General features: G+C 68.5%; 42 protein-coding genes (1 of these 42 only partly in view). 20 read left to right on the top strand and 22 right to left on the bottom strand.

Annotated features, from left to right (window positions below):
• On the bottom strand, positions 1-1038 hold a 1038-nt coding region (locus tag EJK91_RS21650), incomplete at its 3' end, for a PGRS repeat-containing protein (protein ID WP_346773463.1).
• Positions 1039-1316: 278 nt separating this feature from the next.
• Here EJK91_RS21650 and EJK91_RS22895 point away from each other — a divergent pair.
• Positions 1317-3647, top strand: coding sequence for a PGRS repeat-containing protein (locus EJK91_RS22895; RefSeq protein WP_164517870.1), 2331 nt, complete (start codon positions 1317-1319; stop codon positions 3645-3647).
• Between the two features lie 74 nt (positions 3648-3721).
• Here EJK91_RS22895 and EJK91_RS03445 read toward each other — a convergent pair whose 3' ends face one another.
• Positions 3722-4873: an acyl-CoA dehydrogenase family protein gene (locus tag EJK91_RS03445; protein ID WP_024442681.1), complete on the bottom strand. Its 1152-nt coding sequence runs from the start codon at positions 4871-4873 to the stop codon at positions 3722-3724.
• Positions 4874-4900: 27 nt separating this feature from the next.
• Between EJK91_RS03445 and EJK91_RS03440 the strand changes: the two genes are divergently transcribed.
• Positions 4901-5869 carry a MaoC family dehydratase gene (locus tag EJK91_RS03440; RefSeq protein WP_024442682.1) on the top strand — a complete coding sequence of 323 codons (969 nt, stop codon included), beginning with the start codon at positions 4901-4903 and terminating at the stop codon, positions 5867-5869.
• A 9-nt stretch (positions 5870-5878) separates the two neighbouring features.
• Here the strand turns inward: EJK91_RS03440 and EJK91_RS03435 are convergent, their stop codons facing one another.
• The 3 genes from EJK91_RS03435 to EJK91_RS03425 are packed head-to-tail and all read right to left on the bottom strand — an operon-like array spanning position 5879 to position 8996.
• Positions 5879-7036: an acyl-CoA dehydrogenase family protein gene (locus tag EJK91_RS03435; RefSeq protein ID WP_125078257.1), complete on the bottom strand. Its 1158-nt coding sequence runs from the start codon at positions 7034-7036 to the stop codon at positions 5879-5881.
• A gap of 1 nt (position 7037) precedes the next feature.
• Positions 7038-8096 carry an acyl-CoA dehydrogenase family protein gene (locus EJK91_RS03430; RefSeq protein WP_024442684.1) on the bottom strand — a complete coding sequence of 353 codons (1059 nt, stop codon included), beginning with the start codon at positions 8094-8096 and terminating at the stop codon, positions 7038-7040.
• Between the two features lie 3 nt (positions 8097-8099).
• Positions 8100-8996 (bottom strand): alpha/beta hydrolase, encoded by an 897-nt coding sequence (locus EJK91_RS03425; RefSeq protein ID WP_024442685.1) that lies wholly within the window; start codon positions 8994-8996, stop codon positions 8100-8102.
• A gap of 89 nt (positions 8997-9085) precedes the next feature.
• Here EJK91_RS03425 and EJK91_RS03420 point away from each other — a divergent pair, with 89 nt between their 5' ends.
• Both EJK91_RS03420 and EJK91_RS03415 read left to right on the top strand, forming a co-directional pair.
• Complete coding sequence (locus EJK91_RS03420; RefSeq protein WP_125078256.1) at positions 9086-10315, top strand: alpha/beta hydrolase; 1230 nt, start codon at positions 9086-9088, stop codon at positions 10313-10315.
• 44 nt (positions 10316-10359) lie between these two features.
• Entirely contained in the window at positions 10360-11778 is a 1419-nt protein-coding gene (locus EJK91_RS03415) for a WS/DGAT/MGAT family O-acyltransferase (protein ID WP_125078255.1), read from the top strand.
• A gap of 3 nt (positions 11779-11781) precedes the next feature.
• Here EJK91_RS03415 and fadD12 read toward each other — a convergent pair whose 3' ends face one another.
• Positions 11782-13416: an acyl-CoA ligase FadD12 gene (fadD12, locus tag EJK91_RS03410; protein ID WP_125078254.1), complete on the bottom strand. Its 1635-nt coding sequence runs from the start codon at positions 13414-13416 to the stop codon at positions 11782-11784.
• A gap of 5 nt (positions 13417-13421) precedes the next feature.
• Positions 13422-14162, bottom strand: a complete 741-nt coding sequence (locus tag EJK91_RS03405; protein ID WP_231384258.1) for a 1-acyl-sn-glycerol-3-phosphate acyltransferase — start codon at positions 14160-14162, stop codon at positions 13422-13424.
• A gap of 189 nt (positions 14163-14351) precedes the next feature.
• Here EJK91_RS03405 and EJK91_RS03400 point away from each other — a divergent pair, with 189 nt between their 5' ends.
• From EJK91_RS03400 to EJK91_RS03385, 4 genes are read left to right on the top strand one after another with little or no spacing between them, the layout of a single operon-like run.
• Entirely contained in the window at positions 14352-15182 is an 831-nt protein-coding gene (locus EJK91_RS03400; RefSeq protein ID WP_036458018.1) for an arylamine N-acetyltransferase family protein, read from the top strand.
• Positions 15182-15808, top strand: a complete 627-nt coding sequence (locus EJK91_RS03395) for a S1 family peptidase (RefSeq protein WP_024442691.1) — start codon at positions 15182-15184, stop codon at positions 15806-15808. Before EJK91_RS03400 ends, EJK91_RS03395 begins: the two co-directional genes overlap by 1 nt.
• 50 nt (positions 15809-15858) lie before the next feature.
• Positions 15859-17694 carry an acyl-CoA dehydrogenase gene (locus EJK91_RS03390; protein WP_046301673.1) on the top strand — a complete coding sequence of 612 codons (1836 nt, stop codon included), beginning with the start codon at positions 15859-15861 and terminating at the stop codon, positions 17692-17694.
• Positions 17695-17709: 15 nt separating this feature from the next.
• Complete coding sequence (locus EJK91_RS03385; protein WP_046301671.1) at positions 17710-18201, top strand: hypothetical protein; 492 nt, start codon at positions 17710-17712, stop codon at positions 18199-18201.
• An 8-nt stretch (positions 18202-18209) separates the two neighbouring features.
• On the opposite strand, the gene EJK91_RS03380 is transcribed toward EJK91_RS03385, so the two are convergent.
• The 3 genes from EJK91_RS03380 to EJK91_RS03370 all read right to left on the bottom strand — a co-directional run bounded on the left by EJK91_RS03380 (position 18210) and on the right by EJK91_RS03370 (position 21324).
• Complete coding sequence (locus tag EJK91_RS03380) at positions 18210-18965, bottom strand: hypothetical protein (protein WP_125078253.1); 756 nt, start codon at positions 18963-18965, stop codon at positions 18210-18212.
• A gap of 64 nt (positions 18966-19029) precedes the next feature.
• Entirely contained in the window at positions 19030-20502 is a 1473-nt protein-coding gene (locus tag EJK91_RS03375; protein WP_036458026.1) for an aldehyde dehydrogenase, read from the bottom strand.
• 54 nt (positions 20503-20556) lie between these two features.
• A complete protein-coding gene (locus tag EJK91_RS03370; protein ID WP_046302416.1) occupies positions 20557-21324 on the bottom strand; it encodes a class I SAM-dependent methyltransferase in 768 nt (255 codons plus the stop codon).
• A 43-nt stretch (positions 21325-21367) separates the two neighbouring features.
• Here EJK91_RS03370 and EJK91_RS03365 point away from each other — a divergent pair, with 43 nt between their 5' ends.
• Complete coding sequence (locus tag EJK91_RS03365; RefSeq protein WP_024442697.1) at positions 21368-22522, top strand: glycosyltransferase family 4 protein; 1155 nt, start codon at positions 21368-21370, stop codon at positions 22520-22522.
• A 12-nt stretch (positions 22523-22534) separates the two neighbouring features.
• On the opposite strand, the gene EJK91_RS03360 is transcribed toward EJK91_RS03365, so the two are convergent.
• A complete protein-coding gene (locus tag EJK91_RS03360; protein WP_024442698.1) occupies positions 22535-23866 on the bottom strand; it encodes an amidase in 1332 nt (443 codons plus the stop codon).
• 80 nt (positions 23867-23946) lie between these two features.
• Between EJK91_RS03360 and EJK91_RS03355 the strand changes: the two genes are divergently transcribed.
• Positions 23947-24372, top strand: coding sequence for a thiol-disulfide oxidoreductase DCC family protein (locus EJK91_RS03355; protein ID WP_024442699.1), 426 nt, complete (start codon positions 23947-23949; stop codon positions 24370-24372).
• Positions 24373-24516: 144 nt separating this feature from the next.
• On the opposite strand, the gene EJK91_RS03350 is transcribed toward EJK91_RS03355, so the two are convergent.
• Positions 24517-26256 carry a hypothetical protein gene (locus EJK91_RS03350; protein WP_125078252.1) on the bottom strand — a complete coding sequence of 580 codons (1740 nt, stop codon included), beginning with the start codon at positions 26254-26256 and terminating at the stop codon, positions 24517-24519.
• Positions 26257-26263: 7 nt separating this feature from the next.
• Positions 26264-27532, bottom strand: coding sequence for a DUF3068 domain-containing protein (locus tag EJK91_RS03345; protein ID WP_081654481.1), 1269 nt, complete (start codon positions 27530-27532; stop codon positions 26264-26266).
• Between the two features lie 104 nt (positions 27533-27636).
• Between EJK91_RS03345 and EJK91_RS03340 the strand changes: the two genes are divergently transcribed.
• Positions 27637-28827 carry an acyltransferase family protein gene (locus EJK91_RS03340; protein WP_024441372.1) on the top strand — a complete coding sequence of 397 codons (1191 nt, stop codon included), beginning with the start codon at positions 27637-27639 and terminating at the stop codon, positions 28825-28827.
• Here EJK91_RS03340 and EJK91_RS03335 read toward each other — a convergent pair.
• Positions 28764-30092 (bottom strand): oxygenase MpaB family protein, encoded by a 1329-nt coding sequence (locus tag EJK91_RS03335; protein WP_024441373.1) that lies wholly within the window; start codon positions 30090-30092, stop codon positions 28764-28766. The two genes, EJK91_RS03340 and EJK91_RS03335, sit on opposite strands and share 64 nt — an antisense overlap.
• 149 nt (positions 30093-30241) lie before the next feature.
• On the opposite strand from EJK91_RS03335, the gene EJK91_RS03330 reads away from it, so the two are divergent.
• Positions 30242-30835, top strand: a complete 594-nt coding sequence (locus tag EJK91_RS03330) for a TetR/AcrR family transcriptional regulator (RefSeq protein ID WP_046301655.1) — start codon at positions 30242-30244, stop codon at positions 30833-30835.
• Between the two features lie 20 nt (positions 30836-30855).
• Here EJK91_RS03330 and EJK91_RS03325 read toward each other — a convergent pair whose 3' ends face one another.
• Complete coding sequence (locus EJK91_RS03325) at positions 30856-32184, bottom strand: oxygenase MpaB family protein (protein ID WP_024441375.1); 1329 nt, start codon at positions 32182-32184, stop codon at positions 30856-30858.
• Between the two features lie 91 nt (positions 32185-32275).
• On the opposite strand from EJK91_RS03325, the gene EJK91_RS03320 reads away from it, so the two are divergent.
• Positions 32276-32851 carry a TetR/AcrR family transcriptional regulator gene (locus tag EJK91_RS03320; protein ID WP_024441376.1) on the top strand — a complete coding sequence of 192 codons (576 nt, stop codon included), beginning with the start codon at positions 32276-32278 and terminating at the stop codon, positions 32849-32851.
• Positions 32852-32867: 16 nt separating this feature from the next.
• Here the strand turns inward: EJK91_RS03320 and EJK91_RS03315 are convergent, their stop codons facing one another.
• Positions 32868-33845, bottom strand: coding sequence for a phosphotriesterase (locus EJK91_RS03315; RefSeq protein ID WP_024441377.1), 978 nt, complete (start codon positions 33843-33845; stop codon positions 32868-32870).
• Positions 33846-33898: 53 nt separating this feature from the next.
• Entirely contained in the window at positions 33899-34357 is a 459-nt protein-coding gene (locus EJK91_RS03310; RefSeq protein WP_125078251.1) for a MarR family winged helix-turn-helix transcriptional regulator, read from the bottom strand.
• 158 nt (positions 34358-34515) lie between these two features.
• Here EJK91_RS03310 and EJK91_RS03305 point away from each other — a divergent pair, with 158 nt between their 5' ends.
• From EJK91_RS03305 to wrbA, 3 genes are read left to right on the top strand one after another with little or no spacing between them, the layout of a single operon-like run.
• Complete coding sequence (locus EJK91_RS03305; RefSeq protein ID WP_125078259.1) at positions 34516-35613, top strand: LLM class flavin-dependent oxidoreductase; 1098 nt, start codon at positions 34516-34518, stop codon at positions 35611-35613.
• Positions 35610-36221 carry an FMN reductase gene (locus EJK91_RS03300; RefSeq protein WP_024441380.1) on the top strand — a complete coding sequence of 204 codons (612 nt, stop codon included), beginning with the start codon at positions 35610-35612 and terminating at the stop codon, positions 36219-36221. The genes EJK91_RS03305 and EJK91_RS03300 overlap by 4 nt, the downstream gene beginning before the upstream one ends.
• Before the next feature lie 34 nt (positions 36222-36255).
• The gene (gene wrbA / locus EJK91_RS03295; protein WP_125078250.1) at positions 36256-36858 is read left to right on the top strand and encodes an NAD(P)H:quinone oxidoreductase; all 603 of its coding nucleotides are present in this window, start codon (positions 36256-36258) and stop codon (positions 36856-36858) included.
• Positions 36859-36867: 9 nt separating this feature from the next.
• Here wrbA and EJK91_RS03290 read toward each other — a convergent pair whose 3' ends face one another.
• The gene (locus EJK91_RS03290) at positions 36868-38289 is read right to left on the bottom strand and encodes an NADP-dependent succinic semialdehyde dehydrogenase (RefSeq protein WP_125078249.1); all 1422 of its coding nucleotides are present in this window, start codon (positions 38287-38289) and stop codon (positions 36868-36870) included.
• Positions 38290-38363: 74 nt separating this feature from the next.
• Between EJK91_RS03290 and EJK91_RS03285 the strand changes: the two genes are divergently transcribed.
• Positions 38364-39290, top strand: a complete 927-nt coding sequence (locus EJK91_RS03285; RefSeq protein WP_046301653.1) for a hypothetical protein — start codon at positions 38364-38366, stop codon at positions 39288-39290.
• A gap of 77 nt (positions 39291-39367) precedes the next feature.
• On the opposite strand, the gene EJK91_RS03280 is transcribed toward EJK91_RS03285, so the two are convergent.
• Positions 39368-43663, bottom strand: coding sequence for an alpha-(1->3)-arabinofuranosyltransferase (locus EJK91_RS03280; RefSeq protein WP_125078248.1), 4296 nt, complete (start codon positions 43661-43663; stop codon positions 39368-39370).
• Between the two features lie 16 nt (positions 43664-43679).
• The gene (locus tag EJK91_RS03275; protein ID WP_081654483.1) at positions 43680-43853 is read right to left on the bottom strand and encodes a DUF2613 domain-containing protein; all 174 of its coding nucleotides are present in this window, start codon (positions 43851-43853) and stop codon (positions 43680-43682) included.
• A gap of 248 nt (positions 43854-44101) precedes the next feature.
• On the opposite strand from EJK91_RS03275, the gene EJK91_RS03270 reads away from it, so the two are divergent.
• Complete coding sequence (locus tag EJK91_RS03270) at positions 44102-45292, top strand: glycoside hydrolase family 3 N-terminal domain-containing protein (protein WP_125078247.1); 1191 nt, start codon at positions 44102-44104, stop codon at positions 45290-45292.
• A gap of 78 nt (positions 45293-45370) precedes the next feature.
• Complete coding sequence (locus EJK91_RS03265; RefSeq protein WP_024441386.1) at positions 45371-45997, top strand: TetR/AcrR family transcriptional regulator; 627 nt, start codon at positions 45371-45373, stop codon at positions 45995-45997.
• A 12-nt stretch (positions 45998-46009) separates the two neighbouring features.
• Here EJK91_RS03265 and EJK91_RS03260 read toward each other — a convergent pair whose 3' ends face one another.
• Entirely contained in the window at positions 46010-46372 is a 363-nt protein-coding gene (locus EJK91_RS03260; protein ID WP_206430382.1) for a hypothetical protein, read from the bottom strand.
• A gap of 79 nt (positions 46373-46451) precedes the next feature.
• Between EJK91_RS03260 and EJK91_RS03255 the strand changes: the two genes are divergently transcribed.
• The gene (locus tag EJK91_RS03255; RefSeq protein WP_125078246.1) at positions 46452-46673 is read left to right on the top strand and encodes a hypothetical protein; all 222 of its coding nucleotides are present in this window, start codon (positions 46452-46454) and stop codon (positions 46671-46673) included.
• Between the two features lie 19 nt (positions 46674-46692).
• Here EJK91_RS03255 and EJK91_RS03250 read toward each other — a convergent pair whose 3' ends face one another.
• Positions 46693-46760: the final stretch of a MaoC/PaaZ C-terminal domain-containing protein gene (locus tag EJK91_RS03250; RefSeq protein ID WP_024441389.1), read on the bottom strand. Its footprint extends 775 nt past the window's final position; 68 of the gene's 843 nt are visible here — the last part of the coding sequence; the start codon falls outside the window, past its right edge — the gene reads right to left on this strand; its stop codon occupies positions 46693-46695.

Below are 46760 nucleotides of genomic sequence, written 5' to 3'. Positions count from 1 at the left end.
CCCGGTGGCCGTCCCACCGTCGCCGCCTTGGCCGCCCTGCCCGCCTCCGGCCGGATCACCGCTACCGCCGATCCTGCCGCCGTCACCACCGGTGCCCCCGGACCCGCCGGCAGTGCTGTTGCCGGTTGCGGCCCCGCCGTGGCCTCCGGTGCCTCCCGCGCCTCCGCCGCCGCCCAGTTGACCGCCGTCGCCTCCGCGGCCGCCGTTACCGCCGGCCCCGGCGGTCTTACCGTCGCCGGCGGCGGCGCTGCCGTTGCCGCCGTCCCCACCGGCGCCCCCGCTGCCGTAGAGGTAATTGCTGTCGCCGCCGTTGCCACCGTTGCCGGCGGAACCGCCGTCGCCGGCGCCGTCCCCGCCGTTCCCACCATGGCCGCCGTTGCCCCACACGCCGCCGCCGTGGCCGCCGCTACCGCCGTCGGCGCCAAGGCCGCCGGCGCCACCGTCGCCGCCGTCACCGAACAGGCCGGCGCTGCCGCCGTTGCCACCGGCGACGCCCTCGACGTCCGAAGACCAGCCGTTGCCCCCGTCGCCGAACCACAACCCGCCGGCCCCGCCCTCGGGATGGTCGGCCGTCCCGTCGGGGCCGTTGCAGATCACGCCGCAACCGCCCTCGGCCAGCGGTGCGAACAGCGGATTGACCAAGTTGCCGAACAGCTGACCGGACGGACTGTCGATCCAGTCCTGCACAGCCTCATGCAGCCACTCGTAGAACCCGGCGGCGCCGGACGCGTCCGCGGCCAGTGCCAGCGCGTCACTGCCGAAGGGGTCTGCGCTGGTCAAGCTCCACACGGTGGGATCCAGCCAGGCCCAGCCCGCGGCCGAGGCGCCCGTGTCCTGCTCCGGCACCCCGAAGAGCGGGCTGAGCAGATCGGTGATCCAATCGAACTCGTTCGCGTGGGCGCACGGCGCCGGACCGACCGGACCCAGGCCGAAAGCGGCCAGTGCCGCCAGCGCGGGAACGGTCCGTCGTATGCGCCGAGCCGTTGCGGTGGGGTGCGCCTGGCGGCGCCGGGGAACCTTATTGCGGTGCAGTGGCATTGCTGAGCGACCTCCGGGCGGCACGTCAGGCGAAGCGGGCAGTCGGTGCCCGTCGGGGTGGACCCCTATGAGCAGGTCAGCCCGTCGCTCACCTGGCGACTTAAAGTATATGTGCACTGGACAAACGAAACTATTGGTATGACTTTATCGCACTTAGCCACATCATCACATGGACAACGGTCCGCTGAGGCGATACTGTCAAGCACCGTGGGGGAAGGGCACAGTCTTCACTAAGCCCAAACAAAGTTTTCGTAAAGCTCAGAAGGGGTGGACCAACGGTGGCACATCATCGGCGCAGTACTCAGAACGCTCAATCGATCGCGCAGCGGCGGCGGGACCGTGCGATCGGGGCGGCAGCCGCGGTCGGCGCATTCGTGGCGTTCGGAATGGCGCCCCTGGCGTCCGCGCCTTCCGCGCAGGCCGAGGACTTCGGCCTCGACGCGTTCTGGGACATGTTCGGCGTCGGCGACACCAACACCTCGGGATTCGACCTTTTCGACGTCTCGGCGTGGGGCGTCCCGGGCGCGGCCGACGGTGGCCTGTTCGACGCAGACTTCGCCCAGATGTGGCAGGACAGTTTCTACCTCCCGCTGCACGCCATGATGCAGGACTGGATCACCAGCGACTTCGGGTCGAGCGTCAACGGGGTGGTCAACCAGCTCTTCGCGCCGTTTACCGACGGCTTCTGCGGGATGATCTGCAACGGCGCCGACGGCACCGAGGACAGTGTGAACGGCCAGGCCGGTGGGCTGTGGTTCGGCGACGGCGGCAATGGCTGGGACTCGAACCTCGAGGGCATAGCCGGCGGCAACGGCGGCCACGCCGGCGGTATCGGCAACGGCGGCGACGGCGGCATGGGCGGCCTGGGCGCCGACGGCGGCAACGGGGGCCACGGCGGCGAGATGTGGGGCAACGGTGGCGACGGTGGGGCCGGCGGTAGCGGCACCGCCACGTTGGACGCGGGTAACGGCGGCAACGGTGGCTCGTCGGGTCAGGCCCAGGACTTCTTCGGCATGGGCGCGTGGGGCAATGGCGGCAACGGCGGTTCAGGCGGCACCGGTTGGACCGGTACCAACGGCTCCGCGGGCAGCGGCTCCGGCGGGACCGGCGGTGACGGCGTAGCCGGTGGCAACGCCGGAAACGGTGGAGCGGGCGGCGCCGGTTCCTCCTACGTCGGCATCGGTGGCAACGGTGGTGAGGGCGGTGTCGGTGGCGCCGGCGGCAATGGGGGCAACGGCGCGGCCGGCGACGGAGGCACCTTCGCCGACAACGGTTCCGGAAACGGCGCCGTCGGTGGCAACGGTGGCAACGGTGCCGTCGGTGGCAAGGGCGGCGTCGGCGGTGCTGCCGGTAGCGGTGGCTCCGCCGATGGCACGATCGGTGCCAACGGTGACGGCGGTGTCGGTGGTAACGGCGGCCTCGGCGGCGACGGTGGTAGCGGTGCGGCCGGCCTGGCGGTGAACGGCGTTGGCGCCAACGGCAGCGCCGGTGGCAACGGTGGCGCGGGCGGCAACGGTGGTGCTGCAGCGGCCGGCGGCGCAGCCGGTGGAGCCGGTGCCAACGTGGGCGCTGCCGGTGTCGACGGTGACGGCGGCAACGGTGGCAACGGTGGCGACGCCTCGGCCGCGACCGATGGCCGCGACGGCGTCAACGGCTACCGCGACGGCGGAACCCCGCCCGACGTCTCGGCGACCAGTGGCGGTAGCGGCGCTGCCGGAGGTACCGGTGGCGCCGGCGGCAACGGCGGCGGGACCGCGGGCAATGGTGGCAACGGCGGGGCCGGCGGGGCGGGCTCCGACGGTGGCAACGGTGGCCACGGCAGTGCCTCGATACACGGAACGACCGATTCCGTGCACGGCCTGTACAACGCCCCCGGCAACGGTGGCTCGGGCGGCGCCGGCGGTAGCGGCGGCGCGGCTGGATCCGGTGCGGCCAACGGCAACGACGGTGTGATCGGCAACGGCGGCAGCGGTGGCAACGGCGGCAACGGTGGCGACATCGCCGATGTGACCGGACACGCATCCGTGGAAGGCCCCGGCGGCTTAGGCACCCTGGGCCCGCAGGGCTCGGCCGGTACCGGTGGCGCCGGCGGCAACGGCGGTTCAGGCGCCACGGGCGGTACCGGTGGCAACGGCGGAAACGGTGGCAGTGACCCGAACGCCGGCGGCGCCCACGGGGGCGACGGTGGGACCGGTGGCACCGGCGGTGCCGGACTGGCCAACGCCGACGGCTCCGGCGGCGTGGGCGGCGACGGCGGAACCGGTGGAAATGGCGGCAACGGCAGCAACATCCGTTGGGGTGACCCGGACTGGAACACCACCTCCGGCGACTCGTCCTCGGGCCCGATCGACAACGTCCACGGCGGTGCCGGTGGCGACGGCGGTGCCGGCGGTGCCGGAGCCAACACCGGGGGCACCGGCGGTAACGGCGGTGATGGCGGCGACGTCATCACCCCGCACCTGGGCGATGACGGCCTCAACGGCGGTGCCGGCGACACTCCCGGTACCGGCAGCACCGGTGGCGCCGAAGGCGCTGGTGGTGCCGCAGGTGCCGGTCCCGCCGCGGGCGGCGCGGGCCAGGACGGCACCCCGGGCGTCGTCGTCCCGTAGTAGGACAGCCCAGGAAAAACACCCCGCACAGATCGTGCGGGGTGTTTTTCGTTGCGCCGGGGACAGCGTGGCGGCTAAACCCCGCCGCGGGCAACCAGTTGTGCCGCAATCACATTGCGCTGAATCTCGTTGGTGCCCTCGCCGACGATCATCAGCGGTGCGTCCCGGAAGTAGCGTTCCACGTCGTATTCGGTGGAGTAGCCGTAGCCGCCGTGGATGCGTACCGCGTTGAGCGCGATCTCCATCGCGGCTTCCGACGCGAACAACTTGGCCATGCCGGCCTCCATGTCGCAGCGCTGCCCGCTGTCGTAGCGCTCAGCGGCGTATCTGGTGAGCTGGCGGGCGGCCGTCAACTTGGTCGCCATGTCGGCCAGATAATTGCCCACGCTTTGGTGCTTCCAGATCGGCTGTCCGAAACTCTCCCGTTGTTGGGCGTAGGTGAGGGCATCTTCGAGCGCGGCGGTCGCTACGCCCAGGGCCCGCGCCGCCACCTGGATGCGGCCGGTCTCCAGGCCCTTCATCATCTGGGCGAAGCCGCTGCCGGGCGTGCCGCCGAGCACCGCAGCCGCCGGCACCCGGCAGCCGTCGAAGCTCAGCTCGCAGCTCTCCACCCCCTTGTAGCCCAGCTTCGGCAGGTCCCGCGAGATCGTCAGCCCGGCGCTGGGATTCTCCACCAGCAGCACCGAAATGCCGGTGTGCCGCGGAGTGGCCTTCGGATCGGTTTTGGCCAGCAGCGCTATCAGTCCCGAATAGCGGGCGTTGGAGATCCACGTCTTGGACCCGTTGATCACCAGCGTGTCCGGGTCGGCCGACGGCACCGCGGACGTCGTCATGTTCTGCAGGTCACTGCCGCCGCCCGGTTCGGTCAGGGCCATCGTGGCGCGCAGCGCTCCGGTAGCCATGGCCGGCAGGTAACGCTGCTTCTGTTCGTCGGTACCGAACAGGCTCAGCAGCTTCGCGACCACGGTATGGCCGCCCATGGCCCCGGCCAGGCTCATCCAACCGCGAGCCAGCTCCTGGGTGACCAGGACGTAGCACGGCATCGACACCGGTGTGCCGCCGTATTCCTCCGGAACGGCCAGACCGTAGATGCCGAGGTGCTTCATCTGTTCGATCCACGCCTCCGGGTAGGTGTTGGCGTGCTCGACGTCGCGGACCGCCGGTTTCACCTCCCGGTCGATGAACTGACGCACCGTTTCGACCAGGATCGACTCTTCGTGGTTCACCGGTTCACCGTATGTCAGGATTTTCGTGTGACCAGCGGCCCCTACTTCGACGAGCTCCGGGTCGGCCAGGTGTTCGACGCAGCTCCGGCGATGACTCTGACGGCCGGTGCGGCGGCACTGCATCAGGCGATCCTCGGAGACCGGCTACGGCTGCCGCTGGACGCCGAATTGTCTCGGGCGGTGACGGGGTCCACGACCCCACTGGCTCACCCCGGGCTGGTCTGCGACGTCGCGATCGGGCAGTCCACGCTGGTCACCCGGCGCGTCAAAGCCAACCTCTTCTACCGCGGCCTGGCCTTCTTCCGGTATCCGGTGATCGGCGACACCGTTTTCACCCGCACCGAAGTCGTTGGATTGAAGCAGAATTCAGCCAAGCCCGGGCGAGAACCCACCGGCCTGGTGGCACTGCGGATCACCACCATCGACCAGGTGGACCGGCCGGTGCTCGACTTCTACCGGTGCGCGATGCTGCCGCTGTCGCCTGATGCCGCTGATACCGGCCACGGCGATGACCTGTCTGCCATTGGCGCAGGGCTCGCGGCGCCTGTGGACGTGACCGCGGACTGGGACGGCGCGGAGTTTCGGCAACGGGTGCCGGGGCCCCACTTCGACCCGGATCTCGTGGGGACCGTCCTGACCAGCACGGGCGACGTGGTCTCGGGTGCCCCGGAGCTTGCCCGGCTGACACTCAATGTTGCGGCTACACATCATGATTCGCGGGTCGCTGGGCAGCGACTGGTCTACGGCGGGCACACCATCGGGCTGGCGCTGGCGCAGGCGTCGCGACTGCTGCCGAATCTGGTCACGGTGCTGGGCTGGCAGTCCTGCGATCACACCGCGCCGGTGCACGAAGGCGACACCCTCTACAGCGAGCTACACATCGAGTCGGCCCGCGACAACGTGTTGGGGCTGCGATCGCTGGTCTATGCCGCCGGTGCCGATGGTGAGCCGGACCGTCAGGTGCTGGACTGGCGTTTCACCGCCTTGCAGTTCTGAGCGGCCATGTCAGTGCGGTAGATCCCGGAACGGGGCGTCGCGATAGGGATCGGGCTCCTTGGGCAGGCCCAGCACTCGCTCGCCGATGATGTTGCGCTGAATCTGGTCCGTGCCGCCGCCGATCGAGGTGAAGTAGGCGTTGAGCGCCCGGAAGGTCACCGCGTCGCCGACCGGATTGTCCGGACCGCTGAGCATCGACTCGACGCCGACGATCTCGGTCTGGACCCGGGCGGTCTCGTGCAGGATGCGCGACATGGCGATCTTGCCGAGCGCCAGCAGGGTGGCGGCCTCGGCGCGGTCGGTGCTGGTCTTGGCGCGCTGGTTGTTCCAGCGGTTCACCGTCGTCAGCGCCTGGATGCGGGCGACCTCCTGGCGAATGTGGGAGTCCGAAAGGCGCCCGGCATCCCGGGCCAAGTCGACTAAGCCGCTGGACTTCTCCTTGCGGCGTGCGGTGCGCGCGACATCACCCATCAGGCGCCGCTCGTAGCCCAGTGCCACCTGCAGCACCGACCATCCTTCGCCGGGTTCGCCGATCCGGTTGGCGTCGGGAACCCGGGCGTTGGTCAGAAACACCTCATTGAACTCTGATTCGCCGGTGATCTGGTGGATCGGCCGGACCTCCACGCCGGGCTGGCGCATCGGCAGCATGAAGAAGGTGATCCCGTTGTGCTTGGGTACGTCCGGGTTGGTGCGGGCCACCAGCATGCCGTAGTCGGCGGTGGTCGCGAACGACGTCCAGACCTTCTGCCCGTTGACAACCCAGTCATCACCGTCGCGCTCGGCGCGGGTGCGCAGACCGGCCAAGTCCGATCCTGCGCCGGGCTCGCTGTAGAGCAGGCACGACTTGGCTTCGCCCCGCAGCGCCGGGGGCAGCAGCCGGTGCTTCTGTTCGTCGGTGCCCCGGTCATGGATTGTGCAGGCGAACAGGTCGGCCCGGTCGTGACCGGTTCCTGGGGCGCCGACGGCAGCGAATTCGGATGCCACCAAACGGGATTGCCGGTCGGTCAGGCCACGGCCGTAGCAGTCCGGCTCCCAGCTCGGAGCGGTCCATCCGGCGGCGAGCATCGCCGCGGCGAAGGTGGCCCGGTCGGTGCCGGGCGCCCAGTTGGCGGCTAACCAGTCGCGGACTTCGGCGCGAAGTGCGTCGTCAGGGTCGGGCAGCGTCATCTCACGCTCCGATCTCTTGCAGGTACCGCTCCCGGTGCCAGGACGGGCTGCCGAACAGGTGGGCATCGCTGCGCGCCCGGCGCAGATAGCGGTGCGCGGGATGTTCCCAGGTGAATCCGATTCCGCCATGAACCTGGATGTTGGTGGCACCCACAAAGACGAAGGCATCCGAGCAATATGCCTGGGCCAGTGCGAGATCCGCGGTCCAGTCAGCCGATCCGCCCGCCCCGGCCGTGGCCACCTGGCGAGCAGCCGTCACCGCCGACTCGGCCTCCAACAACATGTCGGCGCACATGTGCTTGACGGCTTGGAAGCTGCCGATGGCGCGGCCGAACTGGAAGCGGGTCTTGGCGTAGTCGCGGGCCATCTCCATGGCGAACCTGGCGGCACCGGCCTGTTCACCGAGCAGTGCCACCGCGGAACGGTCCAGCGCAGCGGTCAAGGCGGCGACCCCGGCTCCGGCCGAGCCGACCGCGGTCGCCGGGGCGTCCGTCAACCGGACCAGGCACAGCCGGCGGGAGGGGTCGACGGTGGTCAGTGGTTCCACGGTGACGCCCGCTCCGGCCGGGTCGACGGCGAAGATCCCGGGTCCGTCCTCGGCGTCCGCCAGAACGTAGAGCAGGTCGGCGGTGTCCGCGTCGAGCACGAACCGCTTCTCGCCGGAGACCAATCCACCGCGGGCCGTGGTAGCCGGTGTGGCGGGTGGTCGGGTGGAATCGCTCTCGGCGAATGCGACCGTGACCCGGGTGCGCCCGGCGGCGATCGCCGGTAGCACGGCCTCGCGTTGTGCCGGGTCGTCCACTGCCAGCAGCAGATTGACCGCGAGCACCGCCGTCGACAGGTACGGACCGGAGTACAGGACCCGGCCTAGCTCTTCGGCGACCACGCCTACCTCGACCAGTCCGGCATCCGCACCGCCGTACTGCTCGGGCACCAACAGTCCGAGCAGGCCCATCGCCGCCAACTCGGACCAGACATCGTCGTCGGGCGAGCGTTTGGTCATCAACTCTGCGACCGCGCCCCGCAGCGCCCGCAGTTCTTCGGGGCTGGAACCGGCCACCGCTCAGGCCCCCCGGCCGAAGGCGTTACGCAGGCTCTCGCACTGTCGGGCGAAAAACGCCCGTGACACCGCGACTTTGGGCCTCAACAGGTCGAACCCGTGGAATGCCCCGGGGACGGTCTCCACCTCGCAGGGCACGCCGGCCTGCCGCAGTCGCTCTGCGTAGGCCAGATCCTCGTCGTGGAACAGATCAAAGGTGCCCACCCCGATCCAGGCCGGCGCCAGCCCGCTCAGGTCGGCACGTCGTGCCGGCACCGCGATCTGCGGATCCGTGTCGCCCAGATAGGCGGTCCAGCCGAACAGGTTGCTCCGCGGATTCCACAGTCGGTAGCTCCGATTGGCCGGCAGTGCCGCGCTGCGATCGTCCAGCATCGGGTACACCAGCAGCTGCAGCACGGGGGAGACCTCGCCGCGGTCGGCGGCCAACTGCGCCAGGGCCGCGGCCAGCCCGCCGCCGGCACTGGCACCGCCGATCGCGATCCGGGCCGGATCGACCCCGGGCAGCTCCGCGAGCCGGGTCAGTGCCGCCCAGCAGTCCTCCAACGCGGCGGGATAGGGGTTCTGGGGCGCCAGTCGGTAGTCCACCGACGCGACCGTGGCACCCAGTTCCGTGCTGAACCTGCGGCAGAGCCGGTCATCCTGGGCTGCCGTGCCGATGACGTAGCCGCCACCGTGGATCCACAGCAGTGCCGGCGCGGGATCGGCGGTGCGATTCGGCGGCCGAAAAACCCGGATGGTGGCCCCCGAGGGCAAACCCAAGACCTCGACGTCGGCGGGGGTGCGTCGGCCCTGCATCCCGGTGAGGGCCTGCAGCACCGGCAGGGTCCGGCGCCCGAGCCCGCCACGCGGAAGGAACCGGGCAGTTCTGCGCAGATCTGGATGGAACCCGCTGCTTACCATCGGCTCAGTATCGCTGGCGCCGGATCGGCGGCGCCGCCAACCCACCCGATTGCGACCGCCTCCGACCCCAAACGCGATACCCTGCGCGAATGACGGGACGATCGCAGACCCCGGAGACCGGACTTAACCTGGCTGGCCGGCTGCGCTGGCTGAAGCGAGCCCGAACGGCCGACTATCTGCTGGCGTTCAGCGTCGCCTCAGCGTCGTTGCCGGTGGTCGGGAAGCACCTGGAACCCCTGGGCGGGATGACCGCGATGGGGGTGTGGGGCACCCGTCATATGCCGGAGTTCTTCTCCAGCGCCGCTAAGTCGTGGCTGGCCCCGGGGTCCGCGGCCGTCCGCAAGCAGGAGCGCGAGCAGACCCACGTGGTCAGCGATGCCGCGCTGCGTGGGGTGGTCTCGGCAGCCGATCTCGACATCGACTGGCCCGAGCCGGAGCAGGCGCCGCCGGTGGCAAAGGCGCTGCAGCACCGCCGGAACATGTATCGCTCCGGGGTGCAATACGGCAGCGACCCCGCGCAGGTACTCGATGTGTGGCGGTCCCGCGAGCTGCCCGACGGTCCCGCCCCGGTGCTGATCTACGTCCCCGGTGGTGCCTGGGTGCATGGCAGCCGGCTGTTGCAGGGTTATGCGCTGCTGTCCCATCTGGCCGAGCAGGGCTGGGTGTGTCTGTCGATCGACTACCGGGTCGCACCGCACAACCGGTGGCCGAGCCACATCGTCGACGTCAAGACCGCGATCGCCTGGGCGCGCGCCAACGTCGACAAATTCGGCGGTGACCGCAGCTTCGTTGCCGTGGCGGGTGCCTCGGCCGGCGGGCATCTGGCCGCCCTGGCCGGGCTGACCGGCAGTGCGGTCGACTTCGAGTTCGCCGACCAACTGCCGGCAGGTGGGGACACCTCAGTCGACGCCGTGGTGGGGATCTACGGCCGCTACGACTGGGAAGACCGCTCCACCCGCGAGCGGGTCGCCTTCGTCGATTTCCTGGAGCGGGTCGTGGTCGGTCGCTCGATGCGGCGCCATGGCGACATCTACCGGCAGGCCTCCCCGATCGCGCGGGTGCATCCGGATGCGCCGCCGTTCCTGGTGGTGCACGGCAGCGCCGACACGGTCATCCCGGTGCAGCAAGCCCGTAGCTTCGCCGACCGATTGCGGGCGGTGTCGCGTTCCAAGGTCGGCTACCTGGAGCTGCCCGGTGCAGGGCATGGTTTCGACATGACCGATGGCGCGCGCACCGGTGCGATGAGCACGGCAATCGGTTTGTTTCTCAACCAGATTCACCGCGACCGCACCACCGTCGGGAGCAAACAGATCATCTGAACCCGTACGCCACGGTATGGTCCCTGCATGACGAGGGGTCACGGGTGAAGCGGCTCACCGGGTGGGATGCGGTTCTGCTGTACAGCGAGACGGCAAACGTGCACATGCACACTTTGAAGATCGCGGTGATCGAGCTGGACGCCGATCGGCGCGGGTTCGACGTCGAAGCCTTTCGGCGGGTGATCCACGGCCGGCTCTACAAGTTGGATCCGTTCCGATACCAACTGGTGGACATCCCCGGTAAGTTCCATCACCCGATGTGGCGGGAGAACTGCGAAGTCGACCTGGCCTACCACATCCGGCCGTGGTCGCTGCCCGCTCCGGGCGGCCGCCGCGAACTCGATGAGGCCATCGGCGAGATCGGCAGCACGCCGCTGGACCGTAGCCGGCCGTTGTGGGAGATGTACTTCATCGACGGGCTGGCAAACAACCGGATCGCGGTGGTCGGCAAGATCCACCACGCCCTGGCCGACGGGATCGCGTCGGCGAACCTGATGGCCCGCGGAATGGACCTGGTGGCCGGCCCACAGCACGAGCACGACTCCTACGAAACCGATCCCGCCCCCACCAGCGGACAGTTGGTGCGCTCAGCGTTCCGCGACCATTTCCGGCAGATGGGCAAGATCCCGGCGACCATCGGCTACACGGCGGCCGGTATCGGGCGGGTCCGGCGTAGCACGCGCAAGCTCTCCGCCGACCTGACTCGGCCGTTCACTCCGCCGCCGAGTTTCCTCAACCACGTGCTGACCCCGGAACGGCGCTTCGCCACCGCAACACTGGCGCTGGCCGATATCAAGGCGACCAGCAAGCAGTTGGGTGTCACCATCAACGATCTGGTGCTGGCCATCTCAGCCGGGGCGTTGCGCACGCTGCTGCTGCGCTACGACGGAAAGGCGGATCATCCGCTGCTGGCGTCGGTGCCGATGAGCTTTGACTTCTCCGCGGACCGGATCTCCGGCAACAGGTTCTCCGGAGTGCTGGTGGCGTTGCCGGTCGATGTGGCCGACGTTCGAGAACGGATCGCTAAAGCCCGGGAGGCGGCCGATCTGGCCAAGGAGGCCCACCACCTGGTCGGACCAGAGCTGGTCAGCCGGTGGTCGGCGTACCTGCCGCCCGCGCCGGCGGAGTCGTTGTTCCGGTGGTTGTCGGGCAAGGACGGTCAGAACAAGGTTCTCAACCTCAACATCTCCAATGTTCCCGGCCCGCGGGAGCGTGGCAGGGTCGGCGGTGCGCTGGTCACCGAGATCTATTCGGTGGGGCCGTTGACCGCCGGCAGTGGTCTGAACATCACGGTGTGGAGCTATGTCGACCAGCTCAACATCTCGGTGCTGACTGACGGTGCCACCGTTGAAGATCCGCATGAGGTGACCACCGCACTGGTCAACGAGTTCATCGAGATCCGCCGTGCCGCTGGGTTTTCCGAGGAGCTGACCACCGTCGAGTCGGCGATGGCGCCCGCTTAGGTCTCAGTCGGACGCTGCCAGCGCCTGCAGTTCGCGACGCAGGACCTTGCCGGTGTTGTTGCGCGGCAGCGCATCCATGATGGTGATATCGCGCGGCACCTTGTAGCCGGCCAGATTCTCCCGGACGTGCTGCTTCAGTTCGTCGGGCGAGGCTGAGCTACCCGGCGTCAACACCACGAAGGCCGCCAGTCGCTGTCCGTAGTCGGTATCGTCGACACCGATCACCGCGGCCTCTGCGACGGCGCCATGCTTGATCAGCGCCTTCTCCGTCTCGATCGGGTAGACGTTCTCTCCCCCCGAGACGATCATCTCGTCATCCCGTCCGACCACGAAAAGTCTGCCGGTGCTGTCGAAGTAGCCCAAATCGCCGGACGCCATGAAACCGTCGTGGAACAACTTCGAATCGCCGCCGGTGTAGCCGTCGAACTGCGAGGAGTTGCGAACGAAGATCTGCCCGGTCACCCCGGTCGGAACCTCGGCGAAATCGGCGTCCAGGATTCGGATCTCGCTCCCCGGTGCCGGACGGCCGGCGGTGTCGGGGGAGTAGCGCAGGTCCTCCGGTGTGGCCAGCGCGATCATGCCGGCTTCGGTGGCGTTGTAGTTGTTGTAGACCACATCGCCGAAGGTGTCCATGAACGCCGTCACCACGTCGGGATGCATCCGTGAACCAGAGGCTGTTGCGAACCGAAGTGACTTACAAGGGTATTGGGATCGAACATCATCGGGCAGCGCCATGATCCGGTCGAACATGACCGGTACGACGCACAGCCCGGCCGCCTGGTTGGACTCGATCAGTCCCAGGGTGGCTTCGGGATCGAATTTCCGTCGGGTGGCGATCGTGCACGCCATGGTGAGCGCCAGCGCCAGCTGGGAGAACCCCCAGGCGTGGAACATCGGCGCGGCGATGACCACGGTTTCCTCGGTGTGCCAGGGGATCCGGTCGAAAATGGCTTGCAGGTCGGCGATTCCGCCTCCACCGCGGCCGGAGCGGCGAGCCCCCTTGGGGGTGCCGGTGGTTCCGGAGGTGAGCATGACCAGCTTGCCGCTACGAGACGCTTTGGCCGGTCGACGGCCGGCATTGGCGTTGATCAACTCGTCTGCCGTCAGGCCGGGGACCGCACTGTCGGCCCAACTGACCACCCGCGTACACCCCGAGCCGGCCGGCACGGCCAGATCCACGGCGGCGGTGAACTCCTCGTCGTAGAAGATCAGGTCGACGCCTTCGCGGGCGACGACTTCGGCCAACGCCGGGCCAGCGAAGCTGGTGTTGAGCAACAACACGTCTGCGCCGATCCGATTGGCGGCCGCCAGCGCCTCGATGAAGCCGCGGTGGTTACGGCACATCAACGCGATCGCCTGCGGCGTCCGGCCGGGCAGCCGTTGCAGGCCGGCGGCCAGCGCGTTGCAGCGCCGGTCGAGTTCGGCGTAGCTGCAGGTGCCGTGCTCGTCGATGATCGCCGGGCGGTCACCGCAGCGCTGGGCTGCCATGGCGATACCGGTAGTGGTGGTGCCGCCCTCGGCGGCCGCGGCGGCGGCGATCCGCAGGTACTTGTCCGGGCGCATGGGCGCCAACAGTCCGGCCCGGGTGAAGGTCACCAGCATCGAGCCGACCCGGTTTAGCGAGTCGAAAAGGCCCATCGCGTTCAGCCCAGGACCGGCAGACGGCGTTCGCTGGCGAGCTTGTCCAGCGCTTTCTGCATGACGGCACGCACGTGCGCGTCGACGAGGTCGATGTCGGGGTCCTCGCCGAACTCGGCGATGATGTCGATCGGCTCGCACACCTGCATCACGATCTTGGTGGGCAGCGGCAGGTTGACCGGCAGCACCGCGGACAGGCCGAAGGGGAAGCCGAACGAGATCGGCAGAATCTTGACCCGCATCAGCTTGTCCAGGCGCAGCGCCTTGGCCAGTCCGGTGCCGCGGGACAGGTAGAACTGGCTTTCCTGGCCGCCGATCCCGACCGTCGGCACGATCGGCACACCGGCGTTGATCGCGGCGCGAATGTAGCCCTTGCGGCCGCCGAAGTCGATCTTGTTCTCTTCCAGCGTCGGCCGGTAGACGTCGTAGTCGCCGCCGGGGAAGACCACCACCACGCCGCCGGAGCGCAGCGCCTCGTCGGCGTTGGCATGGTTGGCCGGGATGAACCCGGTCTTGCGGAAGAAGTCCGCGGTGACGCCGGTGAAGATCAGGTCGTGGCTGAGCGTGTAAACCGGGCGGTCGTAGCCGAATGTCTCGTAGAAACCGGTGGCGAACACCGGCACGTCCATCGCGAACAGGCCACCGGAATGGTTCGACACCACCAGTGCGCCGCCGTTGGGGAACGACTCCAAGCCGCGCACCTCAGCACGGTGGTAGCCCTTGATGAACGGTCGTAACAGGCCCATGACCCGTTCGGTCAGACCCGGGTCCCACTTCGTGATGGGCCGGGGAAGGTCGTCCGACCAGTCGTTGTCCGGCGTGTCCACCACGGCCCCCTTAAGTGAAACGTGTTCTAGTTTTGTCCATGTTACCGGGTCAGGACCCCTGGTGGATACCATCAGCGAACTGTTCCGGGTAGCCGAAGGGAGCTCCGCATCGACGTGCAGGCGTACTTCGACCGCATCGGCTATCGCGGTGGCACCGAGCCGACGCATGAGACGCTCACCGCCCTGGTGTCCGCGCACGTCCGCGGCATCCCGTTTGAGAATCTCGACCCACTGATGGGTGTTCCGGTGATCGACCTCAGCTCGGCCGCACTGTGCGCCAAGCTGGTGGCGCGACGTCGCGGTGGCTACTGCTACGAGCACAACAACCTGATGCGCGACGTGCTGTGCGCGCTCGGCTTCGGAGCCGAGCGACTGGCCGGGCGGGTGGTGTGGATGAGCCCGGAGGGACTGGACGGGCCGTCGCATCCGCAGACCCACCAGGCGTTGGCGGTGACGATCCCGGGGGCCGGGCAGCGCTATCTCGTCGACGTGGGATTCGGCGGGCAGACGCCCACGGCACCGATCCCGATGATCCCCGACGAGGTTCAGCAGACCTCCCACGAGCCGTTCCGGCTGCGTACCCGCGGTAGCGGCGCAGATGAATGGGTGTTGGAGACACTGATCGGCGAGCGCTGGCGGCCGCTGTACATCGTGGGACTGCAGCCACGGCCGCTGATCGACATGCAGGTGGGCAGCTGGTACGTGTCCACCTACCCCGAGTCGAACTTCGTCGTCGGCCTCAGTGTGGCGCTGGTGACCGACGATGCCCGCTGGAACCTGCGCGGTCGCAACCTGGCGATCCACTCCCGCAGCGGCACCGAGCGGATTCGGTTCGACGACGCCGCGCAGGTGTGTGAGGCTCTGACCGACCGCTTCGGCATCGATCTCGCCGGTTTGGGCGACGTCGAGACCAAGGTGGCATCGGTGCTGGACACCTGATGGTCAAGATCGCGTTGGCGGGCGTCCTGGCAGCCGCGGGCCTGAGCTTCGCCGGCATCGCGTCGGCCGGGCCGATGCCGGGCATCGAGTTGCTGGACGACAGCAGCAGCTGCACAGCGGGCTTTCTGGCCCAGGACGACGCCGGCGGCTACTACCTGCTGACCAGCGGTCACTGCGATTCGCACGACGGGTCGCAGTGGACCGACATCTTCGAGACGCCGCTCGGAATCATCACCGCCAGCGAAGACAATGGCGAGGACCGCGACGCCGCGATCATCCGGCTCGAGCCCGATGCCGGCCGGCCCAACCCCAAGATCGCTGGCCGTTATCCGGTGGCCGGTGTGCTGCCGCCGGATCAGATCCACGTCGGTATGACGATCTGCAAGGTCGGTGCCCAGACAGGTGAGACCTGCGGTCCGGTGACCGCCGTCAACGGCAACCTGGTGGAAACCCGCGTGTACAGCACCATCGGTGACAGCGGCAGCCCCGGCTTCGTGGTCAACCCGGACGGCACCGTCAGCGCGGTCGGGATTCTGCAGGGCGGACCGGTCGACGACGACTCGAGCACCGACTTCGTCCTGGTGGAGCCGATCCTGCGACAGTGGGGATTGCACGTAGTGCGTTAGAACGTTGCGATTCCGGCGACCTGCGCCGCATCAAGGTGCATGCTGGAATGATGGGTCACTTCAAGAGCAATGTGCGCGACCTGGAATTCAATCTGTTCGAACTGCTGGGCCTGGAGCAGTGCTTGGCTGACGGCGCGTTCGGAGATCTCGACGGCGACACCGTGCGCCAGATGCTGGCCGAAGCCGCCCGGCTCGCCGAGGGGCCGGTGGCCGAGTCCTTTGCCTCCAGCGACCGCCATCCGCCGGTGTTCGACCCGGCCACCCACAGCGTCACGCTGCCCGAACCCTTCAAGGAGTCCCTGCGGGCCTGGAAGGAGGGCGAGTGGTTCCGGATCGGCCTGGACGAGGCGGTCGGCGGGGTGCCGGCGCCGTCGATGGTGTCCTGGGCGATCAACGAATTGGCGCTGGGCGCCAACCCTGCGGTGTTCATCTTCATGGCCGGCCCGATCTTCGCCAACATCCTTTACGGGCTGGGCAACGAACAGCAGCGGCACTGGGCGTCCATGGTGATCGACCGGAACTGGGCCGCCACCATGGTGCTCACCGAACCCGACGCCGGTTCTGACGTCGGTGCGGGCCGTACCAAGGCCATCGAGCAGCCCGACGGCACCTGGCACATCGACGGCGTCAAGCGATTCATCACCAACGGCGACACCGACGACATGTTCGAGAACATCATGCACATGACCCTGGCCCGCCCCGAAGGTGCCGGACCGGGAACCAAGGGGCTAAGCCTGTTTCTGGTACCTAAATTCCTGCCGGATCCCGAGACGGGGGAGCCCGGCGAGCGCAACGGGGTGTTCGTCACCGGCCTGGAACACAAGATGGGACTGAAGGTTTCGACCACCTGCGAACTCACCTTCGGACAGCACGGCGTTCCGGCGAAAGGGTGGCTGGTCGGCGACAGCCGCAACGGCATCGCGCAGATGTTCCGCGTCATCGAGTATGCCCGAATGATGGTGGGAACCAAGGCAATCGCCACGCTGTCAACCGGCTACCTCAACGCGCTGGAATATGCCAAGACCCGCATTCAGGGGGCCGACCTGACCCAGATGACGGACAAGACCGCGCCGCGGGTGTCGATCATCCATCACCCGGATGTGCGGCGCGCCCTGATGATGCAGAAGGTTTACGCAGAGGGGATGCGGGCGCTGTATCTCTACACTGCCGCCCACCAGAATCCGCAGGTCGCCTTGCAGGTCTCGGGCGCTGACGCCGAGATGGCCGAACGGGTCAACGACCTGCTGCTTCCGATCGTCAAGGGTGTCGGTTCGGAACGTGCCTACCAGTACCTGACCGAATCGTTGCAGACGTTCGGCGGCTCGGGTTTCCTGCAGGACTATCCGATCGAGCAGTACATCCGTGACGCCAAGATCGACTCGCTGTACGAGGGCACCACGGCGATTCAGGCCCAGGACTTCTTCTTTCGCAAGATCGCTCGTGACCGCGGTGTGGCGCTGGCGCATCTGGTGGGCCAGATCGAGGCGTTGCTCGACGACGCCGACGGTCACAAGGAACTGGCCGATTCGCGCAAGTTGCTGGCCGCCGCGCTCGACGACGCGCGGGCGATGGTGGCCGCCATGACCGGATACATGTTCGGCTCACAGCAGGACGCCCGAGAGCTCTATCGGGTGGGCTTGGGTTCGGTGCGGTTCCTGCTGGCCGTCGGCGATCTGATGATCGGCTGGCTGCTGATGCGTCAGGCCGAGATCGCGCTGACGGCACTGGACCAAGGAGCGTCCGGCGACGAGCAGCATTTCTACCGCGGCAAGGTGGCGGCGGCAAAGTTCTTCGCGGCCAACGTGTTACCCCGGCTCGCCGCGGATCGCCGAATGGTGGAAAGCGAGGACCTCGCGTTGATGGATCTCGCCGAGGACGCGTTCTAGCGAAAGCGCCCTGCGGTGGACACCCACACCCGGAAATACCGGCTTGCCGATCGCGGCTATGCCATCGTTCGGTGGGCCCATGAGCTGGCCCAGGGGCGCGGCGCGGTCGTGGTGGAACCGGACATCGAGGCGATCCGGCGTCGCGACGGCGCACTGGCTTTCGTCGACGTGGCACCGTTCAAGACCGTGCCGGACGGGCCGTTGTCGGTGTTGCGCGAACTGCTGGACCTGGAAGCCCTGGAGTTGCGCGCCTGGAGCAGGCGGGGGTTCGCCAGGTTTCACAAGCGTGCTGCGGCCAAACAGGCCGAGCGGATCTGCCGGGAACAGGGCAGCGAAGCCGCCGTCGACTGGGTGCTGGCCAACGCCACCGCCGATCAGGTGGATCTCGACGAGCTCCGGGACCGGCTCGGCGCGCGGCTGTACACCGCCGGCGGGCGCGACGAAGACTACTACCGCGCCCAGGTGGGGCGCTGTATCGAGCATCGAAGGCGCCGCCTCAACGGCTGAGCCGCCGGTCAGCTGCGGCGCTGCCGAACCTTGTAGGTCGAGGGCCACGACACCCGGGTGTCGTCGCCTGACAGCGGTGTTCCCTTGGTGCCGACGGTGACGTTGTAGGCTTCCTCGCCGGGGGCGACCTCACGGTTGGCGTGTTCGGTGGCCAGGTAGTACAGCTGATCGATCTCCAGGTCGACGAAGGCGACAAAGCTCGTCTTGCGCACCGCATCGCCGAAGCCGGCCGTCATGTGATCCGCCACGATCCGCGATGCGATCGCCGCGGCGGCCAGAACTGTAAACGGAATGACCCAGCAGCACAGATAATTCAGCGGTGTGCCGGCGCCGGGCAGCAGGAGCGCTGGGATCACCGCCGAGACGAACATCGCCGTCACAGCGCCCAGCCAGATCCACGTCACCCGGTGCACGACGGGACCGAACAGCTCCGACTGCGCCACCGCCGCCGGCAGATCCGCCTTCACGACGGCTTCCACCACCGATCTGCCCAGCGCGATGCCGGCGAGCAGCGTCGCGAACAGTCCGGCGACACTCAATGCCAGCACCCAGTGCTGCGCCCCGGTCAACGCCAGCGGCGATACCGCCAGCACCGCGAACGTCGCAACGGCCCCGATGCCCAAGAGGCGTAACGACGAGCCGCGGCCGCTGACCACGACGCTGAACGCAAAGACCAACGCCACCGCCGCCGCGATCACCGGTGGCGCGTTGCCCACCAGCACCCAGTACACCGCCCAGGGTGCAAACCACACCAGCACGCCCACGCACGGCAGTATAGGGGCTTACCGTTGCCTCAACGGCAAGGTGAACTGCTCCGGGACGCTCCGATCAGGCGTCCAGGGTGTAGCCCATCGGCATTAGCACGCTCTTCTGCTGAGTGAAGTGCTCGACGCCCTCTTTGCCGTTCTCCCGGCCGATGCCGGAGTTCTTGAAGCCGCCGAACGGGCAGCACGGGTCGAAGGCGTACCAGTTGATCCCGTAGGTGCCGGTCCGGATCTTGCTCGCGATCTCGATCCCGCGCGGGACATCGGAGGTCCACACGCTGCCGGCCAGTCCGTACACCGAGTCGTTGGCGATCGCGATCGCGTCGTCCTCGGTGTCGTAGGCGATGATCGACAGCACCGGCCCGAAGATCTCCTCCTGGGCGATCGTCATGGAGTTGTCCACGTCGGCGAACACGGTCGGCTCCACGAAGAAGCCGGAGTCCAGCCCCTCGGGGCGGCCGCCGCCGCAGACCAGCCGGGCGCCTTCCTCAATGCCCTTGGCGATGTAGCCCTCGACGCGCTCGCGCTGCTTCTCGCTGATCAGCGCACCGATCTGAGCGCCCGGGTCATCCGGCAGGCCGACCGGCAGCGCGGTGACGAAGTTTTTGACCGCCTCCACGACCTCCTCGTAGCGCGAGCGGGGCGCCAGGATGCGGGTCTGGGCGACACACGCCTGCCCGGTGTTCATGATCCCGGAGAACACCAGCATGGGGATGGCCGATGCCAGGTCGACGTCCTCGAGGATGATGGACGCCGACTTGCCGCCGAGCTCCAGCGTGCACGGCTTGAGCAGGTCCGCGGCGCGCTTGCCGATCTCCTTGCCGACGGCCGAGCTGCCGGTGAAGGAGAAGATGTCCACGCCCGGGTTGGAGGTCAGCGCCTGACCGGTCTCGGCGCCGCCCGGCACCACCGAGAGCACGCCTTCCGGCAAGCCCGCGTCGGCGAAGGTCTGCGCCAGCAGGTTCGCGCTGAACGGTGTCTCGGCCGCAGGCTTGAGCACCACCGTGCAGCCGGCCAGCAGGGCCGGCCCCAGCTTGTTGACCGCCAGGAACAGCGGCACGTTCCACGCGACGATCGCGCCGACCACGCCGATCGGTTCGCGGCGCACGATCGTCTGACCGTAGGCGCCGGTGCGGATCTCTTCCCAGCTGACCTCGTCGGCGGCCGGGCCGGCGAAGAAGTTCAGCGCGCCCAGCGAGCTCATCCAGTGCATTGTCTCGACGCTCAGCGGGGGCTGGCCGGTCTCGGCGCCCAGCAGCGCGGTGAACTGGTCTTTGCGCTCTTCCATCAGCTTGATCGCGGCGGCGATCACCGCGGCCCGCTCGGCGGGCGGGGTGGACGGCCACGGGCCGGAGTCAAACGCGGTGCGCGCGGCGGCCACCGCCGCGTCCACATCTGCTTTGGCAGCCAGCGGCACCTTGCCGACATACTCGCCGGTGGCCGGGTTGTGCACCTCGATCACCTGATCGGTGGACGGGGCGGTCCACTTGCCGCCGATGAAGAGGGTGTCGTATTCGGTGATGCTGGAGTCGGTCATGGGCGCCACCCTACCTAGCCGACGGACGGATTAGAACACGTTGCAGTCAATCCGTTATTCCGTTTGCAGCACCAGCACCAGGTTGCTCACACCGAACTCGCGAATCCCTGGCACCTTGGTGATCGACCACGCCCATCGCGGGTGATAACGGGGGAAAGCTGCGACCAGAGCGCCGGTGTGGCGAGCCCACTCCAAGCCCTCGGCGGCAGACACCGCGAACAATGACGAGCCGTAGTTGTTCTTGGGCGGGTGGCCGTGCCGGCGGGTGTAGCGCCGGGCGGCTCGCTGTCCGCCCAGGTAGTGGGTCAGGCCCATCTCGTGACCGCCGAACGGACCCAGCCACACCGTGTAGGACAGCACCGCCAGCCCGCCGGGCCGGGTGACCCGCAGCATCTCGTTGCCCAGCTGCCAGGGCCGCGGCACGTGCTCGGCGACGTTGGAGGACAGGCAGATGTCCACGCTGGCGTCGGCGAACGGCAGCGCCATCCCCGAGGCCCGCACGAACGTCCCCGCGGCGCCCGCGGGCCGAGGGCCCGCCGCGTGCACTTCCCCGGGGTCGGGTTCCACGCCGATATAGCGCAGCCCGGCCTCGGCGAAAGCGGTGGCGAAGTAGCCCGGACCGCCGCCGACGTCGAGGACGGTCTTGCCGGCCGGATCGTCGCCGCAGACTCCGCGCCACAGTTCGGTGACCATGGCGGCGGTGTCGTCGGCCAGCGCACCGTAGAACCGGTCCGGCGCGGTCTGCTCGTAGCGGAACTGGGACAGCAGGCGCACCGAACGGGCCAGCGTCGCGCGTCGCGCGAACAGGTCGGTGGCAGCCACCGAGCCAGCCTAGGCCGCCAGTAGGCCGACTACCCTGGTCGGCGTGTCTGCTGTCCGCTCGGTCCTGCTGCTGTGTTGGCGTGACACCGGGCATCCGCAGGGCGGCGGCAGCGAGACCTACCTGCAGCGCATCGGCGCCGAGCTGGCCGCCGCCGGTGTGACAGTCACCCTGCGCACCGCCCGCTACCCGGGCGCGCCCAAAGACGAGGTCGTCGACGGCGTGCGCATCAGTCGGCGCGGCGGCCCCTACACCGTGTATCTCTGGGCGCTGGCAGTGATGGCGGCGGCGCGCATCGGGCTTGGACCGCTGCGCGGGCTGCGACCCGACGCGGTGATCGACACCCAGAACGGGCTGCCGTTCCTGGCGCGGCTGATCTACGGGCGGCGGGTCGCGATGCTGGTGCACCACTGCCACCGCGAGCAGTGGCCGGTGGCGGGCCCGGTGCTGAGCCGGATCGGCTGGATGGTGGAGTCGAAACTGTCGCCCTGGCTGAACCGGCGCAACCAATACCTGACCGTGTCACTGCCCTCGTTGCGCGACCTGATCGAGCTCGGAGTCGGTCCCGAGCGCATCGCGGTGGTGCGCAACGGCCTCGATGAGGCGCCGCCGGCAACGCTGACCCGCCCTCGCTCGCCAACGCCGCGGGTGGTGGTGCTGTCTCGCCTGGTGCCACATAAGCAGATCGAGGACGCGCTGGACGCGGTCGCGGCGTTGCGTGCCCACGTGCCGGGCCTGCACCTCGATGTCATCGGCGGAGGTTGGTGGAGCGAGCGGCTGGTGGAGCACGCCGCCGAACTCGGGATCACCGACGCGGTCACCTTCCACGGCCACGTCGATGAGGTCACCAAACACGAACTCGTGCAACAGGCCTGGGTGCATGTGTTGCCGTCCCGCAAAGAGGGCTGGGGCCTGGCCGTCATCGAGGCGGGCCAGCACGGTGTGCCCACCATCGGCTACCGGGCCTCCGGCGGGTTGTCCGATTCGATCGTCGACGGAGTCACCGGGACCTTGGTCGACGATCGCGACGAGCTGGTCGAGCAATTGCGGCGATTGCTGGCGGATGCCGTGCTGCGCGAGCAGCTCGGCGCCAAAGCGCAGGACCGCAGCGCAGAGTTCTCCTGGCGGCAAAGTGCCGAAGGCTTGCATGCCGTGCTGGCGGCCGTCCAGGAACGTCGCTACATCAGCGGTGTGGTCTGAGGCGGTAGCTCCCTAAGCGGTGCGCGGCCAGGGTTGGAGCTGCTCGATCTGAGCGGCTAGGCCTAGCAGGGTCCGCTCCGAGCCGGGTTTGCCGACCAACTGCACGCCGACGGGCAGACCCTGGCGGTCGAGTCCGGCGGGCACGTTCATTGCGGGCCAACCGATGATGTTCCACGGTGCGGCGAAGGGGGCGTAGCGAGCGTTGGCGACCAGCGAGGCGAGCCAGCCCCGCTGCGCCCAGCGTCGTGATCTGATCGGCGGTTGAGCCAGCGTCGGCGTGACCAGGACATCGGTGTCGGCGAAGAAGTCCAACGCGCGCCGCCGCCATACCTCGCGTCCCTTGGGGCTCGCGAGTCCCCGCTTCACGACGGCGTCTCCGATCCGCACATGGATGCGGTTGCGGCGCTCCAGTAAGGCGACGTTCGTCGAAGCGTGTGCATCGGCAGCAGCTCCTGCCGTCCATAACGCCAGTGCGGTCGTGTTCATCAGCGTGGCCGGGTAACGCGGGGTCGCCGACCGAATGCGGTGGCCGCCGCGAAGAATTTCGGCAGTCCGATGGACCGCCTCGGTCCAACCGCGTGCCACCGGCGTCGCGAGGCTGGGAGCCGTGGTCGACACCGCGATCCGCAGGGTGGGCGGATCGATCAGCGCCGCGGCACCGGGATCGCAGGCCAGGACCGAGAACATCAGCGCGGCATCTGCGACCGTGGTCGTGAGCGGCCCGTTCTCCGACATACCTCCCCAGGATGTGTGTGCCTCGCCGACCGGCACCACCCCGTGCCCAGGTTTGAGGCCCACCAAGCCGCAGCACGCAGCCGGGATCCGAATCGAGCCCATGCCGTCGTTCCCGTGGGCGACGGGGACTGCTCCCGATGCGACCGCAGCCGCGGAGCCCCCGGAGGAGCCACCCGGCGTCCGCTGCGGATTCCAGGGATTGCGGGTGACGCCGAATACTGAATCGGTTGCGCCCCAGACGCAGAGCTCGGGGACGCGGGTCAGTCCGACGATCACCGCGCCGGCGGCGCGGAGGCGACGAACCACCTCGTGATCGGTTGTTCGCGGTGCCGCGCTGGTGGCCAGCGAGCCCTCCCGCATCGGTTCCCCGGCTACGGCGATGTTGTCTTTGATGGCGATCGGAACGCCCGCCAAAGGAAGTGAGCCGCGGTCGTCGCGAGCGTCGATCAGGTCCGCCTCGGCCAGCGCGGCGTCGGTGCGGATCACCTGCCACGCGTTGAAGGCCGGCTGGGTCTGCTCGATCCGGTGCAGCGCTTGCTGTGTGGCGGCTCGCGCCGTCAGAGATCCGCTCTGAACTGCGGCCGCAATCTCGGTCGCGGTGAACTCCACGCCGAGACCCTATCGCGCGCACCCGCGTCCTACCGGCTCATACTGGCCGAAGGAATTGTGCGGAAGCTGGAGGTGTGTCGATGCCCGACGATCGCGCTACGCCGGTGCTGCTTTACGACGGTGTCTGCGGGATCTGCAATCGATCCGTGCAGACCATCCTGCGGTTCGACCGGCGCGGCACCCTGCGATTTGCCGCATTGGAAGGTGACTTCGCGCGCGAGATCATCGAGCGCCATCCGGAGCTGCGAGACATCGACTCGATGGTCTTCGTGGCGAATCCCGGCCGGCCCGATGAGCACATCGATGTTCGATCGGCGGCGGCACTGCGGGTGCTGAGCTACCTGGGTGGGCCATTCCGGCTACTGCTCGCGGCGCGCATCATCCCGGCAGGTCTGCGGGACTGGCTCTACGACCGCTTCGCCGCTGTCCGTTATCGGTTAGGCGGTCGGTACGACACCTGCCCCATCCCCGGGCCCGGTGTACGGGCCCGCTTCCTGGACGCCTAGGTGTCCGTCCCGGCATATGTAGTCGACACGGTCACGGCGGTCAGGTTCGGGGGGAACCCCACCGGCCTCTGCGCGAGGCGGGCAATTGCGGGTCCGCGCTGACGGCGATGGTGTCATCCTGACCGGTCACGCCGTGACCGTCTTTCACGGCGCACTTCGCCGGTGACCGGGCAAGCGTCGTCGTATCGCCGGCGCCGCCAGCCCTCCCGCACCCACCACCAGCATCGCCAGCCACCCCAGATGCGTGGCCATCGCGGCCCGGCGCGGTCCGGCCGACGCCTTCGGCGCGTGCCCGCCGACCCGGTAGAGGGTAAGACCGGAATCTCGATAGGCGACGGGAAGCCTGTTCAGAGTTTCTGCCGCAGCACCCATTTCGCCGTCCGTATCGGACTCCGTGACCACCCAACCCACGCCTTTGACGCCGAGCGTGGCCGGCTCAGCGCCCGACAACAGTGCCTGCTGGACTTCGCGGGCGTGGCTACCCTCGCCGGTCACGGTCTGTCCGCCGACGGTCAGGTCGCCGGTCGCGAGCACCTCGGCGCGCACCCACCGGGGCAGCGGATCGAGCACCGGAGCCCGCCCCGCCCAGGGGAAGTGGCGCATGGTGTCGGCCGGCAGCACGGCCACCGGGCGCGGGTCGGCATTGATCTTGGCCGCCACCGCCGCCCAACCGGGCGGGTAGTGCACTGGCGTGAGCCGCCCGGCCACCCCCCAGGCCAGGTCGGGCAGGACGACGATCAACGCGATGCAGCACACCAGCGCCGCCCGCGCCGGTGCCAGCCGGTCTCGCAGCCCCATGACCGCCCCGGCGCCGGCCAGCAGGTAGCCCGGCACCGCCAGTGCCACCCACTTCTGACCGTCACGCAGCACCCCGAGCCCTGGTGCGATGTCCGTCGCCCAGCGCAGCAACGCCAGCCCCGGCCCGGTCGCCAGCAGGGTGAACACCAGCACTGTCGAGCCCGCTAGGATCAGTAGCGGCCGCACCGCGGGTAGGTCGCGCACCGACGCCCAGCCCAGCCCCAGTACCCCGATGAACACCGCCGTCGCCAGCAGCGCAAAAGCCGTTCGTCGCGAACCGGGTACCGCCTCGGCGTTCCAGATCCCGCCGAGCCCGGCGAGGCTGCCCAGGGTGCCCAGGCCAGGCTCGGCGCGGGCCGCGAATGCCGCCACCCCGGTGGACTCGCCCTGCGCCGAGCCCGGGCTGAGCACCACCGCCATCAGCCATGGCAACGCGGCGGTCGCGGCGATCGCGCCCGCGCTGGCCGCGCACCACCAGCGCGGCGGCCCGGACCCGGGCGCCGCGACACACGCCAGCGCCACCACCGCCGCCAGCAGCAACCCGGTGGGTGTCAAGCCGGCCAGCGCCAGAAAGAACACCAGGCTGAACAGCCCGGCGGTTCGGCGAGGCTCGCCGGAGTCGGCCCCCGGGCCGGCGCGCAAGCCCAGCATCGCCGCCGCCACCCATGGCAGGCAGCCGTACCCGACCAGCAGGCTCCAATGGCCCTGCAGCAGCCGCTCGGCCACATACGGGTTCCAGATCACCACCGTGATCGCCACCAGTTGACCGGGCAGTCCGGACCCCGGCAGTACGGTCGCCACCAGCCGTGCCGCCCCGCATCCAGCAAGCCACAGGCCCATGAAGAGTAGCGCCTTGACCACGGTCCCGCCGTCGATCAGCCGCGACGCCAGCGCCACCGCGAAGTCTTGGGGTACCGCCCGCGGGGATGCCTCACCCAGCCCGAGGGCGGCGCCGGTCAGATATGACCGCGGTGTCGAAACCGCGTCGCGCAACAGCAGATAACCCGGGCGCAGCAATGGCGCCAGGATGAGCAGTGTCAGCCCGAGTGCATAGCACGGCGCGATCCAGGCTCTGGCGCGCACCACCGCGCAACTACGGCTGGTCGGGAGCCGAATCCGGGGTGCCCCGTTCCGGGGGGCTCGACTCCGGTGGCGTCGCCGGGCGGTCCAGCTGGGGACGTTGCGCCGGGATCTTCTCGGTCTCGGCTTCGGCACCGGACGGGCGATCGGCCGTCGGCGCCTTGGGCGCGAAACCGCCGAAGAATCCACCGTCGGAGCCGTGCCGGTCGCTGCGGCCCAGCGCGGCCTCGGCCGGCAGGCTGAACCAGCCGACCAGGACTCCGCCGATCAAGCAGATCAGCCCCGCCGCGGTGAAGGTGATCGGCAGGACCCGGGACCACAGTGCCACCCGGTCACGTTCGTTGCGCGCCGCGTTGACCTGCTGCTCGATGGTCTCCTCGGAGCTGGTGACCGTGTAGTCGGCCAGTGCGATCTCCGGCTTGAGCGCGTCCCGGGCGTAGTAGTGGTTGGCGTGCAGCTTCGACTTGACGATGGTGCCCGAGACGGGGTCGACCCACATGGTGCGCTGCGCGGCGTAGTACCGCGTCATCGTGACGTCCTCGTCGGGGTCGGCGCCTTCGATGTTCCAGAGTCGGGCGGGCGCGGTGATCTCACCGTCTTCGTCGTGGCCGTAGAGCGACGGGTAGCGGACCGGCTCGGTCAGGCTGCCGTCGTTGTCGTAGCCGACGTTCTGGACGAACCGGTAGGTAGTCAGCCCGTTGACGTCGTCCTCACCCTCGTAGTTGGCCTCGTAGGCCTTCTGCGCGATCGGGTCGAAGTACTGGTAGGACTGCTTCTTGGTGTCGAAGGGGAACCGGTACGACAGTCCCTCGTGCGGCAGGGCGATGTTGGTGGGCGGGCTCTCGTCCTCAAAGTTGCGCGGTCGCTGCACCGAGCCACCCGGGTGTGTGTCGTCCGAAACCGCCTCGGCGGTCGTGCGGTTCAGCGTCACGGTGTCGACGATGGCCAACAGCAGCCCGGTGTCCTTCTGCCGGTCCGCGCGCCGCAGCGACGAGCCGACCTGCAGGGTCACCACGTCGGCATTGGCGGGCGACTCGACCCCGATCTGTTGCTGGGACACCAGCGGCACGTCCTGGTCGACGACGGCGTGCTCACTGCCGAGAGACTCCGGGTCCAACGCGGCGCCGCTGCCGTTGCCGATCAGCGTGACGTCGATGTCGAGCGGGATCTTGGCGATTTTGCCCACCGTGTAGGTGGACAGCAGCAGTGCCGCAACCATCAGGGCGGCGCCGAGGCCCATGACTGCGCATGCCGCGATACGCATCATGATTGCTCGGTTCACGTCGCCGCATCCTCCTTTTGTCCCGGTACCCAAATTTGTTTGACCCTAACAGCAGCAGCCGCAACAGCTACTGTGTGTCCATCGATGCCTCGGTCGGAAATCAGATGAGTCAGCAGGTGGGTGGCGTACGTAGCTTCCTGCCCGCAGTCGAGGGTATGCGCGCCTGCGCGGCTATCGGGGTCGTGATCACACACGTCGCGTTTCAGACCGGACACTCGTCGGGGATCAGCGGCCGGATGTGGGGTCGTTTCGACATGGCGGTCGCGGTGTTCTTCGCGCTGAGCGGATTTTTGCTGTGGCGTGGGCACGCGGCGGCCGCGCGCGGACTGCGTCCGGCGCCGCGCACCGGGCATTACCTGCGTTCACGGGTGGTGCGGATCATGCCGGCCTACCTGGTGTCGGTGGTGGTGATCCTGGCGCTGCTGCCCGATGCCGGCGGCGCCAGCCTGGTGGTGTGGCTGGCCAATCTCACGATGACCCAGATCTATGTGCCGCTGACTCTGACCCCGGGCCTTACCCAGATGTGGAGCCTGGCCGTGGAGGTCAGCTTCTACGTGGCCCTGCCGCTGCTGGCACTGGCGGCGCGGCGGTTGCCGGTGCGCGCCCGAGTACCGGCGATCGCCGGCGTGGCGTTGCTCAGCCTGGGGTGGGGGTTCTTGCCCATCCACACCCCCTACGGGGTGAATCCGTTGAACTGGGCGCCGGCCTACGGCTGCTGGTTCGGGGCGGGCATGCTGCTGGCCGAGTGGGCGTACAGCCCGGTAGGGCGGGTGCACCGGCTGGCCCGTCGGCGGCTGCCCATGGCAGGGGTGACTCTGGTGGCGTTCGCAGTGGCGGCCTCGCCACTGGCTGGGCCGGAGGGGCTGACTTCGGCCACCGTCGGTCAGTTCATCGTGCGCACCGCGATGGGCGGGGTGCTGGCGTGGGCGTTGTTGGCGCCGCTGGTGCTGGATCGGCCCGACACACCGCACCGGTTCCTGGCCAGCGCGCCGATGGTGACGTTGGGCCGCTGGTCCTACGGAATCTTCATCTGGCACCTGGCGGCTCTCGACATGGTGTTCCCCGTCATCGGCCGATTCGCCTTCACCGGTGATATGGCGGTGGTGCTGGCGCTGACGCTGGTGTTCACCGTCGCCATCGCCGCGGTGAGCTATGCCCTGGTGGAGCAACCGTGCCGCGAGAAGCTACGAGGTTGGGAGACCCGGCATCTGCGGGAGCGCTCCGATGCCGATCAGGCGGCCTTGCCCGACGGGGTGTACTCGGCGGAGTCGCTGGTGAATTCGGGCGTGCCGTAGGCGGCCAGTCGTCGCTTGAGCAGCCTGAGTATGTAGGCGTTGGTCAGCCGGCGCAGGCCCGGGGTGCGCACAGCGCGCTGCACCACCAGCAGGCGACCCGTCACGAACGGAGCCGTCAGGGCGATCCGCGCGTAGTCGCCGGCGCTGAGCGTGACGCTCATCTTCTTGGCCACGTCTCGCCTGCCGCCGCAGAACGTCTTGACGAAAAAGGCCTTGCTGTAGCTCTTCTCCACCGCATCGGCGATGCGCTCACGCAGCGTCTGCTCCTGGCGCAGGTAGGCGGCCATGGTCGAGCGGACCAGTTCCCCGCAGGTGGCGTCGTCGAAGTCGTCGCGCAGTAGCGCAGCGCGGGCGCTGAACACCCGGATGATCTCATCGGGCGTGGTCGGCAGCAGTTCTTCCGGCAGGCCGAGGAGCACGCAGCGATAGCGGGTGAACTCGACCTGGGCGCGCTCGCTCGGGGTGAATTCGGTGCGTCCTTTCCGGCGGGCGTCCATCGCCAGCACGAAGAGGTTGATCATCCCGGCCGGCATCTGGTCGATCTGCGGAATCGGCAGCCCGTAGATGTCGATGTCCCATTTCGGCGATCGCTTGAGCGCGTTGAAGCGGACCATCGAGTGCATCAGCCGCACCATGGCCGCGGCCTCGAAGCCCGGGCCGTGCCGGTCCAGCGCGCCGGGCAGCGTGGTGACGGCGAAGAAACTGGTGGTTTCGTTGACCCGCCCGGCGGCACGCTTGCCCGACAGTGCGCCGGTCAGCGCCATCGGCAGCGCGGCATAGGTGTTGAGGAAGGTCGCGATGAACGCACCGCGGACGACGAAGGGTGCCAACAGCGCCATCGGGAGACGGGAATGCTCTGCTCCCTTACGCACCAGATCCATGTCCAGCCAGTCCGGGGTGGCCTCCATGTCGGCGATGAACGCAGCCAGCTCCGGCGGGGCGTCGGGCACCGCGTCGACACCGTGGCGGCAGGCCTGCTTGAGCATGCCGATCAGGGTGCTGACGCTGTGCTGGCCCATCAATGCGGCGTAGGAGTCCGACACCACGTCGCCCAGCCAGGTGGCCGTCGTGATCAGCTCGACGGCGGCATCGTCGGCCAGCAACTTGGCCCGGGTGGCGGGGTTGCCCGGCAGGGACGCGACGTCGTCGGGGGAGGCGGCCGTGCGGTAGGGCTGCACGTCGAAGTCCAGGTCGCCGTAGAGCTCCGGCAGCAGCTCGGCCTGCCGGCGAACGCGCTGGTACAGGTCGGGGTAGTGCGTGGGCATCCAAGACCTCCGGTGAACGAATTTCGGCCGCACTATGGCACAAATTCATGTAATTGTGTCACAATAACAGGTGCGAAGACCCGCCGACAGACCCGCTGACCTACCTCGCGTCGGCCCAGCTCACCGCGCAGCATGACAGGATGAACGCCATGGGAAGTCCGGCAACGGTCAAGGTCGCCGATCCCATGACTGGCACGGCGGGCGCCATCCTCGCGGCCGCCCGCGTGGAGTTCGCCCGGCATGCCTTTCGTCGCGCCAACATCGATGCGGTCGCCCAGCGCGCCGGGGTGAGTCGCCGCACGCTGTACCGGCACTTCCCCACCAAGGAAGCACTGTTCGAGCAGCTGGTGGAAACCGACACGCAAGCGCTGTTCGTCGAACTCGGCAACGCCGCCCGCGCGCAGGACGCCCGCGGCGCCATCGTGGAATGCTTCACCCTGGCCATGCGCCGCATCACCGAGAGTCCGCTGGCGACCGCGGTCATCGAAAGTGAGCCGGAACTGCTCATCGGAGTCAATACCCCCAGCGGTGAGAAGGCGCTGGTGCGTGCCAGCCATCTGGTCGCCGCGACGCTGCGTCTCTGTGGAGTCGGCATGCCCGACGATGAGGTCCTCACCACCGCCGAAATCCTGGTGCGGCTGGTCGCCTCACTGCTCACCAACAGGGCAGGGGTCCTCGACATCAACGACACCGCCGCCGTTCGCAAATTCGCCCAGACTTACCTCGCCCGACTGGTCTGGTAGCCGGCGGGCACCCGGACCCGTTACGCCAGCTGTCCAGCTGGCGTGTAATCCTTTGCATCGCTGGTGAATTCGGGCTTGCCATAGGTCTTGAGCCGACGCTTGACGAGCCGCACCAGGTAGTCATCGGTGATCTGGCGGAGTGCCGGGATCCGATTGGCGCGCCGAACCACCAGTAGGCGCCCGATGATGAACGGCGCCGTCACGGCGATCCGCAGGTAGTCGGCCAGGCCGATCGGCACTCCCTTGTCCTTGGCCACGGCGCGGTCGCCGTTGCAGAAGGCCTTCGTGAAAGCTGCCTTGCTGTAACTCTTCTCGACGGCATCGGCCATGCGTTCCCATCGGGTGTCGACGGGTCGCAGATAGGCGGCCATAGTCGAGCGCACCATCTCGCCACAGGTGGCGTCGTCGAAGTCCTCACGCAGTAGCGCCGCGCGGGTGTGGATGAGGTGGATGATCTCGGTGGGCGTGGTCGGCAGGAGCTCCTCGGGCAGCCCCAGCAAAAACGCGCGGTAGCGAGTGAATTCGACCTGGGCGCGCTCGCTCGGCGTGAATTCGGTGCGCCCTTTCCGGTGGGCGGCCGTAGCCAGCAGGTAGAGGTTGATCATTCCGGCCGGCATCTGGTCGACCTGGGGGACGGGGACGCCGTAGACGTCGACGTCCCACTTGTCCGAGCGCTTGAGCGCGTTGTAGCGGACCATCGAGTGCATCAGCCGCACCATGGCGGCCGCTTCGAATCCGGGGCCGTAGCGGTCCAGAGCGCCGGGCAGCGTGGTGACGGCGAAGAAGCTGGTGGTCTCGTTGACCCGGCGCGCGGCGCGGCGGCCGGACAACGCGCCGGTCAGCGCCATCGGCAATGCGGCGTAGGTGTTGACGAAGGTCGCGATGAAGGCGCCTCGGGTGACGAACGGCGCCACCAGGGCCGCCGGGATGCGGGCGTGCCGTGCACCCTCACGCACCAGATCCATGTCCAGCCAGGAGGGCGCGGCTTCCATGTCGGCGATGAACGCCGCCAACTCCGGCGGCGCGCCGGGCACGGCGTCGATGCCTTCGCGGCAGGCCACCTGGAGCATATCGATCAGAGCGGAAACGCTGTACTCGGACATCAGTGCCGCATAGGGATCGGCCACCACGTCGCCCAGCAGGGTTGTCGTGCAGATCAGTTCGACGGCTTGTTCGTCGGCCAGATAGGGAGCGCGGTCGGCGACCCACTGCGGCAGCGCCGAGAGGTCGCCCGGGTCGGTGGTGGTGCGGTAGGGCTGCGCGTCGAAGTCGATGCCGCCGTAAAGGCCCGGCTGCAGCTCGCGCTGACTGTGAACACGGCGCGCAAGCTCGGGGTAGTGCGTGGGCATCCGACCTCCGGTAACTAACATATTGTTAGTTACAGGTAACAGGCCGTTATTTATGCTGTCAACTATGACTTTGGCGCAGTCGCGGCGGCGGATGACGGCCGAGGCTCGGCGTAGCCAGATCCTCGACGTCACCCACGCGATCGTGGATGCGGAAGGCTTCCACGCCGCCACGCCGAATCGAATAGCCCGCGAGGCCGGGATCAACCGCTCGCTGCTCTACCAGCAGTTCGGTGACCCCGCCGGCCTGTTCGTCGCGCTGATCGATCGCGAAGCCGCCCGCGCGGGCGCCCAGTTCGCAGAGGTGATCGCCGAAGCGGCGGAACCCGGGGGCGACGGCGACCTGGCCGGCAGATTCGACAGCGTGGTCAAGGCCGCCGACGCCCATCCCGCGACCTGGCGGCTGTTCCTGTTCCCCCCGCAGGGCGCGCCGCCGGAACTGCATGAACGCCTTGCGCAGGCGCAAGAAGTGGTGCGCGGCTATCTGGCGGGTGAGTTGCTGCGTGTCTACCCGGACCTGCCGGATCCCGACTACACCGCCCGCGTGCTACACGCAGTCGCCCGTGAACTCCTGCAGTTGCGCCTCAGCGATCCCGACGCCGCCACCCACGAGCGGTTGCACGCGCTGGTCCGATCATTGGCGCTACGTGCTGCGACACCGGCACGGTGAAAGTCACGGTGCGGCCTCAGTAGCCGCCGGAGTGCTCGAAGATCTTGCGCGGGTTGTCGACCAGCATGGTGCGCAGCTGCTCTTCGGTGACGCCGCGCTGCCGTAGCGCCGGAATCACGTCATTGTGGATGTGCAGGTAGTGCCAGTTCGGTGCGGCCACTGAGCTCAGATCGCCGGGCAGCGCGTCGAAATAGCAGTTGGCGTCGTGGGAGAGCACCATCTTGTCGGCATGGCCGCGCTCGCACATGGCCGCCACGGTGTTCACGCGCTCCTCGAACGGCAGGATCAGGTCGATGCCGAAGCGGTCCATGCCCAGATACGATCCCGCCGCGATCAGCTCCTCCAGGTAGCCCAGATCGGTGCTGTCCCCGGAGTGCCCGATCACCACCCGGGACAGGTCGACGCCTTCTTCTTCGAAGATGCGCTGCTGCTCCAGGCCGCGGCGAGTGCCGGCGTGGGTGTGCGTGGAGATGGGCGCGCCGGTGCGGCGGTGGGCGTTGGCCACCGCGCGCAGCACCCGCTCGACGCCGGGAGTCACGCCCGGTTCGTCGGTGGCGCACTTGAGGATTCCCGCCTTGATCCCGGTGTCGGCGATGCCGGACTCGATGTCGCGGACAAACATGTCGGCCATGATCTCGGGTCCGTCCAGCATGGTTCCGGGTCCGCGATAGTGGTAGAAGAACGGCACGTCGTTGTAGGTGTAGATACCGGTGGCCACCACGATGTTCAGGTCGGTGCCGGCGGCCACGCGGGCGATCCGTGGGATGTAGCGGCCCAGTCCGATCACGGTCAGGTCGACGATGGTGTCGACTCCGGCGGCCTTCAACGCGCCCAGTCGGGCGATCGCGTCGGCCACCCGGGCGTCCTCGTCGCCCCAGGCGTCCGGATAGTTCTGGGCGATCTCGGTGGTCATGATGAACACGTGCTCGTGCATCAGGGTGACGCCGAGGTCAGCGGTGTCGATGGGCCCGCGCGCGGTGTGGCATTGCGACATGGCTCGATCGTATGGAGATTGGCGCGGCGGGCGGTTGCCTTCGCCGAGAATGCCTAGTGGTGCTCCAGCAGATTGTCGCGGATCCGCGCGTAGGAGTGGGTGAACAGTTCCACCTCGCGCGGACTGAGCGAGTCGAACAGACCGGCCCGCACCGCGTGCACATGGCCCGGCGCCGCCGCACGCAACTTGTCCATGCCCGACTCGGTGAGCTCGGCGTACTGGCCGCGCTTGTCTTCTTCACACTTGACCTGGTGGACCCAACCGGCGTCGGTCAGCCGTTTGACCGCTCGGGTGACCCCGCTGCGGGTCGTCACGGTGATGTCGGCCAACGCATTCATCCGCAGCCGGCGGTCGGGCGCTTCGGACAGCAGCGCCAGGATCTCGAAGTCGGACAGGCTCAGTCCTGAGTCGCTGACCAATTGTCGGTCCAGGTTGCGCAGCAGCAGGCGCGTGCTGTCGAGGTAGCCCCGCCACATCTGCTGCTCCTCCTCGGTGAGCCAGCGTGTCTCCATAAGACCTAAATATAGTTGACTAATTCACAATTGTCCAGGTGAATATCGGGTTTAGATGGCTAGGAGATGCGGGAATTGACCACAAAATAGTTGCGTTGACAACTATCAGCTAGAGTAGTGAGCAACGCACAAGGAGGGCCGCAATGGCGAGCACCGGTATGCAGTTCGGCATTTTCACCGTCGGCGACGTGACCGTCGACCCGACCACCGGTCGTGCGCCGACCGAAGCCGAGCGGATCCGGGCGACCGTGGCGATCGCCAAGAAGGCCGAGGAAGTCGGCCTGGACGTCTTCGCCACCGGCGAGCACCACAACCCGCCGTTCGTGCCGTCGTCGCCGACAACCCTGCTGGGTTACATCGCGGCACAGACTGAGCGTATTCAGCTGACCACCGCCACCGCCCTGATCACCACGAACGACCCGGTGAAGATCGCCGAGGACTACAGCGTGCTGCAGCACCTCGCCGACGGCCGGGTTGACCTGATGCTGGGGCGTGGCAACACCGGACCGGTGTACCCCTGGTTCGGCAAAGACATCCGGACCGCGCTGCCGCTGACGGTGGAGAACTATCAGTTGCTGCGCCGGCTGTGGCGCGCGGACGTCGTCGACTTCAGCGGTGAATACCGCACTCCGCTACACGGATTCACCCTGGCGCCGCGGCCGCTCGACGGAGTTCCCCCGTTCGTCTGGCACGGCTCTATTCGCACCCCCGAAATCGCCGAGCTGGCCGCGCACTTCGGTGATGGCTTCTTCGCCAACCACATCTTCTGGCCGGCGTCGCATACCAAGCGGATGGTGCAGCTCTACCGGCAGCGCTTCGAGCACTACGGTCACGGCGGTGCCGATCAGGCGATCGTGGGCCTGGGCGGTCAGGTGTTCCTGCGACCCAACAGCCAGGATGCGATCAACGAGTTCCGGCCGTACTTCGACAACGCCCCGGTTTACGGGCACGGCCCGAGTCTGGAGGAGTTCAGTGAGCAGACCCCGCTGACAGTCGGCTCGCCGCAACAGGTGATCGACAAGACCCTGAGCTTTCGGGAATACGTCGGCGACTACCAACGCCAGCTGTTCCTGGTCGATCACGCGGGCCTGCCGTTGAAAACGGTGCTCGAACAGCTCGACCTGCTGGGTGAGCAGGTAATCCCGGTGCTGCGCAAGGAGTTCGCCATCGGACGGCCCGCGCACGTGCCCGGCGCGCCGACGCACGAGTCTCTGGTCGAGGCTGCGCGGCTATCCGAGATCCAGGAGGCGTCATGAAGTTGATCGTGGTCAGCGGCGGCCTGCGTGAGCCGTCGTCCACTCGGCTGTTGGCCGACCGGCTCGGTGCGGCGGTTCGCGCCGAGCTCGGCCGGGACGATGTTGCGGTGCTCACGCAGGTAGTCGAGCTGCGTCATCTGGCTCGGGCGATCACCGACGCGATGTTGACCGGTTTCGCCGCACCGGAACTGGAGGCGGTGTTCGACGCGATCGCGGACGGTGACGGGGTGATCGCGGTGACGCCGACGTTCAACGCGACGTTCAGCGGGCTGTTCAAGTCCTTCTTCGACGTGCTGCCCGAGCAGACCCTGGCGGAGAAGCCGGTACTGATCGCGGCGACCGGCGGTACCGAGCGCCACTCGCTGATGCTGGACCACGCCCTGCGTCCGATGTTCTGCTATCTGCATGCGCTGGTATCACCTACCGGGGTGTTCGCCGCCACCGCAGACTTCGGCGCGGACGGATCCGGCTCAGGCCTGTCCGAACGGATCGCCAAGGCGGCCAAGGATTTCGCCCGGCTGTTGCGGGCGAGCGGCGCACGGCCGCACCAAGACCAGTTCAACGACGAGCTGACCGAAATTCAGGGCCTGCTGACCGGCACGCGCTGACCGACACGACCCAACAATCAAAGGAGTGATGGCAATGACGAAGTTGGCGGTTATCTACTACTCGGCCACCGGCCACGGCACCAAGATGGCCGAACGGGTGGCCCGGGCGGGCGAGGCGGCGGGCGCCGAGGTCCGCGTGCGTCATATCGAGGAGACACGCGACCCAGAGACCTTCGCTCACAACCCGGCGTGGAGCGCCAACTACGAGGCGACCAAGGATCTGCCCGCGGCCAGCGGTGACGACATCGTCTGGGCGGACGCCGTCATCTTCGGGTCCCCGACCCGATTCGGTTCCCCCGCTGCGCAATTCCGGAACTTTCTGGACGGGCTGGGCGGGCTGTGGGCCAAGGGCCAACTCGCCGACAAGGTCTACGCCGGCTTCACCTCGAGTCAGACCGCCCACGGTGGGCAGGAGGCCACGCTGCTGAATCTGTACGTGTCCCTGATGCATTTCGGCGGCATCCTGGTACCGCCGGGCTACACCGACCCGATCAAGTTCGCCGACGGCAACCCCTACGGTGTCGGGCACATCACCGGACCGAACAACCAGAACGAGCTGGACGAGCCCACGCTGGCCGCACTCGACCACCTGGCCACTCGGGTGGTGGGCGTCGCCGCCAAGGTCGCGGCGGGGTGATGACTGGCGTCAGGCCACCCACACCGTCTTGAGGTTGCAGAACTCCCGGATGCCGTGTCCAGAGAGTTCGCGGCCGTAGCCGGACCGCTTGATCCCACCGAACGGCAGCTCCGGGTAGGACACCGTCATGCCGTTGATGAAGACCTGGCCGGCCTCGATTTCGTCGGCGAACCGGCTGATCTCCGCCTCATCGCGGGTCCAGGCATTGGACCCCAGCCCGAACGGGCTGGCGTTGGCGATCTCAATGGCCTCGTCGATGTCGGCGGCGCGGTACACCGATGCCACCGGGCCGAACACCTCCTCGGTGAAGATCGCCATGTCGCGACTGATGTCGGTGATCACGGTGGGGGGATAGAACCAGCCCGGGCGGTTGAGTCGCTTACCGCCGCAACGGATCACCGCTCCGGCAGCGGCGGCGGCATCGACCTGCTGCGCGACCTCGTCACGGCCCGATTCGGTGGCCAGCGGTCCGACATCGGTGTCCGGGTCGGTCGGATCGCCGACCCGCAGTGTCGACATCTGGCTGACGAACTGGGTGACAAACTCGTCGTAGATGTCGGTGTGGACGATGAATCGCTTTGCCGCGATGCATGATTGGCCGTTGTTCTGAACCCGCGCGGTGACCGCGGTGCGGACCGCGGCCTCCAGGTCGGCCGAGGGCATGACAATGAACGGGTCGCTGCCGCCCAGTTCCAGCACGGTGTGTTTGACCTCGTCGCCGGCTATAGCGGCGACCGAACGCCCGGCTGGTTCGCTGCCGGTCAGGGTGGCCGCCGCCACCCGCGGGTCGCGCAGCACCCGCTCGACGGCACCCGAGGAGATCAGCAGGGTCTGGAAGCAACCGTCCGGGAAACCGGCGCGGCCCAGCAGGTCGGCGAGGTACAGCGCGGTCTGCGGCACGTTCGAGGCGTGCTTGAGCAGGCCCACATTGCCGGCCATCAGGGCTGGGGCGGCGAATCGGACCGCTTGCCACAGTGGGAAGTTCCACGGCATCACCGCCAGCACCACCCCGAGCGGTTGATAGCGGGCGAACGCCTTGGATGCGTTGACCTTCGACGCGTCGGCGACCTCGTCGGCCAGCAACTCCGCACTGTGGTCGGCGTAGTAGCGGAAGCCCTTGACGCACTTGAGCGCTTCGGCTTTGGCCGAGGTCAACGTCTTGCCCATCTCAAGGGTCATCATGGCGGCGACTTCGTCGGCTTCGGACTCCAGCAGATCAGCGGCGGCGTGCATCCATCTGGCTCGCTGAGCGAAATCGGTGCGACGGTATTCGACAAAGCGATTCGCCGCGCGGGTGATCGCGGCATCGACTTCGGTGTCGCTGGCGGCGGTGAACGTCTTGACCGTTTCGCCGGTGGCCGGGTTGGTCGTGGCTATCGGTGTTGCGGGCACGCGGGCCTCCTTCTCAGTCGCTGCGGTGTGAGAGTGCATGTCCAGCCTGCCACCATCGAACCGCGTAGGCTCGCCACGAGCCAGCGTCAGTACATCGATACGGGAGTCGCCCGATGCGTTTCAACCCACCGCCCAACTGGCCGCCCGCGCCACCTGGCTGGGCACCGGATGCCAACTGGGCGCCGGATCCGACGTGGCCGCCCCCGCCCCCGGGCTGGCCGCTGTGGGTGGAGGACGACGCTGTCGGCATGGCTCCCGGGGGCTATCCGCCGTATGGTGCGCCGTGGCCGGTCCCGGGTGCTCAGCCCAGGTCGCGCAGGGTGTTGTGGCTGTCGCTGGCCGCGGCCGCAGTGGTGGTCGCGGTCGTTGCCGGGCTGGTTCTGAGCCTGGGTGGCCGACTCACGGCAGCGGACAATCCGTCACGCAAACCCGACATCAAGGAGTTGACGTCGGAGATGTTGGTGGAGCGGTCCTCGTTTCCTGACCCGTCCGGTGGCAAGTGGATCAGCGGGGTGAACAGCGCCGGCGACGCGCCCTCGGACATGCCGAATCTGACGGTCGACCCGCCCGAATGCGCCGACTTCTACTCCAGTCCGGCCTCCGCCACGCAGACCGCGACGGCGACGCTGGCCAAGCTGCAGCCCGGCGGCCTGCACACGATGCGCGTGCGACTGGCCCTGACGCCGGACCGCCCGAACCTCAAGCGGTTCGTGGAGAAGTGCCAGACATTCACGCAGACCTTTGAGCAGGGTGGGCGTTCGGTGACCACCGACATCCAGATGAACCCGCTGGATGCGGACGGAGTGCCGCCGTGGGCGGTCGCGACCGTGATCACCAGCGCCAGCAAGGCCGCCATCCGGTTGCCGATCTCGATCACCGCTTCCACCATCTCCGGCTATTACCGCGGGGTGCTCGTCGTGGCGACCAGCAACGACATCGGATTACGTGTGGAGAGCGACGGATCCGATGACGCCACGCACGCCGAGGATCTGGTGAAGCTGTTCAACACGCAGATCGACAAGCTCGAAGCCGCGCAGTAGCGGCACTCTTCGCCGCAGATGCCACAGGGGCGCCACCGGCCCCTGGCGCCCGCTGCCCTCGACTCCGTCGGCTGGGCTTATTGCGGTGGCCCGCTGCCCTTGACTCCGTCGAGCTTGCGACCACCGCGCGCGACCACCGCCGTCGCCGCCAGGACCGCCACCGAGACCAGGGCCGCCAGCTGCACCCCTGCGGAATGGCCGGCATAGCCGTCCACCGACCGCCAGGGGTGCCGGCACAGCACCGCGCCCGCCGTGATCAGACCGCCGGCGCTCAACCCGAGCCGGGCCACCTCAAAGGAGCGCTGCCGGTGCTGCAACGCGAGCAGCAACACCATCGCGGCGCCGAGCACCGCCGCCCCGGCAGTCCCGGTGATCAGGAAGCCGACCGTCAGCGCACCGGCTGCCGCCACGCGCCGGCTCGGCCCCCACGGCGCTGCCGGCGGGCCGGGGTCGCGGACCCGCCGCACTGGCCACCAGGCCAACAACGCAAGCAGCGGAAGCAGAGCCAGGCCGCCGGCCATCCCGAGCCGGTACATCCGATTGGGCCCGAACGTCAGCGTGATCGCGCCGTCGGTGCCTGCGGGCAGCACAAAGCCCTGCTGCCATCCGTTGACCGCCACCGGAGCCAAGCGTGTGCCGTCCGACGTGCGCGCCACCCACCCGCCGTTGATGCTCTCCGGAACAACCAGCACCCGAGCGGCCGCCGCGGCGGGCACTGTCACTTCACGCCGGTCCGCGCTCCACGTGCCGATCTGCGCGGGCCTGGTCGCGGCGGCCCTCGTAGACGCTGACGGCGCGGACAGCGTCGCGCCGTCGACGACGAACGCCGGTCCCGGGCTGATCATCAATTCCTGCGCGCCGGGCGGCAACGCGATCGGACGCAGGTCGCATGCCTGCGCTGCCACCGGTTTGTCATCGAGCAGCGCGCCGACCGTGGTCGTGATCGAGGTGTGTACGAACCGGCCGGCGATCGCGATGATCGGCCCGTGGTCGCAGTCGACGTGAACCGCACGCGACCGGTTTCGGACGGGATCGGCGGGGGCCACGGGACGTCCGTCGGAGCCGAGCACACTGACCTCGCCCAGCCCCGGCGGCTTGAGCTGATCGAAGCCGATCGCGGTCCGATCGATCACGTCCTCCCACCCCAGCAGGCTGATCGTGACGGTGTCGGTGACCCGCGGCAGCAAGCCCACCTGCTGATCGTCGGATCCCCCTAGCTCCCGCACTTGGGGGCCGGAGCCCAGGTCGACGGCCACCAGTGTGGGGTGCGCCGGCAGCGGGGACTGACTGGGGGTGAACCGCACTCCGGTCACCTTGACCGGACGCGGCAACGTGATGGTCAGGGTCGGCGGGGATCGGTGTGCGACCACTCGCTGTGTCGCCGTCCAGGCGGTGCCTGGGTCACCGTCGGCCGCGGCATACGCCGACCCCTGCACGTCGAGCACGTCGGCGTCACCGCGGGCCCGCAAGGCGCCCGGCTCGGCGATCAGGTCGACCAGGTTCGGGCCCTGGCGCGGTCGCACCCACACTGTCGGGGTCACCGACATGGCTCGCGGCACGTTCAGGGTGCGGCTGAAGGTGGCGGGCTCCTCGGGCTCCAGCATCATCGATGCCGCGCAGCGCACCGCGCCGTCGGCCTTCGCGCAWCCGGTCCGGCCCGGCAAGCCCGCCCCCAAGTCCCACTGCGCCACTTGAGCTCCCGCGGGTGGAGCGGGAACCAGCGCCGTGTGGCGCAGGTCGACCGGATGCGCGAAGCCCGACGCGTCGTACTGGGTGATCGCCAGATCGGTGATTCCGAATTGCACGCCGGGGGAGCCGTCGTCGGTGCCCGACGCGGTGATCCGCACCCAGGGCGTTTCGCCGTAGGGCAGTGCGGCGATCAGGGGCTCGCCGGCGCGGTCGAACCGTAAGGTGGTGGTGCCGTTCACCGTGGAGATCTGTATCCGCCGCACCTGGGCGCCGACGGCCGTCGCACTGGGCGTCAAGGTGATGGTGCCGTTGGTCAGCGGGTGGTCGAAATCCACCTGCAACCACTGGCCGACCGCCGACTGCAGGGCGTTGGACACCCAGGCGGTTCCCGAGTCGCCGTCGATGGCGGCTGCCGGTGAGGTCGACGGTGCGACGTCGGGCAGCGTGGTGGCGTCCGAGGACGAGCTGGACGCCGTGAGACGGCCGCCGAGCCAGCCGCCGAACACCGTGCTGGCGCCCGGTGTCGGATAGTCCGGTACCCGACTGTGGGTGTGCCGGGCGTCGCCGGCTGCCCGGATCGTCGACGAATGGTCATCGACCCGGCCGTAGTCGGTCTCGCGCGCCAGCGGGGTGTCGGTGACGGTGACCACCGGCGTGCCCAAGTCCGCGCGCCGGGCGTCGGCGGTCAGCAGCACCGGGCCCAGGGCGGGCTCACCGCGCAACCGGCGGTGTTCGTCGAGTCGCAGCAGCACCTCCGGGCCGCCGTCGACCCGCGGCATCGCGTGGAGGTCGGCCAGGTACGGCGCGCCCGGGTTGGCATCGGTCGCGGGGTCGCCGACCCGGTAGATCTCGATCGCGGGATAGGCCGGCCGCAGGCCGCTGTCGGCGACGAATCCCGGGACGGTGCCGGACCCGACGGGCTCGCCGAACTGGGCCACGCGCTGTAGTCCCGGTGAGCCGTCGACGGCGCGGTGCACCAGCAGCGGTCGGGCCGACCGGGAGGTGTCGGGGTCCAGGTCGTTGCGCACCACCAGGTAGGAGATGCCCTGTCGGAGCAGGGTGTCGGCCAAGCCTGCAGACGGGCGGCCGGCGGCGAACAGGCGCTGCACGGAGTCGAGCGCCCGAATGGTCTGCGGTGGGGTCAGCGGGATCGAGTCGCGCACCCCCCACGGGCCGACATCGAGGACCTGCAGCGGTTCGTCGTGGCTGGTGCCCCAGGTCTGAGTGGCAAACGGGGCTCCCGGTGCCACCAGCACTCGGCCGGGGGTGGGGCCCCCGCTGTTGTGTTCGGCGATCCACGCCGCGGCGTCGCGCCAATACTGAGGCAACGCGCTGAATGTCCCCGGCGGGGTGAGCCGGCCGGTCCAGGCCAGTGACGTCGAGACCATCAGCGCCGTCAGGACCACCAGACCGACCGCGGCCGACTTGTGATGTTCGGGGTGAACGAACGCGCGCCGCCACACCACTGCCGGCGCGCTGCCCGGCAGCGGGATACGCCCCAGCAGATGGGTAAGCCCCAGGACCAGCGGGATACGGAGCACGGACTCGAGTTTGTGCAGGTTGCGCAGCGGCGCCCCGGCGCCGTCCAGGAAGGCCTGCACCGAGTGGGCCAGCGGCGAGCCCAGTCCCCCGGCATAGCCGATGGCCAACAGCGTCACCCCGATCAGCAGCATGGTGACCAGCCGTCCGGCGCCGGGCGACCGCCGAGACAGCATGCCGGTCAGTCCGGCCAGACCGGCGGCCGCCACCAGGCAGGTGCCCAGGATCATCACCGGGCGGGTGACCAGCGGCGCCCCGGCCGTGGCATTCGGCGCGACGAACGGCGTCCAACTATGGGTGCCGCGCAGCATTTCGGTCAGCGACGTCCACCGGGTGGTGACCCCGGCCGATTCGATGAAGTCCAGGAACGGTGGGCTGACCCGGCCAAGCAGCAGCAGGGCCACCACCCACCACGTCACCGCCAACCCGAGCGCCAGCAGCCACCAGCCGGTGAAGCGCCACCAGCGCCGGTTCGGGCGATGACACAGCCACCAGATGATCGCCGGCAGGCACCCCGCGAGCGTCGCGACCGCGTTCACGGCGCCCATCAACGCGACCGCGACCCCAGCCTGGCCGGCCAGCACCCGGGTGGGCCGCTCCGGGGCGTCCTGGCCCGGGTCACGTGGCGCCCCCAACGCTCGGATCACCGGCAGCAGCACCCAGGGCGCCAGCATCATCGGCAGTGTCTCGGAAGAGATAGAACCCAGGGTGCTGAGCACTCGCGGCGACAGTGCGAACGCGGCGGCGCCGATCAACCGTGCCGTCGGGGTTCCGATCCGCAACGTCTCGGCGACCCGCAGCAGGCCCCAGAAGCCCACCGTGAGCAGCACCGCCCACCACAGCCGCTGAACGATCCAGCCGGGCAGCCCCAGCAGATCACCGGCCAAGAAGAACGTGCCGTGCGGGAACAGGTAGCCGTACGCCTGGTTCTGCACCTGGCCGAACGGCAGTTCGCTGCTCCACAGGTTGGCGGCACGAGCCAGGAAGCGCAGCGGAGCGATGGTCAGATCGAGTTTGGTGTCCGGAGAGATCCGGCCGGGTGCCTGCAAGAGGCTAGAAATCAGCGAGACGAGGCCAACCAACCACAACCAGCGCCGGGACAACGGTGTTACAGCCTGCGGCTTTGCCGGCGGACAGTCAGGCATTGCCGGCGTCCGCAGGTCAGCCGCGGTTGCCGTACTCCACCCTGTTCAGCACCGAGGACTGCGGGTCGCCACCGGCGATCTGCGGCTTGGTGTCTTGTTGCACCATCAGCGTGACGCCGAAGACGGCCGCCGCACCCAGCAAGACCCCCACGACCATGCTTATGGCGGCCGGTACCACGAACCGAGGCATGGTCAGGCTCCTTCTGCACTCTCGTGACGTCGATCAGGGGCGCCATCAACATCAGCCCCCGCTTGGGCCCCGACCGCCAACGTAGCACGTGGGCTTCGCGAGCCCGGCGGTTCAGGGAGGCTCGACGTAGGAGAGGCGATGCTGGGGCCGCCGTATGGGCCGGGCGGTTCAGGGAGGCTCGACGTAGGAGAGGCGATGCTGGGGCCGCCGCATGAGCCCGGCGGTTCAGGCCGTGACAGCATGGTGCGATGCCTGGATCGCTGACTCGACATCTGCCCGGTCTGCTGCTGGCCGCCGCGGTACTGCCGGCGCTCGTCACGTCGTGCTCGCACCGTGACGAGACGCCCGCACCGTCGTCTGACGCCGCGGCGTCGCCTACCGCGACAGTCTCCGCGCCGCCGGGCGATCCGGTGTGTGAGCAGGTGTCGGCTTTGTCGGTCCGCGACAAGTTGGCGCAGCTGGTGATGGTGGGGGTCCGCGATGCGGCCGACGCCCGCGCCGTGGTGACCGATCACCACGTCGGCGGCATCTTCATCGGCAGCTGGACTGACCTGTCCATGCTCACCGATGGCTCGCTGAAGGAGATCAAGGACAGCCAAGCACCCACCGGCCCGCTGCCGCTGGCGGTCAGCGTGGACGAGGAGGGCGGCCGGGTGTCTCGGCTGTCGTCGCTGATCGGGAAGTCGCCGTCGGTCAAGGAACTGGCGCAGACCAGTAGCGCCGCGCAGGTGCGTGAGCTGGCCGCCGAGCGGGGCCGCAAGATGGCTGACCTGGGCATCACTGTCGATTTCGCGCCGGTTGTCGATGTGGTGGACGCCGATACCGACGAAGACACCGTGATCGGGGACCGTTCGTTCGGTTCGGACCCGGCCAAGGTCACCGAGTACGCCGGCGCGTACGCGCAGGGTCTGCGCGACGCCGGGCTGCTGCCGGTGCTCAAGCACTTCCCCGGCCACGGCCACGGTTCCGGTGACTCGCACACTGCCGGAGCGGTGGTCACGCCGTCTCTGGCGCAGTTGCAGGACAACGACCTGGTGCCCTACCGCACCCTGGTCACCGAGGCGCCGGTGGCGGTGATGATGGGCCACCTGGAGGTTCCCGGGCTGACCGAGGATCCAGCCAGCCTGAGCCCGGCGGCGGTCACGCTGCTGCGCACCGGCACCGACTATCACGGACCGGCGTTCGACGGCCCGGTGTTCAGTGACGACCTGTCGTCGATGGCGGCGATCACCGAGCACTACGGAGTCGCCGAGGCGGTGCTGCGCAGCCTTCAGGCCGGTGTCGACATCGCACTGTGGGTCACCACCGACGAGGTGCCCGCGGTGTTGGACCGGCTGGAGCAGGCGGTGTCCGCCGGCGAGCTGAAGCAGGAAGCCGTCGACGCCTCGCTGGCGCGCGTCGCCGCGGCCAAGTTGCCCGGTACGCACTGCCACGGGTGATTCCGGCGGCGCGGACAGCACACAAGTTACTCTTCGGTAAGATCGGGCCGAGGGGGATCGCGGAAGGACCTCGAGGCGATGGCAGCTGGTAACAAGCGGTTACCGCGGGCCGTGCGCGAACAGCAGATGCTCGACGCCGCGGTGCAGATGTTCTCGGTCAACGGCTACCACGAGACCTCGATGGATTCGATCGCCGCGGCCGCACAGATCTCCAAGCCGATGCTCTACCTGTACTACGGCTCCAAAGAGGAGTTGTTCGGGGCGTGTCTGGACCGCGAACTGCGCCGCTTCGTCGAGTCGGTGCGCACCGAAATCGACTTTCAACAGCCCCCGAAAGACATGCTGCGCAACACGATTCGGGCCTTCTTGCGGTACATCGACGCCAACCGGGCGTCCTGGATCGTGATGTACACCCAGGCCACCAGTTCGCAGGCGTTCGCCCACACCGTGCGCGAGGGACGCGAGCGAATCATCGAGCTGGTCGGCCGGCTGTTGCGGGCCGGCACGCGTAAGCCCGAGCCGGGCGTGGACTTCGAGTTGATGGCGGTCGCGCTGGTGGGTGCCGGCGAGGCGATCGCGAGCCGGGTCAGCACCGGTGATACCGGCGTCGACGAAGCCGGCGAGCTGATGATCGACCTGTTCTGGCGTGGACTCAAGGAAGCCCCGGGCGGCCGCGACGGCGCCGACGCCGCCGCGGCCGGGTAGTGGGGCGCGGCCTCAGGCCGTGACGAGATCCTGGATGGTCGCGGTGATGTCGCGGACCGCACCGTTGAGTGCCAGGAATTCGAAACCGGCTGCCAGCGTGCCCAATCCGACGACGCCGGCAATCGGCAGGCCGATGGCGTCGATGACGTCGCCTTGGGCGAGTTCCTGGGCGAACACTTCGAACGCATAGGCCGGTGCGGTGGTGAGCAAGGCGTTGAGGATGTCGGCAGTCGGAAGCAGCGTCGCGTACGCCGAGGCAACGATGCTGCTGAACGCGTTGGCGAGTTCGCTGAGGCTGGGCAGCGTGAACGACGTGACATCGCCCGCCGAGGCGCCCAGGAAATCGGCTGCGCTGGGGATTTGGCGCGAATTCACTACCCCGGAAGCACTTTCGGTAACCCACCTATGGGCTGCGTGTTGGACGGATGCACAGGTCGCCAAGACGGTGAAGTCGTTGGAGCAGCACATCTATCGACTGGCAGTGGCCTCCGCTGAGGCGTTGCCCGAGGCTGCTCCGGGGTTCTCCGCGCCCGCCTATATGGCCGCCGTGATGGTGGTGGTCCGCGGCCTGGTGATGTCGATCCCGGTTTGGGGTATCGACGTCGTCAGCACCCGTTGGGAGGCCAGCAAGGCGACCCTGCTGAAGGCGGCCGGCTTCGCCGTCGACAACGCCTAAGGGGCAACAGCGGTATCGGCTATAGGCCCCGCACCGCCCCCGTCAGGTAGGGGTAGCCCTTGGCTACGTTGCGCAGCGCCAGATCCC

The organism is Mycobacterium sp. P7213 (assembly GCF_900604305.1).
In the GTDB taxonomy this organism is placed as follows: Bacteria; Actinomycetota; Actinomycetes; order Mycobacteriales; family Mycobacteriaceae; genus Mycobacterium.
Note: the sequence above shows the minus strand (reverse complement) of the source record. Positions and strands in the feature narration are given on the sequence as shown.

Excerpts from the sequence above, each read along its gene's own strand:
- EJK91_RS03285 (WP_046301653.1), top strand. The coding sequence starts at position 38,364 with ATGCGTTTCAACCCACCGCCCAACTGGCCGCCCGCGCCACCTGGCTGG.
- EJK91_RS03300 (WP_024441380.1), top strand. The coding sequence starts at position 35,610 with ATGAAGTTGATCGTGGTCAGCGGCGGCCTGCGTGAGCCGTCGTCCACT.
- EJK91_RS03290 (WP_125078249.1), bottom strand. The coding sequence starts at position 38,289 with ATGCACTCTCACACCGCAGCGACTGAGAAGGAGGCCCGCGTGCCCGCA.
- EJK91_RS03310 (WP_125078251.1), bottom strand. The coding sequence starts at position 34,357 with ATGGAGACACGCTGGCTCACCGAGGAGGAGCAGCAGATGTGGCGGGGC.
- EJK91_RS03375 (WP_036458026.1), bottom strand. The coding sequence starts at position 20,502 with ATGACCGACTCCAGCATCACCGAATACGACACCCTCTTCATCGGCGGC.
- EJK91_RS03315 (WP_024441377.1), bottom strand. The coding sequence starts at position 33,845 with ATGTCGCAATGCCACACCGCGCGCGGGCCCATCGACACCGCTGACCTC.
- EJK91_RS03320 (WP_024441376.1), top strand. The coding sequence starts at position 32,276 with ATGACGGCCGAGGCTCGGCGTAGCCAGATCCTCGACGTCACCCACGCG.
- EJK91_RS03390 (WP_046301673.1), top strand. The coding sequence starts at position 15,859 with ATGGGTCACTTCAAGAGCAATGTGCGCGACCTGGAATTCAATCTGTTC.
- EJK91_RS03270 (WP_125078247.1), top strand. The coding sequence starts at position 44,102 with ATGCCTGGATCGCTGACTCGACATCTGCCCGGTCTGCTGCTGGCCGCC.
- EJK91_RS03355 (WP_024442699.1), top strand. The coding sequence starts at position 23,947 with ATGCCCGACGATCGCGCTACGCCGGTGCTGCTTTACGACGGTGTCTGC.
- EJK91_RS03340 (WP_024441372.1), top strand. The coding sequence starts at position 27,637 with ATGAGTCAGCAGGTGGGTGGCGTACGTAGCTTCCTGCCCGCAGTCGAG.
- wrbA (WP_125078250.1), top strand. The coding sequence starts at position 36,256 with ATGACGAAGTTGGCGGTTATCTACTACTCGGCCACCGGCCACGGCACC.
- EJK91_RS03265 (WP_024441386.1), top strand. The coding sequence starts at position 45,371 with ATGGCAGCTGGTAACAAGCGGTTACCGCGGGCCGTGCGCGAACAGCAG.
- EJK91_RS03305 (WP_125078259.1), top strand. The coding sequence starts at position 34,516 with ATGCAGTTCGGCATTTTCACCGTCGGCGACGTGACCGTCGACCCGACC.
- EJK91_RS03275 (WP_081654483.1), bottom strand. The coding sequence starts at position 43,853 with ATGCCTCGGTTCGTGGTACCGGCCGCCATAAGCATGGTCGTGGGGGTC.
- EJK91_RS03330 (WP_046301655.1), top strand. The coding sequence starts at position 30,242 with ATGGGAAGTCCGGCAACGGTCAAGGTCGCCGATCCCATGACTGGCACG.
- EJK91_RS03405 (WP_231384258.1), bottom strand. The coding sequence starts at position 14,162 with ATGGGCCTGTTACGACCGTTCATCAAGGGCTACCACCGTGCTGAGGTG.
- EJK91_RS03420 (WP_125078256.1), top strand. The coding sequence starts at position 9,086 with ATGACGGGACGATCGCAGACCCCGGAGACCGGACTTAACCTGGCTGGC.
- EJK91_RS03435 (WP_125078257.1), bottom strand. The coding sequence starts at position 7,036 with ATGACGCTGCCCGACCCTGACGACGCACTTCGCGCCGAAGTCCGCGAC.
- EJK91_RS03335 (WP_024441373.1), bottom strand. The coding sequence starts at position 30,092 with ATGCCCACGCACTACCCCGACCTGTACCAGCGCGTTCGCCGGCAGGCC.
- EJK91_RS03325 (WP_024441375.1), bottom strand. The coding sequence starts at position 32,184 with ATGCCCACGCACTACCCCGAGCTTGCGCGCCGTGTTCACAGTCAGCGC.
- EJK91_RS03395 (WP_024442691.1), top strand. The coding sequence starts at position 15,182 with ATGGTCAAGATCGCGTTGGCGGGCGTCCTGGCAGCCGCGGGCCTGAGC.
- fadD12 (WP_125078254.1), bottom strand. The coding sequence starts at position 13,416 with ATGGGCCTTTTCGACTCGCTAAACCGGGTCGGCTCGATGCTGGTGACC.
- EJK91_RS03425 (WP_024442685.1), bottom strand. The coding sequence starts at position 8,996 with ATGGTAAGCAGCGGGTTCCATCCAGATCTGCGCAGAACTGCCCGGTTC.